Here is a 55,382-nt window from a genome sequence, read left to right as displayed (position 1 = left end):
GCGTGGTCGACGGCGTGACCGACGTGGTTGACGACGTGCTGGCCCCGGTGCTCGGCTCCGACTTCTCGGAAAACGATCCCAACCAGCTCGATCCGGCGGACGATTTCGTCGAGACCGTGGCTGAAGGCGTGGGCGGCGTGGCCAGCCCGATCGTCGACGGCCTCCTGGGCGAAGGCGCGACGGGTGCGCTGGTCGACCAGCTGGTCAAGCAGGTCGACTACGTCACCGACGCCCTCCAGAACGGTCTGGACAACCTGGTGGGCGATGACGGCATCCTGAGCGGCCTCACCGGCAGCCTCGGCCTGGACGGCGCGCTCGAGGAGCTCGTGGGCGACGAAGGCGTGCTCGGCAACGTGGTGGACGGCCTGCTCGGCCAGGACAGCCTCCTCGGCGGGCTCGTCGGCGAAGAGGGCCTGGTTGGCGGCCTGCTCGCCGAGGGTGGCGCGCTGGACGGCCTCATCGGTGAAGGCAGCGCCATCGGCAGCCTGCTGGACAACGTGGTCGGTGACGAAGGCATCGTCGGCGGCCTGTTGGGCGACGACGGTGCCCTTGGCGGCGTGCTCGGCGGCGTACTGGGCGAAGAGGGCCTGCTGGGTGGCCTGCTCGGCGAAGGCAGCCCCGTGGGCAGCCTGCTCGGCGGCGACGGCGTGGTGGGCGGCCTGCTTGGCGGTGACGGCGCGCTGTCCAACCTGCTGGGCAGCGACGGCCTCACCGGCGGCCTGTTGGGCCAGGACGGCGTGGTCGACAACCTCCTGGGCGCCGACGGCGCCGTGGGCGGCCTGCTCGAAGACAGCCCGCTGGGTGGCTTGCTCGGCGGCGTGACCGGCGGCGTGCTGGGTGAAGGCGGCTTGCTGGGCGGCGTGCTTGGCGATGACGGCCTGGTCGGTGGCCTGCTCGGCGAAGACGGCTTGCTCGGCACCGGCGGCGCCATCGGCAGCCTGCTTGCCGAAGACGGCTTGCTCGGCGGCGTGCTCGGCGAGGATGGCTTGGTCGACAACCTGCTGGGCGACGAGGGCCTGCTGGGCGGTGTGCTCGGTGAAGACGGCCTGCTGGGCGGCCTGTTGGGCGAAGACGGCCTCCTCGGTGGCTTGCTGGGCGGCGATCTGCTCGGCGGAGACCTGCTGGGTGGCGTGCTCGGTGAAGACGGCCTCCTCGGTGGCCTGCTGGGCGGCGATCTGCTCGGCGGAGACCTGCTGGGTGGCGTGCTTGGTGAAGACGGCCTCCTCGGTGGCTTGCTGGGCGGCGATCTGCTCGGCGGAGACCTGTTGGGTGGTGTGCTGGGTGAAGACGGCCTCGTCGGTGGCCTGCTGGGTGGCGATCTGCTTGGCGGTGACCTGCTGGGTGGTGTGCTGGGTGAAGACGGCCTCGTCGGTGGCCTGCTGGGTGGCGATCTGCTTGGCGGTGACCTGCTGGGTGGTGTGCTGGGCGAAGACGGCCTCGTCGGTGGCCTGCTTGGCGGAGACCTGCTGGGTGGCGTGCTCGGTGAAGACGGCCTCGTCGGTGGCCTGCTGGGTGGCGATCTGCTTGGCGGTGACCTGCTGGGTGGCGTGCTCGGCGAAGACGGCCTCGTCGGCAACCTGCTCGGTGGCGATCTCCTGGGTGGCGATCTGCTTGGCGGTGACCTGCTGGGTGGCGTGCTCGGTGAAGACGGCCTCGTCGGCAACCTGCTCGGTGGCGATCTCCTGGGTGGCGATCTGCTCGGCGGTGACCTGCTGGGTGGCGTGCTCGGCGAAGACGGCCTCGTCGGCAACCTGCTCGGTGGCGATCTCCTGGGTGGCGATCTGCTTGGCGGCGACCTGCTGGGCGGCGTGCTGGGCGAGGACGGCCTTGTCGGCAACCTGCTCGGCGGCGACCTCTTGGGTGGCGACCTGCTCGGCGGCGATCTGCTCGATGGCATCCTCGGTGAGGACGGCCTCGTCGGCAATCTGCTCGGTGGCGACCTCTTGGGCGGTGATCTGCTCGGCGGCGACCTGCTCGGCGGCGTGCTGGGCGAAGACGGCATCGTCGGCGGCCTGCTCGGCGGCGACCTCCTTGGCGACGACGGCCTGGTCGGCAGCCTGCTCGGCAGCGACGGCCTGCTCGGCGGACTGCTGGGCGGCAGCGGCCCGGCAGCCAACATCCTGGAGCCGGTGCTCGACACGGCAAGCACGCTCGGCGAGGCACTGGAGCCCGTGGTGGCCGCCGTGTCCGAGGTGGCAGAGCCCGTGACCGACATCCTGGCCGGTGCAACCCCGACGCTCGCCCCGGTGGTCGAGACCATCCACAACAGCCTGGTGCACACCGTGGAGGACGCCGCTCCGATCGTGACCGACGTGGTGACCCCGATCACCAGCCTGGTGGACCAGGCCGCCGGCACCGGCAGCGTTCTCACCCCGGTGGCGAACATCCTGCACGGCCTGCTGGGCTAAGGAACAAGAGCAGTAGAGGAGAAGAAAAACAACGCACCAGGGCCAGGCCGCCGCGGCCTGGCCCGCGAAAGGAAATTGATATGAAGAACAGCAGCAGCTACCGGATACTGACCATCGTCGCCCTCGCAGCAAGCCTTGCCGCTTGCGGAACGGCCTCCAAGAGCGGACGCGAGGACGCCACCTACTACTACTCGAACAAGGCCCAGGTGGCGAAGGTGGAACCACCCCCGCCCGCACCGGTCCAGAACGGCCCCGTCGCGCTGAAGATCGTGTACTTCGACTTCGACAAATACGACATCAAGCCGCAGTACCGCAACGTGGTGGAAGCGCATGCGAGCTATCTCAGGAACCGTCCCGCCAGCAAGGTGGTGATCGAGGGCCACACCGACTTGCGCGGCGGCCGCGAATACAACCTTGCGCTGGGCCAGCGCCGGGCCGAATCCGTGCAGCGCGCGCTCACGCAGCTTGGCGTGCCGGGCGAACGGATCGAGGCCGTCAGCTGGGGCATTGAAAAACCCGCATCTCTCGAAACCACCGAGGAGGGCCATCAGCTCAATCGCCGAGCCGAATTCAGCTACCGCTGAAACACGGAGAAACGCGATGCCTTCGATGGGAGTTCCCGGTCCGGGTGCGGCCGGCCTCCCGCATTCGACTGGGGCCGAATGATGTCCTTCTCCGACCAGCTCCATGCCTGCCACGAGCGCCTGGTCTCGGTGTGTGCGGCGTTGCCGGCGCCTTATCCGGCCTTTACGCTTTTCTTCTCGGTGAGCGACGGGTCGCAGCGCGCGCACGTGGTGCACGCGCGCGCGGCCGATTTCGAAACCGCGTGGAATGAAGGCGCCGAGGCCGTCGAGCGCTGGGTGCGCGACTGCGGCATCGTCTCGCCATGGCTGCGCATCGACTGGGTCGAGGGCGCAAGCCCGATGGACTGGGCGCAGTTCAAGGCCCAGCTCGCCGGCGTCAAGCGCAACTACTTCCGCCTCGGCCTGGCCTTCGACCAGGACTTCGAGACCGCGTTCACCGAGCAGGAGCTCAACGCCAACGCCATGCTGAGCGGCGATTCGACCATTGCGCATGCCGTGGTGAATGCGCGCAACTTCGAGGCCTATGCCCAGGCGCGCTTCGCACGCGCGCTCACGCTCGAGCTGCCGGCCGACCGGCGGGTCTACCTGCTCGCGACGGTGGGCGTGTTCTGCCAGGCCGACTGCGTGGTGCACAAGCTCGTGGGCACGGGGCTCGATGCCGGACGCCGCCAGGCGCCGGCACTCGCGCCGCAATCGGCGCTCGACCTGGTGCGCAGCGGCGCCTCGTACCTTGCGCGCCAGGTGCAGGACGACGGGCTCTTCGTGTACGGCTACTTCCCGTGCTTCGACCGCCGCATTCCGACCTACGACGCCATGCGCCATGCGAGCGTGCTCAGCGCCATGATCGAAGCGTGGGAACTCATGCGCGACGACAAGCTGCGCCTGGCCATCGACCGCGCGCTCGACCATCTCGCGAACACGCTCATCCGCAGCTACACGCTCGCCGACGGCACCGAGGTCGCTTTCCTCGTCGACACCGGCGAAGAAATCAGGCTGGGCGGCAACGCCGCCTGCGTGCTGGCCCTGGTGAAGTACTGCGAGGCGATGGACACGCGCGACTGGCTGCCGCTGCTGGAGAAGCTGGCGCTGGGCATCGCGTCGCTGCAGGATGGCGCCACCGGCAGCTTCAGCCACGTGCTCCATGCCGGCGACCTGCGCGTGAAGCAGGCCTCGCGCATCATCTACTACGACGGCGAGGCCGCCTACGGCCTCATGCGCCTGTACGGCCTCACGCGCGATGCAAGGTGGCTCGCCGTGGTCGAGAAGGCCTTCGACCACTTCATTGCAAGCCAGCACTGGCAGGCGCACGACCACTGGCTGAGCTGCTGCGTCAACGAACTCACGCGCTGGAGCCCGCAGGAAAAGTACTTTCGCTTCGGCCTGCAGAACGTGGCCGGGTACCTGGACTTCGTGCTCGACCGCAAGACCACCTTTCCGACGCTGCTCGAACTCATGCTCGCGGCCCAGCAGATGCTGCAGCGGCTGGAGGCCACGCCCGCCATGCGGCACCTGCTCGACGAGCTCGACACCGAGAAGTTCTACCGCGCGCTGGAGTACCGCGCCCACTACCTGCAGAACGGCTTCTTCTGGCCCGAGATGGCGATGTACTTCCGCCGGCCCTCCACCATCGTCGGTTCCTTCTTCATCCGGCACCACGCGTTCCGGGTGCGCATCGACGACGTGGCGCAGTACGTGTCGGGCTTCGTGGCCTATCGCCGCTACCTGCTGGAGCGCCCGGCCGTGCCCGGCGCCGGCAGCGCGAGAGACGACGGCGCCGCCGCCTGGACCGCGAGCGAAATGGCGCGGGTGACCGGCGGCGAATGGGTGGTGCGCCCGGAAGACGGCTGGCGCGCCAGCGGCGTGACGCAGCGCTCTTTCCTGCGCAAGGGCCGCGTGGTGTTCGAGCACCAGGCGCGGCCCTCGAAGGCGCCACTGGCCGCGGTGGCGCTCAAGGGCGTGTTGCAGCCGGCAGCCGCCGTGCTGTGCACCGATCCCGCACCGCATCTCGACAAGCGGGTCCCCGTGCTCCAGGTGCCCGACGTGCTGCAGGCCGTGCTTGCGCTGGGCGCGCATGCGCGCACCGAATTCACGGGGCGCGTCTGCGGCGTGCTGGGCAGCGGCACGGCCGGCAGCACCGTGGCCGCGATGCTGGCCGACGCCCTGGCCGTATGGGGCGAGGTCGGCCGGCCCGAAGGCAACGTCAGCCTGCCCTCGGGCATGGCCTGGAACCTGACCTGCATGCCGCGGCATGCGGCCTACTGGGTGCTGGAAATGGGCTCGCCGCACATGCTGGCTTCGACGCAGCTGGTGCGGCCGATGCTGGCCGTGGTGACGGGGCTGTCGGCCGCGTCGCAAAAGCACCGCGGGCCTTCGGAAGCCGCAGCGCGCTTGGACAGCCGCATCTTCGAGGGCATGGCGCCCGGCGACAGCGCGGTGCTGAACCGCGACCTCCCCGAGTTCGCGACCTTCGCCGAAGCCGCCATGGCGCACCAACTCCAGATCGTGACCTATGGCGAGCACAAGGATGCCGACGTACGGCTGCTCTCGTTCGACCACGGCGAGGTGCAGGCACAGGTGCACGGCGAGCCGTTCCAGCTTCGGCTCAATGCGCCGGGGCGCCACATGGGCGCGAGCGCCGTGGCCGCGCTGGCGGCCCTGCAGGCGATGCGCCTGAAGCTGGCTGCCGCGGTCGAGCCCTTCGCGCACTTCGAGCCGCCGGGCGGACGCGGCGCGCTGCACACCATCCACATCGGCGGGGGCAGCTTCAAGCTGATCGACGAGACCTACGACGCCAACCCGAGTTCCATGCGCGCCGCGCTCGAGCTGCTGTCGCAGGCGCCCTGCGAGCCCGCACGGCGCGTGGCGATCCTCGGCGACATGCAGGAGCTCGGCCCCGCCGCGCAGCGGCACCACCTCGACCTGGAGCCCGAGCTGCTGGCATCCCAACCCGACCGCGTGCTGCTGTGCGGCCCGCTGATGCGGGCACTGCATGCGCGCATCCGCACCAAGGTCCGCTCGCACTGGTTCGTCGATGTGTCCGATCTGTCCACCGCGCTGGGCGGCCTGCTGCAGCCGGGCGACTGGGTGCTGGCCAAGAGTTCCGCCGGTGTCGGCCTGTCCCGGCTGGCCCGGGTTTTGAAAGCATTGCCATGATCAAACTGAACGCACAAGCCTCTTTGCCCTACCGCCGCGAGGCCGCGCCGCAGCGCCGGTGGTGGCTGGGCTGGCTGCAGCTGTTTTGCGCATGGCTGCTTTGCATGTTGCTGTGCGCCAACGTCGCGCTGGTGCTGGCGCAGGGACTGCCAAAGCACGAGGCGGCGCCGGTCATGGCAAGAAAAGCGGCGGACTGCAGCCTGTCCGTCGAGGCCGCCAAGGACGCCGCCGGGGCCAATGCCGAATCGGTGTCGCACACGCTGAGACGTATGTCACGCTGCAGCGCTCCGTAAGCATAGATTTTGTCTTGTAACAACTGGGTAACAGTCGATAATGGCGCAGGCGTCATTGCCTGACGGATCGGCCCTTTCCCATGATCAAGTTTCTCTTGCCCAGCCAATTGGTGGCCGAGGTGCCCGAAGAATCAGGTGCGAGCCCGTACGCGGGTGCCCTGCACACGGCGTTCCGGGCCGCCTACCCGCTGGTCAAGAGCGCGGCCTGGCGGTCGCTGCCCATCAGCCTCTTCGGCCTGCTGCCATCGATCTTCCTGCTCCAGGTGTATGACCGCGTGCTGTCGCGCAGCGGCGTCTCGACGCTGGCCGCGCTGGTGTGCGGCATCCTGTTCTTCCTGTGCATCGAGTTCTGGCTGCGCTCGGGGCGTTCGCGCCTCTTGCGCAATGCGGGCGCCATCATCGACCACGGCGTGTCGGGCGCGCTGCTGCATTCGATGCTGAATCGGCCGCTGCGCGCGCTCGAAGCGCGCCCGGCCTCGATCTGGCACCAGTTCTTCCGCGACGTGGCCTCGGTGCGCGGCACCGTCACCGGTGGCCTGGCGCAATCGATCTTCGATCTGCCGATGGCGGTCTTTGCACTGGCCGTGATCGGCATCGTGGCCCTGCCGGTCCTGCCGGTGGTGGTGCTGTTCCTTGGCATCATGGTCTTCCTGGCCTGGTGGTGGGCCGACGAGGTGCGCAGCGGACGGGTCGAGGAAGTGCAGCGCGGCCGCGGCCTCGACCGCATGACCTCGGAAATCTGCAACGCGCGCGAAACGCTCAAGACGCAGGCCAACGACGGTCCCACCATCGAGATGTGGCGCCAGTCGTACAACTCCTGGCTGAGCGAGAGCTTCAGCAAGAACGGGCAGATCGAAACCGCGCGCGACGGCACCACCGTGCTGATGATGGTCTTCTCGGTCATCGTGGTCACGGTGGGCGCCATTTCGGTGATGGAGCAATGGATGACGGTGGGCGGCCTGGTCGCCTCCAACATGCTGGCCCTCAAGGCGCTGCAGCCGGTGGCCGGCCTGGTCTCGAGCTGGCGCTCGCTGGCCGCGGCCAAGGAAGCGGCCAAGCGGCTCGAGACGGTGCTTGGCGAGCCGGTCGAAAAGGCGCCCACCGGCATGACGCTGCCGCAGCCGCTGGGCCGCGTCACGCTGAAGGACGTGAGCTTCAGCTTCACGGAAGACGCGCACCGGCCGGTGCTGGAGAACGTCGACCTGGACATCGGGCCGGGCGGGCTGCACGTGATCGTGGGGCGCAACGGCGCCGGCAAGTCGACGCTGGTCAAGCTGCTCTCGGGCCTGTACGCGCCCACGCGCGGCGTCATCAGCATCGGCGAGTACGACCTTTCGCAATTCGGCCGCGAAGAGCTCTCGCGCTGGATCAGCTACCTGTCGCAGGAGGTGTACTGGTTCGGCGGACCGCTGATCGACACCATGCGCCGCACGGCCCCGGGCCAGAGCGACGAGCAGGTGGTGGCGGCCTGCAAGCTCTCGGGCGCGCACGACTTCATCTCGCGCATGCCCGACGGCTACCGCACCGTGGTGGGCGAGGGCGGCACGGGCCTGTCGGTGGGCGAGCGGCGCAAGCTCGCGCTGGCTATGAGCTTCCTGCGCAAGCCCTCGGTGCTGGTGCTCGACGAGCCCAGCAACGACCTCGACTTCCAGAGCGAGCGCACCCTGCTTGCCACGCTGCTCGCGGTGGCCAAGGTGCGCACCGTGGTGGTGGTCACGCATTCGCTTCGCATCGTGTCGGCGGCCAGCGTGGTCTATCACGTGACGGGGCAGGGCAACGTCGAACAGGGCACGGCCGCCGTCATGGTGCCGAAGCTCTTCGGCGTGAAGAAGGCGCTGGTGGCGCTCCCCGATTCCACCGCGGGCGAGGACGATGCCGAGGTGCATTCGCAGCAGGGCGCCGCCGCCAACCGTTCCATGGCCTGAGCAGCCGATCGATCGAAGAGAAATTGGGGACCGCGACTTGAAATCAGATTTGCCGCAGATACTGCAGGACGAGGATCACAAGCGCGCGGCGCAGACAGGGCCGGGGGGCAAGCGCCGCCAGTGGGTGATTGGCGGCGCGGTCGCGCTGCTGGCCGTTGTGGGCCTGGGCTTTCCCATGGAAACCGTGGTGGTGGCGCCGGGCCGCGTGATCCCGTCGGACCGCGTCAAGTCGATCCAGCATCTGGAAGGCGGCATCGTCAGCAACGTGCTGGTCAAGGAAGGCGACAGGGTCACGCAGGGCCAGTCGCTGGTGGAGATCGACCTGGGCGGCAGCGGCCTCAATTTCGAGGAACTCACCGCGCGCCATGCCGCCACCCAGGCCACCCGCATTAGGCTCATGGCCGAGAGCCGCGGCCAGCCGCTCAGGCGCGAGAGCTTTGCCGCCGACATCGACGAGAGCGTGCTCGACGGCGAAACCGGCGCCTACGAGGCGCGCGCGCTCGAGCAGCGCGGCGTGATGGCCGGCGCGGTGTCCGGCCTGGAGGGCGCGCGCAGCAAGCAGCTCGAGCAGCAGGCCAAGGTCAAGGGCCTGAACGACCGCCTCGCATTGATGCAGAAGGAACTCGAGATCTCCGAGCAGCTGCTCAATGAAAAGCTGGTCGGCCAGGTCGAGGTGCTCGAGAAGCGGCGGCAGGTCGAAGGTGTGCGAAGCGAGTTGGCCGTGGCGCGCCAGGGCGCCATATCCGCGAGTGCCGCCATCACCGAGGCCCAGGCCAAGATGGCCGAGGCCGAAGGGCGCTTCCGGCGCCGCGCGTCCGACGAGCTGGCCGCGGTGGAGCGCCAGTTCGCCAGCCTGAGCGAAGACCTCGCGCGCGCACGCACCCAGCGCTCCCGCACCATGGTGAAGGCGCCCGCCGACGGCATCGTCAAGGGGCTGCGCAGCGCCAGCCCCGGCTGGGTCATCAAGCCCGGCGAAGCCATCATGGAGGTGGTGCCCGACAAGGACGAGATCATGATCGAGGCGCGCCTGAATCCGAACGACCGCGGCTTCGTCGAGATCGGCCAGGCGGCGCGCGTCAAGATCACGGCCTACGACTACCTGCGCTACGGCGCGGTCGAAGGCAAGGTCACCCTGGTGGCCGCCGATGCCGACCGCGACCCGGCCATTGCCAACTCGGCGCCGTACTACCGCATCCTCATCAGCACCGACCAGGCCTACGTGGGGCGCGAAGAAAACCGCGTCACCGCCGGCATGGAATCGGAGGTCGACCTGAAGGTGGGCACCGACCCGTTCATCTGGTACATCCTTCGTCCCGTGCTCAAGCTGCGGCGCGAAGCCTTCCGCGAACCATGATGGGCAGCAACGTGGCTGGCCGGCGCCGAACGGGCCCCGGTGTTCTTTGCGCAGTGCTGTGCGCAAGCTTCGCGCTTCCTCCCGGTGCCATCGCGCAGGAGGCGCCCGCGCAGCTGCAGCCGGCGCGCCGCCTTTCCGCGCCATCGATCGGCGCCGCCAGCTATGCGCAGCGCGTGAAGCAGGCGCTCATTGCGCTGTCGCAGGACTACCCCGAGGTGCAGACCGCGCAAGCCGCCGCCAACACCAGCAGCTTTGGCGTGGATGCCGCCAAGAAGGCCCGCTACCCGCGCTTCAAGATGGGCACCGCTTCCGGTACCTACAACAGCGGCGCGGACAACGCCAAGACCGAGAGCTACACCGTGCTGACCGCAGAGGCGCGCCTGAGCCTGATCGACGGCGGCGCCATGAGCGCCGCGGTGCGCGCCGCCGAGGCCGGCAACCAGGCCGACGGCGAGGCCGTCGTCACCACCTCGCAGAAGGTGGTGCTCGATGCGCTGACCGCCTACCTGCAGGTGCAGCGCTACGACCTCAAGAAGCAGATCGCGCGCAAGTCCACCGAGGTGGTGGCCGAGCTCTCGAAGGCCGAGGCCCGCCGCGTGGCGCTGGGCGCCGCCGGCGAGAACGACCTGAACATGGCGGCCGCGCGCCGCGCCAGCGTGGCCGCGCGCGAGTCCGACTTCCAGGCGCAGCGCGACGAGGCGCTGGCCAAGTTCAACACCTACTTCAGGTTCACGCCCAACACCGATTCCCTGCCCGTGCTGGCCGCGCCCGCGTACTGGCGCATCGCTTCGCAGGAAGAGGCCCTGCGCCGTGCCGAGGAGCGCAGCACCGAAATCGCCGAAGCCAAGGGCCGCGTGGCGCGCGCCCAGGCCCTGGTCGACCAGCAGGAGGCCAGCATCTGGCCGACCGTGGACGCGGTGGTCGTCAAGAGCAAGGACCCGCGCGGCGTGTCGCCGCAAGACCCGACGCGCGCGGCCTTCGAGCTCAACTGGAACTTCGGCAACGGCTTCGACCGCCAGCTGCGTCTGAAGTCGGCCCTGGCCGAAGTCGCCAACCAGGAAGCCAAGCTCGAAGGCGTGAAGCTCAACCTGCTGGAACTCACCTCGGCCTCATGGGCGCGCACCGTGTCCGGACGCGAGCGCGAGCGGCAGCTGATGGAAGCCGTCAGCACATCGGGCCAGGCCTTCCGCGGACGCCGCCGGCTGATGGAGTTCGGCCGCGAAACACTGCCCGCCGTGCTCGACGCGCAGCTCGACTACTACAACCTGCTGTTCGACTACGTCGACGCCGTGTTCGACCTGCGCATCACCGAGCTGCGCCTCGCGCGCACCACCGGCGAGCTGCGCATCGACCCCGAGGCGAGCAATGCCTGGATCGACCGCATCTTCGGCCCGCCGAACCGGCCCGCGCTGAGCGAAGACGGCCTGCTCACCGCGCTGTGCATCTCGAGCAACGCAAGCTGCGCCAGCGAGCCTGTGGCCGACCGCGGTGCCACCGCAACCGCGGCGAACCCGCCGCTGCGCCGGGCCGCGCGGCTGGCGAACCGCTGATTGAACCGGGGTGAGTTCAGGCGTCCTCGGGGATGCCGGGCTCGCCGTCGAGGATCTGGTACTTGCGCATCTTTTCCCACAGCACCTTGCGGCTGATGCCCAGGTGCTGCGCGGTGTCCTGGCGCTTCCAGTCGTTGATCTCCAGCGCCGCGATGATGCGGTTGCGCTCGCTGCTGTTCCATCCCTTGCGGTCGCCATTGCTGTCGAGCGCCACGCCATTCATGGCGCCGCCGCCATGGCCGTTGCGCTCCGCCGCGCCTGCCGCCAGCGTCGGCGTGCCGCGCGTGAGTGCGATGGCGCGCTGGATCAGGTTCTGGTCCCAGCTGTGCAGCTGCCGCGCAATCACGCCCACCCGCTCGGCCAGGTTGCGCAGCTGCCGCACGTTGCCGGGAAAGTAGGTCTCCGCCACCGCATCGCTGAGCCAGTGCGGCGTTTCCCCGAGCGTCTCGAGCTCGTCGCCCAGCACATTGGCCAGCAGCGCCTTGAAGATCGCGATCTTGTCGATCTCCCCGCGCTCCTCCAGGCTGGGCACGTGCAGCTCGATCACCGCGAGCCGGTAGAACAGGTCGGCGCGGAATTCGCCGCTTGCCACCATCTCGCGCAGGTTGCGGTTGGTGGCCGCCACCAGCCGAAAGTCGACCCGGATCGGCGCCGTGGCACCCAGCCGCGTGACCGCGTTGTCCTCCAGCACACGCAGCAGCTTCACCTGCTGGTAGCGCGGCAGATCGCCGATCTCGTCGAGGAACAGCGTGCCGCCCGTGGCCTGCTCGAAGTAACCGCGGTGCGCATGCACGGCGCCCGTGAACGAGCCCTTGGTGTGGCCGAAGAAGAGCGACTCGAAGAGGCCATCAGGAATCGCGCCGCAGTTCACCGCCACGAACGCGCCCTTGCTGTAGTGCTGGTGCCCCAGGTGCAGCTGCTGCGCGATGCGCTCCTTGCCCACCCCAGTTTCGCCGCGCACCAGCACGCTGTGGTTGCAATCGGCAAAGGCACCCACTTCGGCCAGCAGCGACTTCATCGCATCCGAATGCGCCACCAGCACATCGGGCGCCTGCGGCGCCACGTCGCGCGCGCGCAGCTGCCGCACCAGCTTGGCCACCATCGTGCGCAGCTCGGCGCAGGTGAAGTCGTAGGGCAGCACGTGCAGGTACTCGGGCGGGTAGGTGCGCGAGTCCCGCTCCCGCGAGGCCGCCGCCACCCAGATCACCGGCATGCCCTGCAGCAGCTCGGTGGCATGCGCGAGGCCACCGCTGTCGATGACCGTGACACTGAGAATGGCCACCGAAGGCCGAAGCGCAGTGCCGCGGTCCTGCTGCGGAGGCGGCAAGCCATCGGCCCGGATCACCTCCACGTCGAAGCTCGCCATGCACCGCGCGATACGGTCGAGGATGTCGGCCTTGCCTTCCCAGACAAAGAGGTCGAGTTCGTCGAAGTTGGAGGGGGAGCTCATCTAGTTGTGCAGTCTGTCTATCTGTCTCTGTATGCCAGTGATCGGTCGCGTGTTCTCAGTACACCAGCATGGGCAGGGCCTTGCAGTCGAGGGACTTGAGATTCACGTCGGTCTGGCCCACGTTGATGCCGAGCACGCTTTCCAGAAGGGGCGTGAGCACTGATGCACCGATGGCATTGAGGACGGGTTTGAGCAGACCGGTCAGCATCGACAGCGCATTCGAGACGGCACCGCCTGTGGCCCCGCTGCTGGTGTTTGAAAGCCCATCCCTGATCATGTTTTTGCAACCGGTCTCGCTGCCACCGATGCCGAGCAGGCCGGTGCACTCGTTCAGCAGTCCGGAAACAAGATCAGTCACGCCGTTCAGCAGACCAGTCAACAGGCCGCTTTGCCCGGAGTTCTGACGGATGGTGTTCAGGGCGCTGGCATAGCGCTGCCCCCGGCAATCCGAGGTGTTTTGGGTGCAGAGACTGGCTGTGTCGTTCCACATCTGATCGGTGAGCGCGTCCAGTTGCGCGCCGGTCGGGGTGCCTGTGGGCGCTGTTCCGCCGAAGAGAACCCGGGTCAGTTCCGCCACGAGGTCCGCCACGAGCGTGCCTAGCTGGAGATTGTTGACCGGCGTTGTGCCGGTTTCGCCTCCCGCGAGGATCAATTCCGGAATCGGCGTCGTCTCGAGTCCGTCGAGGTCGACATAGCTGTTCACCTTCAGCAGGCCCAGGACGTTGATTAGTTCCATAGATTTCAACGTCGTCGGGTACTCGCAGACCTGGGCCTTGGAGAAAAGATCCGCGGCAGCGATCTGCCCCACGCACACATTGGTGATTGCGCTGCGGACGCTGATTCTCGCGCGGTCCTTGCCGGTTGCGGGGTCCTGGAGCCCCGGCGTGCACATCTCCACCAGCGTGCCGGTGGCCGTGACGGCATCGAGCACGATCGGCAGGTCGAGCTTGACCAGAGGCGCAAGCAGCCCACCGAGCAGGCCCGCATCCGTCGTCACATGAATGAAGCTGCGCACCTGCGCGTTGTAGGCCTTGGCACCGACGCCGCCAATGGCAATGGAGGGCGGCTCGACTACCGATACCTTCGTCGTTACTTTGGCCAGCGATAGCAGGTTGAGGTTGAGTCCCGCATCGACCGCGTGTTGCGAGGTCGCCACGCCGATCGAGGTATAGAGCAGGTCCAGCGCGTCCACACCCAAATTCAGCGCGCCGCCACCGCTGCCGCCGGGCGAGGTGATTTCTGCGAACAGGCCACGTGGACCGTTGGCCACCGAACCCAGTTGAACCATGAGGTTGGTCAGCCCGAGCTTGGCCTGGATGGCCTGCAACAGCGTGATGTTGCTGCTCAGCAGGCTGTCTTGGCCGGCCAGCGTCACGATGGCGTTGAGCAGGTCCCCCAGAGCCACCGAGCGACCGGCGAGCAGCGTGTTGAGTTCTCCCACACCGATGTCGGCGGCCACCGGAATGCCGAGCGCCGCAAGCAGGCCGCCGGGCGTGATCTTGGCCTGCGCAAGCCCGTCGTAGGCCAGAAGCGAAGTGCCGCCGAGGTCGAGGCCGATACCCTTGAGTAATCGTCCAAGCGTGGAGTCGCCACCAACCGTGATCAGCTTGCTGCCTACGGAGAACTGGGCGAGCGGGGCACTCAATGCGGCGACGGCTGTGACGCCGATGGTCCGGTTGCCGAGAAAGAAGGACAGCAGGGTCGGCGAGTTTCTCTGGAAGCTCACGCGTACCGCGTTCTCGGTCTCGGTCGAAGTAGGTGTCCGGAAACTCGTCACCCTGTCCCAGTAACCGCACTGGACTTCGGTAGGGGCCAATGGCGAAAGGCCCACGGGCATGTTGCGACCGGTGTCCGTGCCAGAGGCACCGTTGGCGTTGAGTTGTGCCGCGGTGGTGGCCGCGCTGCAGCCGCCGCGCACCTGTTGCGCGCCCGCGAGCGCGGCGAGATCGGCCGTCTTCTGGAACTCCCGCTTCATGAAGTACATGAAACCGATCTCGGTGCCGATCAGCGTGATGACGATCAGGCTCAGCGCGACGGCTGTGTTGATGAGGATGGAGCCGCGGGCCTGTTTTCGGCGAAGCGAAAGAGGGTGGTGTACTGCGTTCATCTCGACGGCGCTTCTTCAGGACGAACGAAGTGCGGCGCTTGTCCGGCTTCGCAGTTGGTCGGGCATCCATTGGCTGGTGTCCAGCAATGGCATCGAGGGGAGCAAGCGGTTCGCGCTGTACGGATAGGTCACAGTCACGACATAGCGGACGTACGCGCCGGGCGCGCTCGGCTCGCTGCGAGCCACGTCCACTGTCACGTTCGAAACAATCCAGTTGCGCCGGCTGGCGACGTTGGTGCTGACCGAGACAGGCACGACCAGCGAGTTGGCCAGCGCATCGTAGACCGCGTCCTTGACGCGTGCGTCGTTGCTGGTCGGCGCCGGCGTGAGCAGCCCTACGGCGCGAGCCCCTTCTTCCGAGGCGCGGGTTACCGTCTGCTGGGTGTAGAGCACTGCCCCGAAGGTCGCGAGCGCGTACAGCACGCTGAAGAGCAGCACGAAGACGAGCGCGAACTCGATGGCGGCCACGCCGCGCTGCCGCCCGTGCGCGGTGGCTTTGCCGACAGTTGCGCGCAGGGTGTTCATGGCGCTCTTCCGTCGAGCAGCATGCTGGCTTTGCCAACGATGCTGTTCGGCATCGCGAAGCTCGGCAGCGGCGGGAGCAGCAGCTGCATGTTGGTCGCTGTCACGGTCACCACCATCTGGCAGCGGGCTTCCCATGTGGCCGTGCATGGCGGTGTGCCGCAGACGTTGTCGACCACCCTGCACACTGTGGCGCTCGCACTGCGCGTCACCGTGGCTGGCAGCCAGGTGATGCTCTGCTTGGCGATTGTTTCCGCATGGGTGCTTCGCGCTTCGAAGGTGCTCTGATAGCGCAGCGCAGCGCGTGCGCCTTCTTCCGCCGCGTTCTGCACCCCCAGGCGAAACGCGAACAGGATCCCGTAGCAGATGATCCCGTAGAGCACAGCAAAGAAAATCAGGAACACCAGCGCGAACTCGATCGCATACGTGCCGCGCTGGGGGCGTGCTGCGGTACGGATGCTCGGCGCTTTCATGGCGATATTCGGGGTGTGTTGATCTGAGGCGCTTGTTTATCGAGGCGTCGCGGCGTCTGCGCCTGAACCGGACGTCGATTTCACCGTGGAACTCATGCGCTCCGGGATCGGGAACTCGAAGCTCTTCAGATAACGCTCGTAACTGCGGCTAGCGATGTTTCCGGCGATGGGCCGCGCCGTGGGCGAGGCGATCTCGCCGCTGCGCTGCCATGCGAACAGGCCCTGCGTGGCATCGCCGACCTGCAAGGGCTCGTCGTAGATGAACTCCTCGGCATCGGACATCTCCGCCTGCTGCTGTTGTTGCGTCTGTGCAGGTGCCTGCACGCCAGCGGTGGCGACCGGGGTCGTCGCGGCCTGCGGTGCGGCCGGGATGGCAGGCATGGCGTGTGGCTTGATGGGCGTCGCCTCCTGCGCCAGCACTGTGGAGCCGAAGACGGCCAGCGCGATTCCCACGCCGCATGCGGACGACAGGATGTTCCAGCGGAAGGCGTGTTCTTCTTTGCTCATGGGGTGCCTCGTGAAGTCGATGTGGGGGATTGGGTCATCGTGGAGTCGGAGGTGGGTGGGTTCAACTGGATCGCAGTTCGCATGCCACCGATGCCGGACCAGCGCGACGGCTTAAGTGCCAGCGGCAGGGGGGCCGCATCGTCTGTCGCGAAGCTCGTGCCGCCCGGGCGCACCGCTGCACGCGCAGATGCCGGTACCGGTGCGGCACCGCGCACAGCGGCCGGTGCACCCGTGCGCAACTGTTGTGCAGCCTCCCGCACCGCGGCGCGCGTAGCCTCGGGCATGCGGTTGACTTCCATCAGCCGGTCCGCCTGTTCGCTCTGATTGATGGCGACGAAATAGAGCGCGAGATTGGCTTGTGCCTGTGTGCTATCGGGGCGCAACTGCAGGGCCTGCATCAGAGGCAGTCGTGCGTCTTCGATCTGGCCGGCGCGAAGCTGTGCGTAGCCTAGATCGCTCAGCAGCAACGCATCGGTTGGTGTCCGGCGCTGAGCCTGCGTAAGCAACTGCACTGCCTCGGCGTAGTTGCCGCGCGTACCTGCCAGCAGTCCCAATCCGCGGTAGCCGGCGCTCGCCAGCGGCGTGCTCAAAAGGCGCTTGTAAGCGGCTTCGGCGGAGACAGCCTGCCCCGTCTGGCGCAGCGCCTCAGCACGCGTGCGCGTGGATTCGGGCGAGATACCCCAACGCTGTTCAAGAGCGTCGATGTGCGCGAGCGATGCGAACCATAGTTCCTCTTTCTGCATCTGCTCGACAAGTTTGAGATACGTCGCCTGGGTGTCTACTGACGCCCCCGCCTTCGTGTCCGCGGCTGCTTCGGCGGCCATCCGCTGTTGCGCGTCCGCGCTGGCGGCGTACTGATCCTTGATGCCGGCACAGCCGGTGACGATGAGAGCCGCGGCGCCCGCGGAGACGAAAGCCAACATGCGACGCATGGCGGGCGAGCACATGCAAAAGTGCAGGGTTTTCATTTGGCGACAACTCCCAGTGATCGGAATACTGCGATGAAGCCTGGTCCTGCCGTGACGATGACCAGTGCCGGCAGCAGCGTGGACACCATCACCGCAGTCATCTTCACGGTGATCTTCCCGATTTTTTCCTTCATTTCAGAACGCCGGTGCTCGCGCAGCCGGTCGCTGAAGATGCGCAACGGTTCCTGCACGGCGCCGCCGTGCTTGTCGACCTGCACCAGCAAGGACACGAGCCCTCGGAGGTTCTCGTTCTTGTGCAAGGTCGCAAGGCGCTGCAATGAATGCTCGCGGCTGCGACCGCGGCTGTACTGGTTGTTGGCCAAGCTCAGCTCATAGCCGAGCACGCGCAGCACATGCGAGAAGTCGCTGGCCATGATCTGCAGGCTCTGGTCCAGGCTCAGTCCAACGCCTTGGAGAAGGCGCAGCAAATCGATGAACAGCGGAAGCTCCTGATTCGCCCGTTCGCGCCGTGCGGCAGCAAAGCGTCCGAGCACCCATTTGGGCGCCATAAAGCCGATGACGAAGGCACCAGCAAGAACGATGACGACGGTGCGCCCCGTGTGTTTCTCACCCCACGTCATATAGGCCAGAAGTGGGAGAAGCAATGCAAGCAGAACGCGGGTCACTAAAAAAATCAGCTGTGTTCGCTTCGAGGAAAGACCGCACTGGTCGATGAGGTTCCGGTCTTCATCTGCCACAAGCGTCCGGCCCAGTCGCGAATCGAGCCAATGGAATGGCAGTTCGATATCAGGTTTCGTCGAGGCGCCAGACTCTTCTTCCGCATCAGCGGAAACTTTCGACAAATCCGGAGCTTCCACGACTTGGTGAATAGCGCGGCCGATGACCTTTCCACTGCGCGCGCGACGCAATTCGCTCGCAATCAGTGCGCCTGCTCCAGCCATGAGGCCTAGGGCGAGTAACGCGAGGCCAAGGATGGCGAGTTGATTGGGCGAGAACGTCATGTCAGTCTTGCCAATCGATAAAGGAGTGCGACGCCGACCAATTGAAGGCCCGCCGAGGAGAAGATCAGCATGCGACCCGTGTCGTCATTCCACATTCCTATGAAGTAAGCGGGATTGGTCATGATGAGGAAAGTGCCCACGCCCAAGGGCAGCAGTCCCAGAATCCAGGCAGAGAGCCGGGTTTCCGCCGACATGGCAACCAACTCGTGCCCTGCTTGCTCACGGTCGCGCATGAAGTTGCCTACACGTTCCAGCAGCAGATCAGCGCGGCCGCCATAACGCACACCCAGGCCGAGGATGGAGGCCAATAGGTACATCTCGTCGATACGTACGCTGCGGGCCGTCTGGTGCAGGGCGCGGTCCAGATCCATGCCAGCGCGCACCAGCGATGCTGCGCGTTCCAGTAGGCCGCGCAATGGAGCCTCGGTGGTGGCAATCGCCAGCTGGAAGGCCGCCTGCGTGGAGTTTCCGATGGTGATCAGTCGGACCATCGCGTCGATGTAGGCAGGCAACTGGCTGACCAGCTTGCGTCGGAATTTCTGCAGCCGCAGCCAGATCGCGAAGATCGCGAGTAGTGCCAACAAAGTGAGCGCACTCAACGCCGCAATCCAGCCGCCGAACAGACCGGCAAGCGCGGCCAGCCCCACGACGGCGGCCAACCCCAGCGCGATCACGCGCGGCTCGATCACACCCATCAGCCAGTCAGGCAAGGCTTTTTCAAGAAGCCCAACGGGTGCGGAAGCCGCCGCGCTTGCATCGGTCTCGAGCCACGGGTCGGTCATGAGACCGCCACTGGGCAGATCCCGCAAAGGTATCGGCAACGACGCCGCAGCGGCCGTGCTAGCCAGAATCTGCTGGTTCAGATGCCGTCCCGCCGCCTGGCGCGCCTGGCGCCCTTTCGCCCATTGCCACAGCAGCAGCCCCGCGGCTGCAAGCAGCAGCGCGATGCAGGCCACCGTCAGCAGGACCTTAGCCACGGTTGTCTCCCTGCTGCGCGCGCGCCAGCGACTGGCGGAAGCGCGTGATCTTGGGCGAATGCGGTGCAATGCCCAGCGACACCCAGCGATCACGCTCTTCGCCATCGGGCGACGTGATCGGCTCGTAGCGATAGAGCTCCTGCATCGCGACCACGTTGTCGTTGACGCCGGTGACTTCGCTCAGCGAGAGAATGCGGCGCTGGCCGCTCGAAAGGCGCCCGATCTGCACGATGAAATCGATGGCATTGGCAATCTGCCGGCGCAGGCTCACTTCGCTGCCCTGGTAGCCGGCAAAGCCCGCGAGCATTTCAAGGCGGTAAAGGCATTCGCGCGGCGAGCTCGCGTGGATGGTGCCCATCGATCCTTCGTGGCCCGTGTTCATCGCCTGCATCATTTCGATCACTTCGGCGCCGCGCACTTCGCCCACGATGATCCGGTCGGGCCGCATGCGCAGGCTGTTGCGCAGCAGGTCGCGGATCGACACCACGCCCGTGCCGTCGAAGCCGCCGGGGCGGCTTTCCAGCCTGACGACGTGGCTGGTGCCCAGCGACAGTTCCGCCGTGTCTTCGATGGTGATGACGCGCTCGCGCGCAGGGATGAAGGTGGCAAGCGCATTGAGCAGCGAGGTCTTGCCCGAGCTGGTGCCGCCGCTCACAAGGATGTTGCAGCGCGCACGCACGGCAATCTCCAGCAACTGCGCCATGCCCGCGTCGAAGGTGCCGAGCTTCACCAGGTCGGCCGGCGTGAGCGGTTCCTTGCGGAACTTGCGGATCGAGACCGAAAGTCCGTCGATGGCCAGCGGCTCGATGATCACGTTGATGCGGCCGCCGTCGGGCAGGCGCGCATCGACCATCGGGTTCGACTCGTCGAGCCGGCGGCCCAGCGGTGCAAGGATGCGGCGCACGATGCGCATCACGTGCTCCGCATCGGCAAAGCGCACGGTCTCGCGCTCCAGCATGCCGTGGCGCGACACGTACACGTTCTGGTAGCCGTTGATCAGGATGTCTTCGACGGCCGGATCGTTGAGCAGGTCTTCCAGCGGCCCGAAGCCCGCAAGCTCCTTGGTCAATGCATCGGAGATGAGCTGCATCTCGCGGTCGTTGATCGGCACGCGGCGCAGGCGCACGAAGCTGTCGACCTCCAGTTCGACAAACTGCTGGATCGAGGCGCGCGACCAGCGGCCGAACTCCGCGCCGAGCTCTTCGATGCGGCTCAGCAGATGGTCATGCGTCCAGCTCTTGATGTCCTGGAACTGCTGGGAGTTGATGAACGCCTGGTCGTCGTCGGCGAATTCGAGATCGTTGGACATGGGGCGGTTCAACCTTGACTAGAGCTTTTCCAGAAGCCGGCAATTTGCGAAATTCGTGCAACCCAGCTGGGTTCCTTGGCCGGCGGCTGGCCCGCTTCGGACGTGTATTCTTGGTTCAGTCCGCGTGCGAGGCCGGCTACGGCTTGCGAATACGCGTCGTTGCGTGCGGTGCGCACCAGCATTTCGCCGCGGCTCGCTGCCGCCAGGAGTTGCGTGCTGCGCGCCGGCAGGACATGGTGTAGCGGCAGTTCGAGCCGCTCGGCAATGTCCTTGGCCGGCAGGCCGACGTGGCTGTCGAACTTGTTGACCACGAGCGACAGTCGATCGGTGTCGATGCCGCGGGTGCGCAGTTCCTTGAGCATGTTGGCCGTCGAGACGATGGCACCGATGCTCTGGTCGCACACCACCCAGCTGCGCTGGGCGGCCTTCACGGTCTGGGCGACAAAATCGAGCGTCGAAAAACCGCCGAGGTCGGCGATCTGGAAATCGTAGAAGTCGCCGAGCCGCTTGATCAGCGCCACCGAATCCGCATGGGAGATCTCGCGCACTTGCGCGAGGCTCGCGGGCAGCGGCAGCACGGCCACGCCGCTCGTGTGGTGGGCCAGTGCGGTATGCAGCAGCGTCTGATCGAGGCGACGCAGGTTGCGCACGCCGTCGACAAAGCTGAAGCCGCTTTGCGTGTCGAGATACAGAAGACCATCGCGGGCCGGCAACCCGAGGTCGAGCAGCGCCACTCCACGGCGGGTGTTGCGGTTGTGAGAAGGCGCGGCCGTCTGGGACAGCTGGTCGTTGAGCATCAGCGACAGGCTGGCCGCGAGCGTGGTCACGCCAATGCCCGGGCGGGCGCCGAGCAGCGCTAGCGTGCATCCGCGGGCGCGGCTCTGAAGGCTGCTTTGCCGGTCGAGCAGTTTGCGCAGCGTGTTGATCGCATCCGTCGGCGGTGCGCTCATGTCGACGAAATCGTCCACTCCGGCGCGCAGCGCGGCGAGCATGGACGCCGGCTCGGCCGAAACGCCCGTCGCCAGCACGGGCAGCGTGGGCCATTCGCGCTTAAGGCGCTGGTGAAGTTCGCCGGCCGCAGCGGCGTGGTCGCCCGAGAAATCGAGAAAGACCGCCGCCGGGCTGAGCATGGCAATGCGCTCGTCGATCGACTTGGCCTCGGCGGGAAGGATCACCACCGCGCCCAACTGGCCGAGTGCGTCGGTCAGCCATGTGATGTGGCCGCTGTTCGGCGATGCGAAGAGATAGGTCTCCGCACCGGTTTCAGGAAGGTTGTCGCGTGGAGCGTTCATGGCATCGGCCACAGGCTTTGCGTAGTTTGTTGCCGTCAACGCGAGAAGCCCGGCACCGTCGTGCCTGATGCCGGCCCCAGCAGATGCGCGCGCCACACGGGGCCATCGCGTTGCTCGGCGGCACCACCCGGCAGGTACGGGGCAAGAGCGGTGCCGCGCGCAATGGGCTTCACCAAGTGCGGCGTGACAAGGATCACCAATTCCTTCTCGCTCATCTGGTACTTGTTCTGCTTGAAGAAGGTTCCGAGCACCGGAATGTCGCCGAGCAGCGGCACCTTGTCGGCGTTGGAAGTCGTGGTGCGGCTCACGAGGCCACCGATGATGAAGCTCTCGCCATCGCCGAGTTCCACCGTGGTGTCGGCGCGGCGCGTGCTGATGGCGGGCACTGCGACACCGCCGATGCTGAGCGAGTTGGTGTAGTCCAGGTCGCTGGCCTCGGGTGCCACCTTGAGCACGATGCGATCGTTCGACAGCACCGTGGGCGTGAGCGTGAGACCGATGCCGAAAGGCTTGTATTCGATGCTCGTGGTGCCCAGGCCCTGCGGTGCGGGCACGGGCAGTTCGCCGCCCGCCAGGAAGCTCGCGCTCTGGCCCGACAGCGCCACCAGCGTCGGCTCTGCGAGCACGCGGGCCATGCCGTTGCCTTCAAGGAAACCGACGTTCAGGCCGATGCCGGCCTTGCCGAAGTTGAACAAGAGGCTGAAGGCTTGGGCGAGCGGGTTGTTGTATTCACCGCTGATCGAGCCGTCACTTGCGAATGTTGTGGAGCGCAGCGACGAAGGCGTGAAAACACCAAAGCTGAAACCGTTGGAATTGGCGCGCGTGCTGAAGATGTTGAGGCCGGCCTGCTTGAGCACGCTGCGGTTGAACTCGACGATCTTGACTTCGACCTGCACGGTGCTGCTTCGCACATTAACGACGGAGCGATCGATCAGCGCCGATTTTTCTCCGCCGGCCGCCATGGCCGCATCGCGCGCTTCCTGGTGCGCGGTCATGCTGTTGAGCGAGCCGGAGAGCGTGGAGGCGCGGCGCCGCACTTCGAGCGCGTAGACCGTCGCGGTCGGCTGGCCCTTTTCCCAGATCATGAGCGTGGTCCGGCCCGCGGCCTTGCCGGTGACGATGAGGCGCGCGGCCGGCGAGTTGGGCGATTGGCGGGTGAGCGCGACACCGGCCACGGTCTCGTCGGCAATGGCCATGCGCTCGATGCCCTTGCTGACCAGCAGTTCCTTTTGCGTGCCCGCGTCGATCCGCAGCTGCAGCGCGGGGCGGGCAGATGCCGTCTCTACTGCATCTGCGGCGGCGGACACCCCGGGCCAGACGCCCGATGCCAGCAAGTACAGCACCGCGAGTGTGGGACGCAGAGGACGTGCCGGACCGGCTGTTTTCGCGCGAAGGGCGATCGTCATGGTGTTCGTTTCCTGCGTGGCGTGCATGGGCGTGCCACTGTTTGCTGATCAGTAATTGATGGTTTCGCTGCGGTCGCCGCGAATGACTTCGACCTTGAGTCCGCCGCGAGAGCCGCTGGTGCGAGCCGTCGGAGTCCGTACTGCAGCAATGGCCGGGGCGCGCAAGGCGCCCGGCTTGCCGCCGGTCACGAAATCTGCCGTGGTGACGCCGGCCTGCGCGCGGTCCAGGCCTTCGAGCGGCGGGCGGCGCGGCTCGCCGGCTTTCGGCGGAGGTGGCTGCAAGGCGGTGGGCAGCTCGGCAAAAAGCTTCGGATCGGGTTCCGACATGTCGGTGGGGTTGCGCAGCGCCAGCAGCAGGCGGCCGCTGTTCTCGGCAAGCGTCAGCCGGTTGATGTCATCCACCGGCACCGCGAGCACCGCGGTGCGGGCCGCCTCAGCGCGCTGGGCTTGCTGCTGCGCACCACCGTTCTTGTCCATCTTGGAAGGCAGGCCATCGACGGAAGCGCTGCCGTAGGCCAGCACGCGCTTGCGCGACAGGAGCAGGCGCGCCTGGCTGCGGTCGATGTCCTTGCCGTCGGACTTCAGCATCAGGAACACGTCGACGAAGTCACCGGGCTGGACCTTGTTGCCCACGCCCATGATCTCATCGGCCTTGATGGCGACCGCACGTTCGCCTTCGGTGACGCGCAGGGCCAGACCCGAAACGAGCTGGCCTTCGAAAAGCGGCGTACCTTCACTCAGATCGATCACCGGCACGCGTCCCGCGAGCGGCCCGGTTTCCTGGAAGGCGCCCACGGGATTGATCGTCAGCCGCTCGATGCGAAGCGCGTCGGCCGGGATCGCCTGGCCCGCGGGCAGCGGCTTGGCCGCTACGACCACGGGGAAGGTCTGTGCCTGGGCGGCCTTGCCGGGAGCGGCGGAGGGGGCGACCGCAACGGGAGGTGGAGGCTGGCGGCTGAGCAACCATGCATAGCTGCCAAGCGCGAGGGCCAGGAGCACGAGGATGGCGGCGATGATTTTGGTCAGATTGATCATTGGGCGGCATGTCGAGGGAGGAGCAATTCGAGAGCTATCGATGAACAGCTCGTGGCGGCGGAGCGATTAGCTACCCTGTCGGCCCCAAACCATCCACACCGCGGCGGCTAGAGCGAGATAAGCCGCATAAGGAATGATGCGAACCCGCCGAGCTGGGACGTCGGGCTCGGAAGCGCGCGACGGCCCGACGACCATCGAGGTAAGTCGCGGAAAAATGGGCCAGTCTCTTAGTTTTCGCCAAAGAACTGCGTGGGCGAAAGCCATCAGGCTGGCCACGACCCAGATCGGTATCAAGTCCGACAAACCGACCCATAACCCCAAGACGCCTGCGAACTTCACGTCGCCCGCTCCCATGAGGCCGGTGGCATAAAAAAACAGCAGAAAACCGAAGCCCACTGCAGCGCCCAGGCCCGCTTCAGACCATCCGATATCGAATGGCTGTGTGGTGGCAAGTGCCGCCAGCGCGAAGACACCGCCGAATAACACGAGCCAGTTTGGGACTCGGCGCTCGCGAAGGTCATAGACGATGGCAAGAACGAGCCATAGCAGGAGCGCGAGCGCCATGAGGAGAAATAGTCTTATTCCGGCGTTCCTGCCGGCGTTCCTGCCGTCGTGATGGCAGCGTCGATTTTCTGAAAAATAACCCCGAGCTTGGTGCCAATTCCGGGAAGGAAGGCAATGATTGCGACCGAAATCAACCCCGCAATAATTCCATATTCAATTGCAGTGGCACCTTCTTCATCGCGCAGAAAACGAGTAATAGAGCGAAGCATGATTTCCCCTTAAAAAAAGTGTTAACAAGTGAGGCTGGCCAGGTGGATGTTATACAGCGTAACTCCGTGTATCAACAACAGTAACCCGTGGGTTCGATGCCTTCCTGTGCTAGGCCTCGGGGTCTAAGCAGGAAGGCGGCCAGCCCTTTGCAGTCCTCGGGAAGCACCCCGCTCGGGAGCGGGAGTAACAGTCCTGAGACACATTTTTCCCTCTGACACGGTGTGTGCGCATCCCATGAATGGGTGAACAACGTTACGTTTCTTGGGAACATTCAAACAGCGTTTGTTACGGGAACAAAGCCGTTACGCGTTACGTAGCACGCAGTTGTAACGGGAGATGTAACGCCCAAGATAGGTGTGTCGGGTGTGCAAAAAGTCACACCTAAGGGGTACCTACCTCACCGCCGAGAGGGTCTCAGCCGAGGATTTCTTCGTGGAAAAGCTTCCACTCGCTGCCTTGACGCAGCCAGTACTGGCGCCTGGTGCGCCCGCTTTTCTCGCCTTCGAAGACTTCGCCGAAGGTGGCGACCATGGTGTCGTCGCCGTCGCGCCAATGCAGGAAGGACATGTCCTTGAACTGCACGCGCTTGCCCTGGGCATATTCCACTTCGTCGTGGAGCACCGAAAAGCCTTCGGTGTTTTTCTTGCTGCCGTTGCGCTGGAAATCGGGCAAATAGAATTTCTTCAATTGCGCTTCATTGCCATTGGCCCTGGCATCTTTCCAGGCCGAAATCGCGCTGGTGAAGGTCTGGGCCTCTTTTTCGGCCTGCGGGCGCGGAATCCACTGCAGGCTGGATGCGGTGACCACGGGGGTGGCGCCGATCTGCACCTTGCGCAGCAGCTGCTTGAGGTCGGGGTTGGCCATGACGACGCAGCCGTCGCTCGCGAGCGGCGCGCGCGAGAACTGCTGGGGCGGGGTGCCGTGCAGCCAGATGCCGCTGCCGGTCTTGCCGCGCCGCACGTCGTAGGGGTTGGGGTAGTTGATGGGCAGCGCGCCGGCGCCGTAGAAGTCGCGCAGCGACTTGGGGTCGAGGCTGCTGGTGACGTAGTAAACGCCCAGCGGCGTGCGCGCGTCGCCCTCGGTGGCCTTGCCGATGCCCGACTTGCCGACCGACACGTAGTAGTCGGCCACCAGCTGCAGGCCCTTGTCGGAATTCTCGAGCAGGTAGAGCCGCGAGCGCGAGGCGTCGACTGCAATGGCGTAGCGGCTGCGCGTGGACAGTGCCAGGAACTGCGAAGGCACGGTGCCGGCCGGCGGCCTGTCGCGCAGGGCCTGCAGTCGCCGGCGGGATTCCTCGCGCAGGTCGGCCATGGCCGGATCGCTGCGCAGCCGCCCGATGCCGGTGGCGTCGGAAAAGGCGTGCGCAGGCGGCACCTGCGTTGCGAGCAGGTCGGCATAGACGAGCTGCGCGAGCTGGAAGTTGGGATAGTCCCGCACCAGGTCGCGGGCCTTGGCCAGCGCGGGGCGCGGCTGGCCGCGTCCGAACAGTTCATAGACCGCGATCAGGCGGGCTTCGGCGCTGCTGGCCTGTTGCAAGGCTGCGGAAGAAGAAGCCGCTGCCGCCTTGCTGCGCGGGGCGCCCTTGGCCGCCGCAGCGGTTCTTGCGTCTGCCGCGGAAGCCTTTCTTGTGGTCCTGGCCTTGGCTTCCCTGGCGGTCGGGCGGGCGGCGGAAGCCTTGTTGGCCTTGGCGCCGCTGGTTTTGGCGCTCGCGGGCTTGGTCGATGCGGCGGCTGCCGCGCCGTGTGTTGCCAGCAGCAGGGCCGATGCCGCCATGAGCGCGGCAAGCATGTTCGCACCGCGCCGCAGCGCAGGGTTCCGAAGCCGGCTGCGCCGGACGATGTCTGCCACTAGCCGCCGACGCTTTCCTTGCGAATGTGCCACTGGTTGCCGGCGCGCTGCAGCTCGAGCGTCTTGCGGCTCGAGATGTTGAGGTTGTCGGCGCGGTAGATCTGGCGGAATTTGGCGGTTGCGGCCTGCCCGTTGACGCTGATCACGAGGTTCTCGATGTTCACGCTGATGCTCGACTTGCCGACGATGCGCGCGCGGCGTTCTTCTTCCCAGTTCTTGCGGCTTTGTCCGCCGCCGGGGTTGAAGTCGGAGCCGTAGGCGGCAAGGTAGCGGTCCATGTCCTGGCCGGCCCATGCGGCGGCCCATCCGCGCACGGCCGATTCGACTTCGGCGGTGGAGCTGGAAGAGGGCGCGGCGGCCGGTGCTGGCGCGGGCGCCGCTGGCACCGGAGCAGCCTCGGGTGCCTTGGCCACCACCGTGGGCGGCGGCGGTGCTGCGGGAGCTGGTGCGGCTGCGGGGGCCGCTGCTGCCTTGACGGGTGCCGGGGCCGGCGCAGGCGTGGGCGCCGGAGCGGCAGGCGCCTTCGCGACGGGGGCGGGTGCCGGAGCAGGTGCCGCGGCCGCCGCGACAACGGCCGAGGGCTTGCCGCCAGCCGGCGCGGGCGTGAACAGCGTGCGGATCACCGCGAGCTTGGGCTGCACCGCGGTGTTGTTCTGGTCGAGCTGCAGCGCCTTGCTGTAGGCCTGGCTGGCCAGCCGCGCATACACATCGCCGAGGTTCTCTTGCGCCGTGGCATAGCTCGGGTTGGTGCGAATGGCGCTTTCGAGCGCGCTGCGCGCCTTGTCGAACTGGTTCTGGCTCGCGTAGATGACGGCGAGGTTGTTGTACGGCTCGGGCAGCTCGGGTGCGTCCTGCGTGAGCTGGGTGAAGGCGGCAATGGCCTCGGCGCGCTTGCCGGTGTCGAGCTGGATCACGCCCTTGAGGAAGCGCATCTGCGGGTCCTTGGGCTTGTCCTTCAGGAACGCATCGGCGCGGGTCATGGCCTCATCGAGCTTGCCGGACTGCATGAGCCGGTCGACTTCATCGTGCTCGGCGGCGGCGAGCACGGGCAATGCCATGCCACAGGCGGTGGCCAGGAGCAGGGCACGCACGGTGGGAGAAAAGCGAAAGCGTGCGCGCGGCAGGGGGCTCTTGGGCATTGCGGACAAGACCTCGTGTGGGGGAAGGGATGATGCGGCAGGGATTGTAAGTGGGGGAGTAACCTTCGGACACAGTGCGGACACTCGAATTGACTGCTTGAAACCTGCGTGGCCAAGGGGCGCGCTACGTAACGGGCACTGTGGCAAATACGTAACGCGGGGCCACAAAACGGCCGCTCCAGCCGCACCTTCCAAGCCCGTGAAAAGCCGGTCCGGAACCGGTTCGCCAATGAAAACCGAAGTGCCTGCATGCATCGAAGTGCCGGGCGCCACGCCGGCCTCCCCGGCCGGGCATCGTTCATGCAATGTTCAAGCCAAAGATCAATCTCGGCACGCCTTGTGCGGCCGAAAGGAAAGTGCGCGTGGCCCCTCAGATATCCGCCGGCAGCCCTGGAGCCGGCATGTGCGGTGGCGCCCTCGTCGTCGAGGGCAGCCCGAGCGTGTCCGAACGCATGCGGCGCATTCTTGCCGCGGCGGCGCCGGGCTTGCAGCTGGCAGCCGCTTCGACGCAGGCCGAGGCCCGCTTCATGCTGGCCGCGCAGGCCTTCAGCTTCGTGCTCGTGGGCATGGACGGGCCGGATGGCGGTGGCGCGGCGTTGATCCGCCAGGTGCGCAGGGACCATCCGCACATCGACGTCATCGCCATGTCGGAAACCGACGATGACCGCCTGGTGGGCGCCGCCATTGCCGCGGGTGCGGTGGGCTACGTGCTGACCGAGGCCGACGACGCCGAACTCGCGTTCCTTCTGCGCTCCATCGAACGCGGCGGCGCGCCGGTGGATTCGCGCATCGCGCGCCGCATCCTCGGCCTGTTTGCTGCTTCCGCCCAGCCGAAGCCGATCGCCATCCAGCAGCCCGTGCCGGCGAGCCCGGCAGAAGGCAAGCCGCTGCTGTCGCCGCGCGAGCTGAAAGTGCTGCGCCTCATTGCCCAGGGTTGGAGCAACCAGCAGATTGCCGAGGCCGTGTCGCTTTCCGTCAACACCATCGAGTTTCACGCGAAGAACATCTACCGCAAGCTGTCCGTCAAGTCGCGGACCCAGGCGGTGCACCAGGCCAGGCAGCAGGGCCTCTTCAACTGACGCGGATCGAGGCGCGCAGAGGCTGGCGCGGGGGTGGGGGGCGTGCCTGCAGCAGGGTCAACGGTTGCGCAATGCAGCACGATCCTGTAACGTTCTGTAAGTGCGACGTCAGCAACGTTGCCGGACTCCCTCCCACTCTTTCTGGAGCCATCTTGAAGATCACCAAACGCCGCTTGCTCGAAAGCGGCGCAGCAGCAGTTGCCGCATCGCTTTTTGCACCCGGTTCGTGGGCCCAGCACGCCGGCACCGCCGCTGCCGGCGGCGACGCCGCCTGGCCGAGCAAGCCGGTTCGCATCCTCGTGGGGTTTCCCGCCGGCGCATCGCCCGATCTGGCGGCGCGCGCCATTGCCGAGCCGCTGTCGAAGATCCTGCGCCAGCCGGTCACGGTCGAGAACAAGCCCGGCGCCAGCGGCAACCTGGTGGCCGACCAGGTGGCCAAGGCGACCGACGACCACACCATCGGCGCGCTGATCAACGGCAATCTCACCATTGCTAGGCTGCTCAACCCCAAGCTGAGCTTCGACCCCGAGAAAGACTTTGCGCCCGTGGGCATGATCGGAACGGCGCCGCTGGTGCTGGCGGTGTCGGGCAATGCCCCGGGCAAGACGTCGGCCGAACAACTGCTGTGGGTGCGCAACCTCGGCAGCGGCGGCAAGTACGGCACGCCGGGTGTGGGCACCGTCGGCCACCTGGGCATGGAGCTCATCAAGAGCCGCGCCGCCATCACCGCGCAGCACAAGCCCTACACCGGCAACCCGCAGGTCATTGCAGGCCTGCTGGCGGGCGAGATCCAGCTGGCGCTGCTGCCGCCGGGCCTGGCCATGCCGCATGTGAAGTCGGGCAAGCTCAAGGCCATTGGCGTGACCTCGCCCGAGCGCAGCCCGCTGGCCAGCGAACTGCCCACGATCCGCGACGCCGACGTGCGCGGCGCCGACCTCGAGATCTGGACCGCACTGGCCGCGCCCGCGGGCATGAAGCCCGCCGCCATCGCCAGGCTCAATGCCGCGCTGGTCGAAGTGCTCGGCTCGCCCGAAGTGAGCCAGGCGCTGCTGAAGACCGGCTGGCAGGCGCAGCCCGGTTCGCCCGACGCGCTGGCCAAGCGCATGCGCGCCGACACCACGCGCCTGGGCGGCGTGATCATCATGAAGGGCATCCACTCCGAGGTTTAGACGCCCCCGAAGCGCCTTCGGCGCCTCCCCCCACTGGGGGGCGCACCCGGCGGCCCGGCAGAGCCGGTTCCGCGGGTGCACTGGATGAGGCAGCCCTCTTTTTACAGCAGCCGCGAAACCTTCTTCGCGGCATCCATCAGCGCCGGCAGGATCGTCTCCTGCATCACCTTCGCGCTGGTGCGGTTGGCCTGTCCGCTGATGTTGAGCGCGGCCACCATGCGGCCCTGGCGGTTGACGATAGGCGCGGCCACGGAGATCAGGCCTTCCTCGAGCTCCTGGTTCACCAGGCACCACTGCTGCCTGCGCGCCTGCGCCACCTTGGCCATGAGCGCGTCCACGTCGGTCACCGTGTGCTTGGTGAGCGCCTGGCGATCGGAGGCCTCGAGCCGCGCGCGCACCTCTTCGTCGTCCAGGTCGGCCAGCAGCAGCCGGCCGAGCGAGGTGCAGTAGGCCGGCAGGCGCGAGCCCACGCCCAGGCTGATGTGCATGATCTTCTTGGTGGGCACGCGCATCACGTAGACGATGTCGGTGGCGTCCAGCACCGCGGCCGAGCAGGACTCCTGCACCTGCTGCACCAGCGCTTCCATCACGGGCTCGGCGCGGTTCCAGATCGGCATCGAGGAAAGATACGCAAAGCCCAGGTCGAGGATGCGCGGCGTGAGCGTGAAGAGCTTGCCGTCGCTCACCACGTAGCCCAGCGTCTGCAGCGTGAGCAGGATGCGCCGCGCGCCCGCCCGCGTGAGGCCGCTGGCGGCCGCCACTTCGCTGAGCGTCTGGCGCGGCGCGCTTTCGCTGAACGAGCGGATCACCTGGAGCCCGCGCGCGAACGACTGCACGTAGCTGTCGCCGGGGGCGGGCGTCTCTGTTTGCAGGGTATGGGTTGCCATGTGGAACGATCCTCTTTAGAATTCATTATACGAACAAATGTTCTTTATACGAACAAATCGGCGATTTCACGGAATCGGCCCGGTCTGGTCGGATGGTTGGGGCAGGTCGTTCGCACGGTTCGATTTCTCTTTCTTTCCTCATTCCCGGAGACAGGCTTCATGATCAACAAGATCGCGCGCTCGGTCGCCGATGCCCTGGCAGGCATCCAAGACGGCGCCACGGTTCTCATCGGCGGTTTCGGCACCGCCGGCATTCCCGGCGAACTCATCGACGGCCTCGTCGAGCAGGGCGCCAAGGACCTCACCGTCGTCAACAACAACGCCGGCAACGGCGAAACCGGCCTGGCCGCGCTGCTCAAGGCCGGCCGCGTGCGCAAGATCATCTGCAGCTTTCCGCGCCAGGCCGACAGCCAGGTGTTCGACGGGCTCTACCGCAGCGGCAAGATCGAACTCGAACTGGTGCCCCAGGGCAACCTGGCCGAGCGCATCCGCGCGGCGGGCGCGGGCATCGGCGCCTTCTTCTGCCCCACGGGCTACGGCACGCAGCTCGCGGGCAACCGCGAAACCCGCGAGATCGACGGCAAGCAGTACGTGCTCGAGTACCCCATCCACGGCGACGTGGCGCTCATCAAGGCCGAGCGCGGCGACCGCTGGGGCAACCTGGTCTACCGCAAGGCCGCGCGCAACTTCGGGCCGGTGATGGCCATGGCCGCGAAGAAGACCATTGCCACCGTGCACGACATCGCCGAACTCGGCACCCTCGACCCCGAGACCGTCGTGACCCCGGGCATCTTCGTGCACCAGGTGGTGCGCATCGAACGCGTGGCCACCCAGGCCGGCGGTTTCAAGAAGGCAGCATGACCATGAGCACCACTTACCAACGTCGCACCAAGGACCAGCTCGCCGCCCGCGTGGCGCAGGACATCTTCGACGGCGCCGTCGTCAACCTGGGGATCGGCCAGCCCACGCTGGTGGCCAACCACCTGCCCAAGGGCCGCGAAGTCATCCTGCAGAGCGAGAACGGCATCCTCGGCATGGGCCCCGCGCCCGAGGCCGGCCAGGAAGACTACGACCTTATCAACGCCGGCAAGCAGCCCGTCACGCTGCTGCCGGGCGGCTCGTTCTTCCACCATGCCGACAGCTTCGCGATGATGCGTGGCGGCCACCTCGACATCTGCGTGCTCGGCGCGTTCCAGGTGTCGGCCACGGGCGACCTTGCCAACTGGCACACGGGAGAGAAAGACGCGATTCCCGCGGTCGGCGGCGCCATGGACCTGGCCATCGGCGCCAAGCAGACCTGGGTCATGATGGACCTGCTGACCAAGCAGGGCGCGAGCAAGCTGGTGCAGGAATGCAGCTATCCACTGACCGGCATCGCCTGCGTCAAGCGCGTGTACTCCGACCTCGCCACGCTCGAATGCACGCCCGAGGGCCTGAAGCTCGTCGACCTGGTCGAGGGCCTCAGCCGCGAAGAGCTCGAAAAGCTGGTCGGCCTGCCGATCGCTGCCTGACCCCATCCAACCAATCAGAGAGAGACAACTCACATGACCAACCAAGCCTTCATCTGCGACGCCGTTCGCACCCCCTTCGGCCGCTACGGCGGTTCGCTCAGCAGCGTGCGCACCGACGACCTGGGCGCCGTGCCGCTCAAGGCACTGATGGAACGCAACAGGAACGTCGACTGGCAGGCCGTGAGCGACGTGCTCTACGGCTGCGCCAACCAGGCCGGCGAAGACAACCGCAACGTCGCGCGCATGTCGGCGCTGCTCGCGGGCCTGCCGCTCGAGGTTGGCGGCGGCACCATCAACCGCCTGTGCGGCTCGGGCCTCGATGCCGTCGGCACCGCCGCGCGCGCCATCCGCGCGGGCGAGGCCGGCCTCATGATTGCCGGCGGCGTCGAAAGCATGAGCCGCGCGCCCTTCGTCATGCCCAAGGCCGAGAGCGCCTTCAGCCGCAACAACGCGGTGTACGACACCACCATCGGCTGGCGCTTTGTCAACAAGCTCATGAAGGCGCAGTACGGCGTCGACTCCATGCCCGAGACGGCCGAGAACGTGGCCACCGACTACAAGATCGAGCGCGAGGCGCAGGACCTGATGGCGCTCAACTCGCAACTGCGCGCCGTGGCCTCGCAGAAGTCCGGCTTCTTCGACGCCGAGATCGTGCCCGTGACCGTGCCGCAGAAGAAGGGCGACGCGATCGTCGTCAACAAGGACGAGCATCCGCGCGAAACCAGCCTCGAATCGCTGGCCAAGCTCAAGGGCGTGGTGCGCCCCGACGGCACCGTGACGGCCGGCAACGCCAGCGGCGTGAACGACGGCGCCTGCGCGCTGCTCCTGGCCGACGAAGCCAGCGCCGCGAAGCACGGCCTGACGCCGCGCGCCCGCGTGGTCGGCATGGCCACGGCCGGCGTCGCGCCGCGCGTGATGGGCATCGGCCCGGCGCCCGCCACGCAGAAGGTGCTGGCGCTCACCGGCCTCACGCTCGACCAGCTCGACGTGATCGAACTCAACGAAGCCTTCGCGGCGCAAGGCCTTGCCGTGCTGCGCCTGCTGGGCCTGCAGGACAACGACCCGCGCGTGAACATCAACGGCGGCGCCATCGCACTGGGCCACCCGCTCGGCGCCAGCGGCGCACGCCTGGCCACCACCGCGGTGAACCAGCTGCACAAGGGCGGCGGCCGCTATGCGCTGTGCACCATGTGCATCGGCGTGGGCCAGGGCATCGCCGTGATCCTGGAACGCGTCTGATGGACTGCGCCCGACGCGGCCTGCTGCTGGGCCTGCTGGCGGCGGCGGGGCTGCCTGCGCACGCGCAGCCCGACGCCCGGCCGGTCCGCATCGTCGTGCCCTTTGCGGCCGGCGGCGGCAACGACGTGTTCGCGCGCCAGATGGCCAAGGGCCTTGGTGAGCTGCGCAAGCAGGGCGTCATCGTCGACAACAAGCCCGGCGCGGGCGGCAACCTCGGCACCGAGCAGGTGGTGCGCAGCACGCCTGATGGCAGCACGCTGCTGCTGGGCCACACGGGCACCGTGTCGATCAACCCGGCGCTCTACAAGGGCCTGAAGTTCGACGCGCGCAAGGACCTGCTGCCCGTGGCCATGTTCGCTTCGTCCGCGCTGGTGCTGGTGGTGCCCGCCGCATCGAAGATCCGCACCGTGGCCGATCTCATCGCCGAGGCCAAGGCGCGGCCGGGCCTGCTCGACTACGCATCGAGCGGCAGCGGCACCGGCGGCCACCTGACCGGCGAGCTCTTCGCAGAGCGCACCGGCACGCGGATCAATCACATTCCCTACAAGGGCACCAACCCCGGCCTCACCGACCTGGCGGGCGGGCAGGTGCAGATGATGTTCAGCGTCGTTCCCCCCGCGCTCGCGCTGGTCAAGGGCGGGCGGCTGCGCGCCATTGCGGTCACGGGCGCCAGGCGCCTGCCTTCGCTGCCCGAGGTGCCCACCGTGGCCGATTCGGGCCTGAGCGAACTCGCGGGCTTCGAGAGCACGCTGACCTACGGCGTTCTCGCGCCGCGCGGCACGCCCGACGCTTTCGTGAAGGAGCTTTCGGCGCAGATGCTCCAGGTGGCGGGCAGCGCTGAATTCCAGTCGCGCCTGGGGGTGGAAGGCGCCGTGCCGCTGCTCGGCGGCCCGGCCGAATATGCCGCCCTCATCGCGAAGGAAAGCGCGCTGTGGGCCGGCATCGTCAAGGCTTCGGGCGCCACTGTGGAGTGAGCACGCGGCCTTTGGACCTCAACTAAAGTCGAGGTTGAGAGGTCCCGATGAAATCCAAGCCAGCAGAACCACCGCACGATTTTCCCGCCACGCTCTCGGTGGGCGAAGTCGCGCAGCGCAGCGGGGTGCCGGTGTCCACCCTTCACTTCTACGAATCCAAGGGGCTCATCGCGAGCCACCGGGCGCCGAGCAACCACCGCCGCTATGCGCGCGACGTGCTCCGGCGCGTGGCGTTCATCCGCGTCGCGCAGCGGGTGGGCATTGCGCTGGCCGACATCGCCGATGCGCTGGCCACGCTGCCCACCTCGGCCGCGCCCAGCCGCGCGGATTGGGCGCGGCTTTCCGCCGGCTGGCGCGCGGAGCTGGACGAACGCATGGCCCAGCTCAAGAAGCTGCGCGACACGCTGGACGACTGCATCGGCTGCGGCTGCCTGTCGATCGACCGCTGCCGCCTGCGCAACCCGGCCGACAAGCTGTCGTCGGAAGGGCCGGGCGCCCGCCGCCTGGTGATCAGGCGCGCGGAAGACTGAGGGATTGCCGCGCTTCGCCGACGGGGAGCAGTGACGTCAGTTCGTTTGTCTCCGCCGCAGACATCGCGAGCACCAGCCGCTCGAATTCGGCGCGGTAGCAAGGCAGCATGAGCGCCGCCGTCAGCGCATGGATGCCGTCGCTGCGCGCAAGGTGCGCATGGCATGCCGCAATGCTTCGATGGATCTGGAGCGCCTGCGCGACGCGGGTGGAGGGTTGCGGGTCGTGGTTCATGCCGCGCAATGTGCAGCCTCAACCTAACTTGAGGTCAAGCGGGATGAAGAAGAAGCCCTGGTTCGCGGTCAGCCGTCCATGGCTTCGACGGCCGAAGCGAGCACATAGCCTTCGCTGCGCACGGTCTTGATGTAGCGGGGCTCGCGCGCATCGTCGCGCAGCCGCTGGCGCAGCCGGCTCACGAGCAGGTCGATGGAGCGCTCGAAGAGCTCGGCCTCGCGGCCCTGGGTGAGGCTCAGCAGCTGGTCGCGGCTCAGCACCTTCTGCGGATGGTCGAGGAACACGCGCAGCAGCCGGTATTCGGCGCCGCTCAGCGCCACCATGACGCCGCTGTCGTCGATCAGGTGGCGCGCCACCGTGTCGACCTGCCATTCGCCGAAGGCCAGTTTCCGGGAGGGTTCGACCGCGCCCATGTTCGGCGGCAGCATGCGGGTGCGCCGCATCACGGCGCGCATGCGCGCGAGCAGCTCGCGTGCGGAAAAGGGCTTGGCCAGGTAGTCGTCGGCGCCCATCTCCAGGCCCAGGATGCGGTCGGCCTCCTCGCTGCGCGCGGTCAGCATCAGGATGGGCGTGGCCTTGTACTTGCCGGTGCGCAGGTCGCGGCAGAGCGTGAGCCCGTCTTCGCCGGGCAGCATCAGGTCGAGGATGATCAGGTCGAACGGGCCCGACTCCTCGAGCGCGGCGCGCATGTGGCGGCCGGTGGGCACCGCGACCACGCGCAAGCCGTTCTTCACCAGGTAGGTGGTGAGCAGTTCGCGGATTTCCCGATCGTCGTCGACGATGAGGATGTGGTCGGAGGTCTTTGGCGTCATGGCAGTGAGCAGAAAGGGTGGGTGCGGAAAGCGCTTCGCAGCCGCAATGTAGCCGTCCGCCCGCTGCGGGCCGGCGGTTTTGTATTCGCAAGTATCTGGCGCGGCGGGCGCCGTACACAGGCATACGCAATCTGCGCGGGCAGGGGGAAGGCGGCTCAACAATCCGTGCGTTCCCGAACCAACCCTTTCCAAGGAAATCACCATGACCCGCATCGAAAAAGTTCTCTACACCGGCAAGACCCGCACCTCTTCGGGTGGCCGCGACGGCGAGGCACGCAGCTCCGACGGCCGCCTGGACATCAAGCTCTCGTCGCCCGGCAGCGCCGGCAGCGGCACCAACCCGGAGCAGCTGTTCGCGGCCGGCTGGTCGGCCTGCTTCATCGGCGCCATGGGCAAGGCGGCAGGCCGGATGAAGGTCGCATTGCCGCCCGACCTGGCCGTCGATGCCGAAGTCGACCTGGGCACGGCGGGCAGCGAGTACTTCCTGCAGGCGCGCCTGAACGTGAGCCTGCCGGGCCTGGACCGCGAGGTGGCGCAGGCGCTGACGGATGCGGCGCACCAGACCTGCCCCTATTCCAAGGCCACCCGAGGCAATATCGACGTTGCCATCCATCTGGTGTGAACCGGCCGCGGCGTGCACGGCCGCGCCGCATGAACAGAACAAGAAGGTGTCCATGTCCACTCCCGCGAATCCTCCCGCGAGCCCGGCCGGCGCTGTGCGCGGCTGGCGCCGGCTGCTGCCCGGCTCGCTGTTCTACCGCGTGACGCTGATCATCGTGGTGGGCCTGGCGATCGCGCAGCTGCTCACCTTCGCGGCGATCCGCTACGAGCGGAACATGGCGCTGCGCGAGCTGATGATGATCGGCATCGAGCGCGACATCGCGAGTTCGGTCGCCATCCTCGACCGCCTGCCCGCGGCGGAGCGCGCCGGCTGGCTCGACCGGCTGGAGCGGCGAAACTACCGCTTCGCGCTGGGCGGCAGCGCAGAGGGTTCCGAGCCCGGCTCGCTGCAGTCGCGGCAGTTTGCCGCAGCCATCGTCGACGCGATGCGCCCGTTCCAGGTCGTCAAGGTCGGCGAGGTGGCCTGGCCGCCCGAGGGCCTGCAGATCCAGGTGCGCCTGGGCGACGGTTCGTCGGTGGTCGTTCATGCGATGCGCGTGGGCATGCCGGTGTCGGGCTGGGTGATGTGGCTGCTTGCGGCCCAGCTGCTGGTGCTGGCCGTGTGCGCCTGGTATGCGGTGCGGCTGGTGACGCGGCCGCTCGCGCAGCTTTCCGCGGCGGCCGACCGGCTCGGGCCCGACCTCAAGGGCCGCACGCTCGCGGAAGAGGGTCCCACCGAAGTGGCGCATGCGGCGCGCGCCTTCAACGCCATGCAGCAGCGCATCGCCGGCTACATGTCCGAGCGGGTCGAGATCCTCGCGGCCATCTCGCACGACCTGCAGACGCCCATCACGCGGATGCGGCTGCGCACCGACCTGATGGACGACGCGCACGACCGCGAGAAATTCCGCCAGGACCTCGACGCCATGCATTCGCTGGTGCGCGAAGGCGTGACCTATGCGCGCACGCTCCACGGCGCCGCGGAGCCGCCGCTGCGCATCGATGCCGACGCGCTGCTCGAGAGCATGGTGGCCGACTACGAAGACGTGGGCCAGCAGGTGCGGCTCGAAGGCAAGGCCGGCGCCCCGATCGTGGGCCGCCCCCATGCGCTGCGCCGCATCCTGATGAACCTGATCGACAACGCGCTCAAGTTCGGCAGCGAGGTGCGCCTGCGCGTGCATGCCGAAGACGACGGCCGGCTGGTGCTGAGCGTGCTCGACGACGGCCCCGGCATTCCGCCGGACGAGCTCGACGCCGTGCTCAAGCCCTTCTACCGCGTCGAGAGTTCGCGCAACCGCAGCACCGGCGGCACCGGGCTGGGCCTGGCCATTGCGCACCAGCTGGCCATGGCCATGGGCGCCGAGCTCACGCTGAAGAACCGCCCCGAAGGCGGGCTCGAGGCCCGGCTCGCGCTGGCCGCCGCGCCCGCCCGCGCCACCCTCCAAGACTGAATCATGCTCATCCTCCTCATTGCCTACCTGGGCGGGGTGCTCACCATCCTGAGCCCCTGCATCCTGCCGGTGCTGCCCTTCGTGTTCGCGCGCGCCGACCGTCCGTTCCGCTCGCACGGCCTGCCGATGCTGCTGGGCATGGCGCTGGCCTTTGCCGCCGTCGCCACGCTGGCGGCGGTGGGCGGCGGCTGGATCGTCACGCTCAACGAATATGGCCGCCATGGCGCCATCGCCCTGCTCGCGCTGTTCGGCCTGAGCTTGCTGTTTCCACGCGTTGCCGACCGCCTGAGCCGGCCGCTGGTGGCGCTGGGCATGCGCATGTCCGAGCCGCGCGGCGATGGCGGCGCGGCGCCTGCATCCGGGTTCTCGCCGCTGCTGCTGGGCGTGGGCACGGGCCTGCTCTGGGCACCGTGCGCGGGGCCGATCCTCGGCCTGATCCTGACGGGCGCGGCGCTCAATGGCGCGAGCGTCGGCACCTCGCTGCTGCTGCTGGCCTATGCGGCCGGCGCGTGCACCTCGCTCGCGGCCGCGCTGCTGTTCGGCGGGCGGCTTCTCTCCGTCATGAAGCGTTCGCTGCATACCGGCGAATGGGTGCGGCGCGCCGCCGGCACGGCCGTGCTGGTGGGCGTGGGCGCCATTGCGCTGGGACTGGACACCGGCGTGCTCGCCCGCCTGTCGGTGGGCACCACCTCGGCGCTGGAGCAGGCGCTGGTGGACAGGATCAAGCCAGGCAAGCCGCAGGCGGAACCGGCCGCGCTGCGGGAAGACGCGGGCCTCGTGCGCGTGTCGGACAACCGCGCGGCCCCGCTGCCCGCGCGCGAACTCAGGGTCGAAGGCCGATTTCCCTCCTTGGCCGGCGCCACCGAATGGCTCAACTCCGCGCCGCTCGCGCCCGAGGCCCTGCGCGGCAAGGTGGTGCTGGTCGACTTCTGGACCTACTCGTGCATCAACTGCCTGCGCACGCTGCCCTACCTTCGTGCATGGGCCGAAAAGTACAAGGACGCGGGGCTGGTGGTCATTGGCGTGCATTCGCCGGAGTTCGCGTTCGAGAAGAAGCCGGCCAACGTGCGCAGGGCCGTCAAGGACCTGGGCATCGGCTTTCCGGTGGCGCTGGACAACGACTTCGCGATCTGGCGCGGCTTCGACAACCAGGCCTGGCCCGCGTTCTATTTCATCGACGCCGAGGGGCGCATCCGCCACCGCCAGTTCGGCGAGAACCGCTACGACAGGGCCGAGCAGGTCATCCAGCAGCTGCTGGCCGAGGCGGGCCAGACCCGCATCGCCGCCGGGCTGGTGGCGCCGCTCGGGCAGGGTACCCAGGCCGCGCCCGGCGCCGAGCCGGCGCTCTCCGGCGAAACCTACCTGGGCCACGAGCGCGCGCACGGCCTTGCCTCGCCCGGCGGCATCGCGCGGGACCGTGCGAAGGCCTACCAGCCCGCGGCCTCGGCGCTGCGCACCAACCAGTGGGCGCTGGCCGGCGACTGGACGGTGGAGGCCGAACGCGCCGTGCTGAACAGCGCCAACGGCCGCATCGCCTATCGCTTTCAGGCGCGCGACCTGCACCTGGTGCTAGGCCCGGCGGCCAATGGCAAGCCGGTGCGCTTCAGGGTGCTGGTGGATGGAAAGCCGCCGCTTGCGGACCACGGCTTCGACACCGATGCGCAGGGCCACGGCGTGATCGATGCACAGAAGCTGTACCAGCTGGTACGGCAGGCGGCGGGCGGCAGGGAGCGGCTGTTCGAGATCGAGTTTCTCGACGCCGGCGCACAGGCCTACGCGTTCACTTTCGGTTGAGCGCTGACGCGGCTCGGGCGGGGCAAGTGGCCGAGCCTGCGTGTCAGGCGGCCCAGGCGCTCAGCGAAAGCCGCCGCAGCATGTCGGTCTGGCGCGATTCCTCGGCATCCCGCAGGCTCTTGGCCGCGCGGGCAGCCACGTAGCTGACGTACAGCGTCTCGATGGCCTTGGCCCAGTCGTGCATCTTCTGGGACACCGCGCCGGCCGAGGCGGCCGAGACGTCCTCGGCCGGACACGCGGGCACCTCGAAACCGGCTTTGCTGAGGATGGTGGCTTTCTGAAAAATGGTGAGCATGGGGCGGGCCTCCTGGCCTTTGGATATGGGCATCAGGTTAGCGTTGGCGCAAGAGGCGTGCCATCAGCTGCATGACGTATGTGTCTGTCGGTAAATGGCTCTCTGCGCGTGCCGTTGGCCGCTGTTTTCTAGGCCTTAAGCCTTAGGCCGGCATCGATTCGGCGTGCTGCCAGACCAGCGTGGCAGCCGTCAGGTCTTCGAGCGCGCTGCCCACGGCCTTGAAGACGGTGCGCTCTTCGCTGCCCATGCGGCCCGCGCATTCGCCCCGGCAGAGTGCGGCCAGCGTGCCTTGCACCTCATCGGCGCGCAGCGTGCCGCCCGCGATGGCGTCGAGCAGCTCGCCGGCCTTCTGCAGCGCCTCGGTGGTGTCGACGAAGGTGCGCGCACCCTCGAAGCAGCGCACGTCGGCCTCGCGCATGGCGGGCGTGAAGCTGCCGATCAGGTCCAGGTGCGAGCCCGGCGCCAGCCATTCGCCGCGCACCAGCGGTGCGGTGGCGAGCGTGGCGCAGCTCACGATGTCGGCCTGGCGCACGGCCGCCTCGAGCTCCGTGGCGGCCTGCGCGTTGAACCCTTCGGCGCGCCATTGCGCGGCCAGGGCCTGGGCGCCTTCGGGCCGGTGGTTCCACACGAGCACCTCGTCGATGGGCCGCACGCTCGCATGCGCGGCGGGCAGCAGCCGCGCGACGCGGCCGGTGCCCAGCACCAGCAGGCGGCGCGCATCGGCGCGCGCCAGGAACGAGGCGCCCAGCGCCGATGCCGCGGCCGTGCGGCGCGCGGTGAGCTCGTTGCCGTCCATCATGGCCAGCGGCACGCCGGTGTGCGCGTCGTACAGCACATAGGTCGCATGCAGGCCGGGCAGGCCGCGCGCGCTGTTGCCCGGAAAGACGTTGATGGTCTTGATGCCCAGAAAGCCCGCGTCGCTCCACGCCGGCATGATGAGCACGGTGCCCTTGTCGGCGTCGGCCGTCTCGATGGCGTGCACATGGCGCGGCGGCACTTGCGCCTCGGTCGCGAAGGCTGCGCGCAGCGCGGGCACGAGCCGCGCGAAGTCCAGCGGCTCGCGGGTGGCGGTTTCGTCGAAATGCTTCATGGCTGGCGTGGACGCAGCGAGGCGTCGAAGAATTCCACCAGCGCCTGCTGGCAGGTGGTGCCGAAGCGCTCGGTCATCGGCTCGAGGTGGCCGGCGCCGGGCACCTCGAGCAGGCGCCTGGGCTCGCGCGCGGCCTCCAGCAGGCGCCGCGAATGGGAATCCGGAATGACCGTGTCGGCCGTGCCGTGGATCAGCAGCAGCGGAATGGGCGCAATGGCGGCGACGTATTTCGATGCGGCGTAGTCGTCGCTCACCAGCAGCCCGGCGCCCGGGAGCTTTTCGTTCGCAATCGAGGAATACGAATAGAAGGTCGATTCGATGGCCGCCGCCTTCACGCCGGCCCGGTTGCCCGAGCCCAGCACCGCAATCGCGTTGGCGCCGCCCAGGCTCTGGCCGAAGACGAGAAGGCGCTGGGGGTCGACATCGCCGCGCGAGCGCACGTGGTCGAGCGCGGCGCTGGAATCCTCGAACACGCCCTTGGGCTCGGGCTTGCCGGCCGATTCGCCGTAGCCGCGGTAGTCGAACACGAACACGTTGAAGTCCTGCTTCGGCAGCCAGGCCACGAAGCGCCAGTGCGCGCTCATGTTCTGGGCGTTGCCGTGAAAGTGGACCACCGTGCCCTTGGCCTCCTTCGGGTTGCTGCGGCCGGCGGCAGGAAGAAACCAGCCGGCCAGGCGCGTACCGTCGGCGCTGGCAAACTGCACCGCCTCGTAGCGCAGCCCGAGCGCGTCGGGCGTTTCGTAGCGCACGCGGTCGGGGTAATAGAACATCGACTGGACGCAGCCGGTGAGAAAGGCGGGCAGGGCGGCGAACAAGGCCAGCTTCCAGTTCATGGGGAGTGCTTTCCGTGGCGCCCGGCCGCATGGGGCGTCTTGCGGATCGGCCGCTCAGGCCTGCTGCTGCCGGAATGCAAGGTGATAGCCGTTGCAGTCCACCACTGCGAACTCGCTGGAGCCGTAGGGCATCTGCTGCAGCGGCCACGCGATGGAGGCCTTGTCCTTGACGGCGGCGTAGTAGGCCGCCGCATCCGGTACCGCGAAATAGAAGGTGCCGGAGCAGCTGGGCGGGCTCTGCCAGAGATCCTGCTGGGTGAAGATGAGCTTGCCGCCCTGCTTCTCGACCGTCAGGGTGCCCTCCGCAGAATGCACAGCCGTGAAGCCGAGGACATCGAGGTAGAAGCGCTCGGTCTGGGCCAGGTCGTGGCAGCGCAGGAGCAGTGTCAGCGACATGAGTTTCTCCTTGGAATGTGGCAGTCTCGGCGCAGGATAGCTCAGCCCGCGGCGATGCGGCTCCATTCGAGCCCGTGCTTGGCCAGGTACTTGCGCAGCCGGTCGGCATCGTTCACCGCGCTGCGCTGCGCGCGCGAGGCCTGGAAGAGCTGCCGCCCCGCATCCGACAGGCTGCGCGAGTCGCGGCACACGCGCACCACCGCTTCGAGCTGCAGCCGGTCGAACAGGTCGAGCGTGGCCGCGCGGCCATCGCCGAGCAGGCTGTCGAGGTCGACGTCGGCAGCGCCTGCGTTTCGCCTTTCCGGGCCCTCGCGGTTCCAGAGCCAGCGCAGCCGCTCGATCTCGGCCTCGACCAGCGCCACCGGGATGCGCCCGCCGTCCGCCAGCGTGGCCAGCCGCGTCACGCTGGCCGAGAGGTCGCGGAAGTTGCCGCACCACAGCGCCTCGCCGCTCTGCGCGAAGCGCAGGTAGGCCGCGCGCGACTCGGCGTTGAAGCGCACCACGCGGTGGTTCTCGGCCGCATGGATGGCCAGCAGATGGTCGATGTTGGGCTCGATGTCCTCGGGCCGCTGCGCGAGGCCGGGCAGGTCGTAGGTCCAGAGGTTGATGCGCGCGAACAGGTCTTCGCGGAAACGCCCCTCGGCCACGTCGCTGCGCAGGTCGCGGTTGGTGCCGGCGATCAGCTGGAAGTCGCTCTCCACTTCCTTGTCGGCTCCCACCGGGAAGAAGCGCTTCTCCTCGATGGCCTTGAGCAGCATCGCCTGCTCGTCGAGCCCGAGTTCGCCGATCTCGTCGAGGAACAGCGCCCCCTGGTTCGCCGTGCGCAGCAGCCCGGCCCGGTCGCTGGCCGCGCCGGTGAAGGAGCCCTTCCTGTGGCCGAACAGGGTGGAGGCCGCGCCGTCGCCGCGCAGCGTGGCGCAGTTCACTTCGACGAAGGGCCCGCTCATCTGGTGGCGCGCCTGCTTCAGTTCGAACATGCGCCGCGCGAGGAAGGACTTGCCCGCACCCGTCGGCCCCACCAGCAGGATCGGCGCGCGCGAACGCACGGCCACGCGCTCGATCTCGTCGATCAGCGCGTTGAAGCGCGCATTGCGCGTGGCGATGCCGCTCTTCAGGAACGCGACCGCGTCGCGCTGCTCCGCATCGAAGCGCCGCGCGATCACGTCGTAGCGCGACAGGTCGAGGTCGATCAGCGTGCACTTGCCGGCCTCGCCTTCGCGCTGCTTCCGGGGCGGCGAGGTCTGCGCGAGCACGCCCGGCACCACGCGCGATTCCGACAGCAGGAACATGCAGATCTGCGCCACGTGCGTGCCGGTGGTGATGTGCGTCCAGTACTGCTCGCGCTCGGTGTCGAAAGTGTAGGCGCGCGCCCAGTCGTACAGGCGCGTGTAGACCTCGCCGAAATCCCACGGGTCCGCGAGGTCGAAGGGCACGAGGTTGACGGTGGTCTCGGGCGACACGGAGGCGATGTCGGCCTTCACCACCTCGGCCAGCGCCTTGTGCTTGAGCGTGTAGAGCAGCTCCATGCGCGAGACGACCATGTCGTCGTGTTGCGCGAGCGAGACCGTGGGGCGCCACTTGTTCCACCGGCCCGCGCCCTGGCCGGCGTCGAGCTGGGTGCCGAGGAAGCCGATGACGACGATGGGTTTCTTCATTGTTTGGATAAAAAACTAGCCCAATTTCTAAAAACTTTCAGAATGCTAGCAACGAAATGAAGCCGTGCCACACCCGGAGAAGAAGAAATTTTCCTTTTCCGTCAATGACTTGCGCCGTAACCTGGTTGTTTTATGTCGGCCTGGCCCCAGGTTGGCACGCTCGCTGCAGGAGAGAGTCCGTCCGGATGCAGTTCATCCGCTCCCAGGTGCCGCATGACAGCGGCCCGGTGCCGCAGGCCAGACCCGTTCTTGGGTCCGCGGTATGCCGCTGCTGAACTGTGCTGGTCACTGGACTTGTTCCAGTCTGCTCATGGTGGAGCACCGTGCTAACCACGCGGCGTGGCGGGTTCGATTCCCGCAAACAACCCTCGGCGGTGTTCGCACCGCCGCTTTGATGGGGGCGAAAGCCCCACCGCCCCGGCACACCGGAGCGAGGCGCAGGGCAGGGCCCGGCCGAGCGACACCGTGCCAGTGCAGGCGGCTTGCGCATCGCGCGTTCTGCAAGGAACCGCATGCAGCCATCGGCGCAGAAGGAGGCGATGGCGCAGCCACCGCACCGACCCGTCGACCGCTGCGTTGCTGACCTCGCAAACCACGGTGCCCGCCGCCTGTCCTTCGTGGGCCCCGACACGAAACGTAGACGAACGACAACCGCAACGAAGAAGAAGAGAGAGGAAGAAAAAATGCTGGGATTCACCCAATTCACCGTGAAGAAGAACGAACGCGTGCTGCTGCTGCGCAACGGGGACTTCGATGGCCTGTATGCCGCCGGCAAGCACCGCGTGTTCACGGGCTTCGACGCCGTCCAGCTCGAGCGCTTCTCGCTGGCCGAACCCGCCTTCGACCACGAACTGGCCGACTACTTCCTGGCGCGCGAGCCGGAACTGGTGCAGCGCGAGTTCATGCAGGTGTCGCTGGGCGAGACCGAGGCCGGCCTGCGCCATGAAGACGGCGTGCTGGTGCAGATCCTGCCCCCGGCCACCCGCAAGCTTTATTGGCGGGGCCTGCGCGAGCAGCGCGTCGACGTGATCGACGTGGCGGCCGATGCGCGCCTGCCGGCCGAACTGCTGGCCAAGCTGCAGAGCGTGGCGCTGCGTCCGCGTGCGGTGCAGGGGCTCGAAGGCGTGCTGCTGGTGCAGGTGCCCGAGTTCCACGCCGGCGTGCTGACGCTCGAAGGGCAGATGCAGGCGCTGCTGCCGCCGGGCAACCACGGCTTCTGGCGCTTCAACCGCCAGGTGGCCGTGACCAGCGTGGACCTGCGTTCGCAGATCGCCGAAGTGAGCGGCCAGGAAATACTGACCCGCGACAAGGTGGGGCTGCGGCTGAACCTGTCGGCGGTGTGGCGTTTCGCCGATGTGCGGCAGGCCCTGGCGCAGATGCCCAAGCCGGCAGAGCATGTGTACCGCGAACTGCAGTTCGGCCTGCGCGCGGCGGTGGGCGAGCAGACGCTCGACGCCCTGCTGGAGAACAAGTCGGCCATCGACCAGACGGTGCTGGCGCAGGTGCGCGAGCGGCTCGAGGGTTCGGGCGTGGTGCTGGAGAGCGTGGGCGTGAAGGACATCATCCTGCCGGGCGAGATGAAGACCATCCTCGCGCAGGTGGTGGAGGCCGAGAAGTCGGCCCAGGCCAACGTGATCCGCCGCCGCGAGGAAACCGCGGCCACGCGCTCGCTGCTGAACACCGCCAAGGTGATGGAGGGCAACCCCGTCGCCTTGCGCATGAAGGAACTCGAGACGCTGGAACGCGTGGCCGAGCGCATCGACAAGATCTCGGTGGTTGGCGGCCTGGACCAGGTGCTCAACGGACTCGTGACGCTGCGGCCGAACGGTTCCTGAGAAGCATTGAAAAACGGATGATGGAAGAGAGAAAAGAAATGAAACAGAACTACAAACTGCACGAAGTAGCCAACGGCGTCCCCGTGAAGATGTGGACGAACGGCGTGCCCGTGGAAGACGAAGCGCAGAAGCAGCTCGAGAACGCGGCGCGCCTGCCCATCGTGTTCAAGCACATCGCGGCCATGCCCGACGTGCACTACGGCATCGGCGCGACCGTGGGCTCGGTGATCCCGACCTTCAAGGCCATCATCCCGGCCGCGGTGGGCGTGGACATCGGCTGCGGAATGATGGCGTGCAAGACCACGCTCAACGCGCGCGACCTGCCCGACAACCTGGGCCCGCTGCGCTTGGCCATCGAAAAGGCCGTGCCGCACGGAAGCAACCCCAAGCGCATGGGCCGCGACAAGGGTGCGTGGGAAACGCCGCCCGACGAAACCGACGCGGCCTGGGCCCGGCTGGTGGATGAGTTCGACCTGATCTGTGAGGACTACCCGCGCATCAGGAACACCAACAACCACAAGCACCTGGGAACGCTGGGTACCGGCAACCACTTCATCGAGGTGTGCCTCGACGAGGCGGGCGCCGTGTGGTTCATGCTGCACTCGGGTTCGCGCGGCGTGGGCAATGCCATCGGCACGCACTTCATCGAACTCGCGAAGAAGGACGCCGAGCTGCACCAGCGCAACCTGCCCGACCAGGACCTGGCGTACTTCGAGGAGGGCGCCAAGTACTTCGGCGACTACGTGCGCGCGGTGGGCTGGGCCCAGAAGTTCGCGCGCGCCAACCGCGAAGTGATGATGCAGCGCGTGGTCGCGGCCGCGCGCAAGGTGATTGCCAAGCCATTCGAGGCGCATGTGGAAGCGGTGAACTGCCACCACAACTACGTGAGCCGCGAGACGCACTTCGGCGAAGACGTGCTCGTCACGCGCAAGGGCGCGGTGAGCGCCAAGGCCGGCGAGCTCGGGATCATTCCCGGCAGCATGGGCGCCAAGAGCTACATCGTGCGGGGCAAGGGCAACCCCGAGAGCTTCATGAGCTGCAGCCACGGCGCCGGTCGAAAGATGAGCCGCACCAAGGCGAAGAAGCTCTTCACCATCGCCGACCAGATTGCCGCGACCGAAGGCGTGGAATGCCGCAAGGACGCCGACGTGATCGACGAGATCCCGATGGCCTACAAGGACATCGACGCGGTGATGGAGGCGCAGAAGGACCTGGTGGAGGTGGTCTACACGCTCAAGCAGGTGGTGTGCGTGAAGGGATAGACAGGGCCGCGGGCGATTGCCCGCGGCCTGGCATTGAGGAAGAAGTAGAGGGGCTATGAAAAGCAACAAGCAACGCCGCGCCGAAATCAAGGCACATCGGCTCGAACGCGCCGCGCGCAGGCTGGCCGAACAACGGCTGTCCGCCGAAGTGCGGCCGGTGGCTGGTGCCGGCCTGGTAGTCGCCGATACGGCGCTGCTGGCCGCGCACAACAATACCTACGGGCTCCTGCCCACGTTCTACGTGGACAAGGCTTTCACTTGCCGCGACTGCGGTGCCGACGAAGTGTGGACGGCCAAGCAGCAGAAGTGGTGGTACGAGATTGCGCTGGGAAACATCAACAGCACGGCGGTGCGCTGCCGTGCCTGCCGACTCGCAAGGCGCGCGCTTCTGCGCTCCGGCGCGGCCGTGGTCGCCGCGCAGCAAGGAGGCCGCGCATGATCGAACTCGACGGTTCGCAAGGCGAGGGCGGCGGGCAGATCCTGCGCACCAGCCTGGCCCTGTCGGTGGCCACGGGTCAGCCCGTGGCCATCCAGAAGATTCGCGCAGGCCGCGCCAAGCCGGGCCTGATGCGCCAGCACCTGGCCTGCGTGAATGCCGCGGCACAGATCAGTGGCGCGCAGGTCGATGGGGCCGAGCTCGGCTCGCAGTCGCTGCGCTTCGTGCCCGGGCCGGTGCGTGCGGGCGACTACCGCTTCGCGATTGCCAGCGCGGGCAGCTGCATGCTGGTTTTGCAGACGGTGCTGCCGCCGCTGCTGCTGGCCGGTGCGCCGAGCCACCTGCATCTGAGCGGCGGCACCCACAACCCGATGGCGCCGCCTTTCCACTTCCTGGAGCGCGCCTTCGCACCGCTGGTGCGCCGCCTGGGTGCGGACCTGCAGCTGGAGCTGCGCCGCTGCGGTTTTTATCCGGCCGGCGGCGGCGAGGTCGAAGCGGCCATCGTGCCGGCCGCCGATGGGCTGCGGCCTTTCGATCTGATGAGCCGCGGCGCGCTCCTGTCGAGCCATGCGGAGTGCCTGGCGCCGGGGCTCGCGCGCCATGTTGCCGTGCGCGAGCTGGAAACGCTGGGCAAGGCCATGGGATGGTCCGGCGAGCAGCTGCGCACCGGATCGGCGCGCCAGAACGAGGGCCCCGGCAACGCGCTGCTTGCCACGCTGGCGTACGAGCACGTCACCGAGGTCTTCACGGCTTTCGGCGAAAAGTCGCTGAGCGCCGAGCAGGTGGCGCACGGGCTGGTGAAGGAGCTGCGCGAATTCCAGAAAAGCCAGGCAGCCGTGGGGCCGCACCTGGCCGATCAGCTGGCCCTGCTGCAGGGCTTGGCGGCCTGGCAAAGCGGCCGCGGGGGCGCCTTCACCTGCAGCGAAGTGACCCAGCACACGCGCACCAACTGCGCGGTGATCGAGCGCTTCCTGCCGGTGCGTTACGCCATCACGCAAGCGCCGGGCGCGGCCACCGTGACAGTGGCGCCGGCCTGAAGCAAGCCGCGTCGGCCGGCCGCTGCTGCTGCTGCTAATCGCAGCAGATCACCGCAATCGGCTCGGAGCGGCCGCGCACGGCCAGCATCTCGACCTGTCCTCCCGCATGCGCGAAGCCGGCCTGCTGCGCGGCAAACACCGAGACCACCAGGCGCGACGCGGCCGTCTTGGCGTGGTCCTGCAGCCGGCTCGCGGTGTTGACCACCTCGCCGATCGCGGTGAAGGTGGTGGTGTCGAGGTAGCCTACCTCGCCCACGGCCGCGCGCCCCGCGTGCAGGCCCATGCCGAAGTCCAGCGGCTGGCCGAACTGGGCCTCGAAGCCCTCGCTCCATGCATCCATGCGCTGGCCGATGAGCTCGGTCGCGCGCAGCGCCTGCCGGCATGCGGTGGGCAGGTCGGTGTCGAGCCCGAAGATCGCCATCACGCTGTCGCCGATGAACTGGTTCGGCACGCCGCCGCATTCGCGCACCGCGGCGCCCACGGTGGCGAAGTAGCGGTCGAGCACATAGGCCAGGTCGAAGGGCCATTGGCCTTCCGACAACCCCGACCAGCGCCGCAGGTCGACGAACAGGATGGCCACGTCGCGTTCGCGGCCGAAGCTGCTGGCCGGCGCCGGCTGCCTTCCGTTGGTTGCTGGCGCGAACAGCGGGATGACCTCGATGTCGCCTCGCGGGCGCAGCTGGCAGGCCAGCCGCACACCGCCCGGTGCGCGCACGCGCTCGAGCGTTCGCTGCTCGTCGCGGTCGGGCGGGTCCGTGTGCTGCGCGGGGCCGAGCACGCGCACGCGGCAGGTCGAGCAGCGTGCCCGCCCGCCGCACACCGAGAGATGGGCGATGCCGTGCGAGCGGCTCGCTTCCAGCACGCTCCAGCCGCGCGGCACGTGCACCGTGCGGCCGGGGTAGCGCAGTGCAATCGACGCCCCCCGCGCGCGGCGCGCGAACCAGTTGCGCGCCGCATAGGCGGCCAGCAGGGCGGCCAGGCCGAGCGCGTAGAAGAGCTTGATGCGGCCTTCCGCCGTGTCGAGCGCACGGCCCTGCGCCGAGGTCGGCAGCACCGCGGGCGGCACGCCGGTCCACTGGAACTCGCGCCCCATCGAGACGAAACCCATCATCGCCGCGAGCGGCAGCACCACGGCAAGGGCCAGCAGCAGATAGGAAAGGCGGCGGTAGGCCGGCCGCGCCCGCAGCGCGAAGTGGATGCCGAGGCAGCCATGGGTCCAGGCCGCCAGCAGCATCGTGAACTGCGCGCCGGCGCCCGGCAGGCTCCACAGACCCGAGACCACGCGGACATAGGAGCCCTCGATGCCGTAGGCCAGGTAGGCGCCGCGCATGGCGGTCAGGTGGGTGGCCAGCAACAGCGGCAACGCAAAACCCAGCAGCACGCGCAGGCCCTCGAGCGGCGGCATGCGCAGGGTGCGGCGTTCCCATAGTGCGGCCACCGCCAGCGCCAGGTGCGCGCCGGCCGCGCCGTACAGCAGCAGCGTGCCTGGGAGGCTGTGCCAGAAGAGCTGCACGTTGCGCAGCACCGCCTCGGCCGCCGCGAAGGAGGCGATGCCCAGCGAATGGTTCAGCAGGTGCGCCGTGACATAGGCCATCAGCACCAGCCCGCTCGTCCATCGAAGGTTGCGCCGGGTCGGCGGTCTCGGCAGCAGGGCGATGGGTGGGGAGCGTCTGTCCATGAAGGGCTTCGAAGGGCACCCGAGCATAATGCGCGCGCCCCTCTCCACCGGCATGGCCCCCACTCCAATCACCCCCCGTTCCAGCCTCGCGCTGCGCCGCATCGCGCTGTTCGAAGGCCTGTCAGACCAGCGGCTCGACCTGCTCGCGCAGCAATGCCTGTGGCACAGCGTCGAGGCCGGAAAGCCCTTGCTGCTGCGTGCCGAGCAGCAGGGCGACGTGTTCCTGCTGGTCTCGGGCCGGGTCCGCGTGACCACCTATGCGGCCAACGGGCGGCAGGTGACCTTCAGGGATTCGGAAGCCGGCGAGCATTTCGGCGACATTGCCGCCATCGACGGCGGGCCGCGGTCGGCCGACGTGGTCACGCTGCTGCCGAGCGTGCTTGCGAGCCTCGACCGCGCCGCCTTCCTGGGCCTGCTGCGCGAGGAGCCGCTGGTGGCCGAGCGGGTGATGCAGCGGCTGGCGTCATTGGTGCGCCAGCTGTCGGAGCGCGTGATCGACCTGAGCACGCTGGGGGTCCAGAACCGGCTGCACGCCGAGTTGCTGCGCCTTGCGCGCACCGCGGGCGTGGCGCACAACCAGGCCCGGCTGGAACCGGCGCCCAGGCATGCGGCGCTGGCCAGCCAGATCAGCACCAACCGCGAGCAGGTGACCCGCGAGCTCAACGTGCTGGTGCGCAGCGGCGTGCTTCAGAAGGACGGCAAGGCCCTGCTGGTGGCCGACGTCGCCCGCCTCGAGGCGATGGTCTCGCAGGTGCGAGGCGACGCCGGCTGAGCCGGCCGAGGCTCAGTTCCAGCGGCCGCGCAGGCCGCCCAGGCTGAATCGGCCCGCGCCCAGCAGCACCACGGCGAGCGCGCCGAACAGGTACAGGCCCTGCAGCTCGAGCGCCCAGCCGCCCTGCTTGGTCAGCGCGAACAGGTCGGCCATGTGCACCAGGCCGAAGGCCGCAAGCATGTTGATGACGACCACGCCGGCGGCGGCGCGGGTCCAGAAGCCGGCGATCATGAGCAGCGGCGCCACGATCTCGCCCACGTACACCAGGTAGGCGAGCCCGCCCGGCAGCCCGGCCTTCACCAGCATCGCGCTCACGAAGCCCACGCCGGCCGAGATCTTGAAGATGCCGTGCAGCAGCACGAGCACGCCGATCGCCACGCGCAGCAGCAGCTTGCCGGAGTCGTCCAGCGCGGCGGGGGAGACGGAGGAAGAAGCCTGCGAGGGTGCGATCGGCGCACGCGCGGCATTGGCGGCTACGGCCTGGGTGTTCATGGCGGATCCTGAAAAAATGGGAGGGCCGCCACGGGGTGCGGCGGTTGCGCTTCCAGTGTGCGCAGCCGCTGTTCGGCGGTATGTGCGTTTACGCACAGTTTCCGACGGCAGCCCATGGCCCGCGCCATCCTGCTACGCTCGGGCGGCCCGCCAGCCGACTCGGCGGGCTTTTTTCTGCGCCGCTTCCTTCCCCATGGCCTTTCCCCTCATCACCGATCCGCATTTCTATGCGGTGGCCGTTCCCGCCGTGCTGCTGCTGGGCATCAGCAAGAGCGGCTTCGGCGCCGGCTTCGGTTCACTGGCGGTGCCGCTGATGGCGCTGGCGGTCACCGTGCCGCAGGCCGCGGCCATCCTGATGCCGCTGCTGCTCTTGATGGACCTGCTCGGCCTGGCCGCCTTCCGCAACGATTTCGACCGCGCGCTGCTCAAGTTCCTGATTCCCTTCGGGTTGCTCGGCACGGTGATCGGCACGCTGCTTTTCCGCACGCTCTCGGCCCACACCGTGGCCGGCATCGTCGGCGTTTTCACGCTCTTGTTCCTTGCGCAGCGGCTCGCGTTTCCGCCCAAGCCGGACGATCCGCTGCCCTCGCGCGCCGTGGGTGCGGCGCTCACCGCGGTTTCGGGGTTCACCAGCTTCATCGCGCATGCCGGCGGGCCGCCGATCAATGCCTACGTGATTCCGCTGCGGCTCAAGCCAGTGGTGTTCACCGCCACCATGGCGTACTTCTTCTTCGTGGTGAACCTGAGCAAATGGATTCCCTATGCGTGGCTCGGCCTGATCGACCTGCGCACGCTGGCCACTTCGGCGGCGCTGATGCCGCTCGCGCCGCTCGGCGTGTGGGTGGGCATCCGCATTGCCCGGCGCATCGATGCGACGTGGTTCTATCGCTTCGTGTACCTGGGCATGCTGCTCACCGGCCTCAAGCTCGTCTACGACGGATTCTTCGCCTGAGGCCGGGGCCGGAGGTCAGAACTCGACGATCGACTTGAACCCGCCGAAGATCATCCGCTTCCCATCGAAGGGCAGGGTCTTGGGGTCCATCGCGGCAAGGCGCGGGTCGGCCATCACCTTGGCGTTGACCGCGTCGCGGTGCTTGCGCGACTTGTAGACGATCCACGAGAACGCCACGGTTTCGTCGGCCTTCTGCTTCACGCTCTGCGGAAAAGACGTGAACTTGCCGGGCTTCACGTCGTCGGCCACGCATTCCACGTATTCGAGCGCACCGTACTCCATCCAGATCTTGCCGGCCTTACGCGCCAGCTTGCGGTAAGCCTCGATGTTGTTCGAGGGGATGGGAACGATGAAACCATCGACATAGCGAGCCATTGGAAGTCTCCTTGAAAGAAACGGAAGAAAGGAAAGAAAAAGGGGCCGCCCGCCAGGCAGACCCTCAGGATGCCGCCGCACGATTGGCCGTGCCTGCGGATGCCGCGGACCCCTTGCTGTTGTTGTCTTCGTTGTTCTGGGTGGACCCTGGCGATACGGTGCGAAGCAGCACGGCCCCGAGCAGCCCCGCCACGGCCGCGAACACGGCGCCGATGAGGAACGCGAGGTTGTAGCCGCCGGTGAGCGCGAGCGCCAGCTTTGCGCCGGCCGCCTCCATCGACGTGGTGCGCGCGACGGCGGCGCTGGCCAGCACCGCCAGCCCGAGCGCACCGCCCATCATGAAGGCCGTGTTGACCACGCCCGAGGCCAGGCCCGACTCGGTCGGGCTCACTTCGCTCATGGCCGCGAGCAGCAGCGGGTTCAGCGCCATGCCCGCACCCAGGCCCAGCAGCAGCATGCCGGGCAGCACGTCGACCACGAAGCTGCCGTTCACCGGCGCCCGCGCAAACAGCGCAAGCCCGATGGCCGCGAGCCACAGCCCCACGGACAGCGGCCTGCGGATGCCGAAGCGCATCACCAGCCGGGCCGAGATGCCCAGCGAGAACAGCGCCATGATCAGGTTGGCCGGCAGGAACGCCAGGCCGATCTGCATCGGCGTGTAGCCCAGCACCAGCTGCATGTAGAGCGCGGAGATGAAGAACCACGCGAACATGGCCGCCGCCCACAGCACGCCCACCACGTTGGAGACCGACACGCTGCGCAGCCGGAACAGGCCCAGCGGCATCAGCGGATGCTGCACCCGGGCCTCGATGGCGATGAAGAGCACCATCAGCACCACTGCCGCACCCAGGAGGCCGAGCGTCTGCGCCGATTGCCAGCCGGCCTCGTTGCCGTTGACGATGGCATACACCGCGAGCATCAGCGACAGCGTCACCGCCACGGCGCCGGACACGTCGAGCTTCTCGCCATGGGCGTGGCCGCGCGCCGAGGGCAGCAGCGCGATGCACAGCGCATACACGGCCACGCCGATCGGCAGGTTCACCAGGAAGATCCAGTGCCAGCTCAGCGTGCTCGTGAGCAGCCCGCCCAGCAGTACGCCGATGCTGCCGCCGCCCGCGCAGACGAAGCCATAGACGCCCATCGCCTTGGCGCGGTCGGCCGGCTCGGTGAAGATGTTCATGATCAGCGAGAGCGCCACCGCCGAGACCACCGCGCCGCCCAGCCCCTGCACCGCGCGCGCCGCGACCAGCAGGGCCTGCGAGTTGGCGAGGCCGCAGGCCAGCGAGGCCAGCGTGAACAGCACGAGGCCGATCAAGAAGACCCTGCGGTGGCCGTACAGGTCGCCCAGCCGCCCGCCCAGCAGCAGGAAGCCGCCGAAGGTCAGCATGTAGGCATTCACCACCCAGACCAGTGAGGTCTCGGTGAAGCCGAGGTCGGTGCGGATCGAGGGCAGCGCCACGTTCACGATCGTGGTGTCGAGCACGATCATCAGCACGCCCAGGCACAGCACCATCAGTGCGAGCCAGCGCTTGCGGTTGTTGTCGAGTGTGTCGGTCATGAAGAGTGATTCCCTGCAAATTGCGGGTGAGGCGGATTCAGACCAGCGGCTTGCCGCCGTTGATGAGCCAGGGCGTGCCGAAGCGGTCGGTCACCATGCCGAAGCCCTCGACCCAGAAGGTCTTCTCGAAGGGCATGGAGACGGTGCCGTCCTCGGCAAAGGCGTCGAACACGCGGCGCGCTTCGGCGACGGTCTCCAGGGTCAGCGCAACGCCGAAGCCTTTCATGCCTTCGTAGGCCTGGCCGGGCATGGTGTCGGAGGCCATGAGCATGCCGTCGCCGTAAGCCAGTGACGCATGCATGATGCGCTTCTTGGCGTCGGCCGGCATCTGCTCGGTATCGGGCGCTTCGCCGATGGTCATCATCATCTGCATGGTGCCGCCGAGCGTCTTCTCGTAGAAGC

Annotated in this window: 52 protein-coding genes (2 of these 52 only partly in view); 23 read left to right on the top strand and 29 right to left on the bottom strand. The window is 67.7% G+C overall.

The genetic code is table 11. From position 1 onward, the window contains the following. The 7 genes from EJO66_RS23430 to EJO66_RS23400 form a co-directional block, all read left to right on the top strand. Positions 1-2,408, top strand: the 3' portion of a protein-coding gene (locus EJO66_RS23430) for a hypothetical protein (RefSeq protein WP_125966323.1). Its footprint begins 1,108 nt before the window's first position; 2,408 of the gene's 3,516 nt are visible here — the last part of the coding sequence; its start codon lies beyond the left edge, outside the window; the stop codon is at positions 2,406-2,408. 80 nt (positions 2,409-2,488) lie between these two features. Then, the gene (gene pal, locus EJO66_RS23425; protein ID WP_124960207.1) at positions 2,489-2,992 is read left to right on the top strand and encodes a peptidoglycan-associated lipoprotein Pal; all 504 of its coding nucleotides are present in this window, start codon (positions 2,489-2,491) and stop codon (positions 2,990-2,992) included. Between the two features lie 78 nt (positions 2,993-3,070). Further along, a complete protein-coding gene (locus tag EJO66_RS23420) occupies positions 3,071-6,145 on the top strand; it encodes a glutamate ligase domain-containing protein (RefSeq protein ID WP_124960206.1) in 3,075 nt (1,024 codons plus the stop codon). After that, on the top strand, positions 6,142-6,438 hold the full coding sequence (locus EJO66_RS23415; RefSeq protein WP_124960205.1) for a hypothetical protein: 297 nt from the start codon (positions 6,142-6,144) through the stop codon (positions 6,436-6,438). The genes EJO66_RS23420 and EJO66_RS23415 overlap by 4 nt, the downstream gene beginning before the upstream one ends. 80 nt (positions 6,439-6,518) lie before the next feature. After that, complete coding sequence (locus EJO66_RS23410) at positions 6,519-8,363, top strand: peptidase domain-containing ABC transporter (RefSeq protein WP_124960204.1); 1,845 nt, start codon at positions 6,519-6,521, stop codon at positions 8,361-8,363. A 37-nt stretch (positions 8,364-8,400) separates the two neighbouring features. After that, the gene (locus EJO66_RS23405) at positions 8,401-9,717 is read left to right on the top strand and encodes an HlyD family type I secretion periplasmic adaptor subunit (protein WP_124960203.1); all 1,317 of its coding nucleotides are present in this window, start codon (positions 8,401-8,403) and stop codon (positions 9,715-9,717) included. Next, positions 9,714-11,267 carry a TolC family protein gene (locus EJO66_RS23400; protein ID WP_124960202.1) on the top strand — a complete coding sequence of 518 codons (1,554 nt, stop codon included), beginning with the start codon at positions 9,714-9,716 and terminating at the stop codon, positions 11,265-11,267. Before EJO66_RS23405 ends, EJO66_RS23400 begins: the two co-directional genes overlap by 4 nt. 16 nt (positions 11,268-11,283) lie before the next feature. Here EJO66_RS23400 and EJO66_RS23395 read toward each other — a convergent pair whose 3' ends face one another. From EJO66_RS23395 to EJO66_RS23320, 16 genes are all read right to left on the bottom strand, one after another. Next, positions 11,284-12,717, bottom strand: a complete 1,434-nt coding sequence (locus EJO66_RS23395; RefSeq protein ID WP_124960201.1) for a sigma 54-interacting transcriptional regulator — start codon at positions 12,715-12,717, stop codon at positions 11,284-11,286. 55 nt (positions 12,718-12,772) lie between these two features. Then, on the bottom strand, positions 12,773-14,824 hold the full coding sequence (locus tag EJO66_RS23390; RefSeq protein WP_124960200.1) for a TadG family pilus assembly protein: 2,052 nt from the start codon (positions 14,822-14,824) through the stop codon (positions 12,773-12,775). A 15-nt stretch (positions 14,825-14,839) separates the two neighbouring features. After that, positions 14,840-15,349 (bottom strand): TadE/TadG family type IV pilus assembly protein, encoded by a 510-nt coding sequence (locus EJO66_RS23385; RefSeq protein ID WP_124960199.1) that lies wholly within the window; start codon positions 15,347-15,349, stop codon positions 14,840-14,842. Then, on the bottom strand, positions 15,346-15,819 hold the full coding sequence (locus EJO66_RS23380; protein WP_124960198.1) for a TadE/TadG family type IV pilus assembly protein: 474 nt from the start codon (positions 15,817-15,819) through the stop codon (positions 15,346-15,348). Before EJO66_RS23380 ends, EJO66_RS23385 begins: the two co-directional genes overlap by 4 nt. A gap of 36 nt (positions 15,820-15,855) precedes the next feature. Next, positions 15,856-16,326, bottom strand: a complete 471-nt coding sequence (locus tag EJO66_RS23375; RefSeq protein WP_223262346.1) for a DUF3613 domain-containing protein — start codon at positions 16,324-16,326, stop codon at positions 15,856-15,858. After that, the gene (locus EJO66_RS23370) at positions 16,323-17,294 is read right to left on the bottom strand and encodes a tetratricopeptide repeat protein (protein ID WP_164547889.1); all 972 of its coding nucleotides are present in this window, start codon (positions 17,292-17,294) and stop codon (positions 16,323-16,325) included. Before EJO66_RS23370 ends, EJO66_RS23375 begins: the two co-directional genes overlap by 4 nt. Continuing rightward, positions 17,291-18,256 (bottom strand): type II secretion system F family protein, encoded by a 966-nt coding sequence (locus tag EJO66_RS23365; protein ID WP_124960197.1) that lies wholly within the window; start codon positions 18,254-18,256, stop codon positions 17,291-17,293. The genes EJO66_RS23370 and EJO66_RS23365 overlap by 4 nt, the downstream gene beginning before the upstream one ends. Next, positions 18,253-19,233: a type II secretion system F family protein gene (locus tag EJO66_RS23360; protein ID WP_223262345.1), complete on the bottom strand. Its 981-nt coding sequence runs from the start codon at positions 19,231-19,233 to the stop codon at positions 18,253-18,255. Before EJO66_RS23360 ends, EJO66_RS23365 begins: the two co-directional genes overlap by 4 nt. After that, complete coding sequence (locus tag EJO66_RS23355; protein WP_124960195.1) at positions 19,226-20,542, bottom strand: TadA family conjugal transfer-associated ATPase; 1,317 nt, start codon at positions 20,540-20,542, stop codon at positions 19,226-19,228. Before EJO66_RS23355 ends, EJO66_RS23360 begins: the two co-directional genes overlap by 8 nt. Positions 20,543-20,550: 8 nt before the next feature. After that, positions 20,551-21,846, bottom strand: coding sequence for a CpaE/TadZ family protein (locus EJO66_RS23350; protein ID WP_223262344.1), 1,296 nt, complete (start codon positions 21,844-21,846; stop codon positions 20,551-20,553). Positions 21,847-21,869: 23 nt separating this feature from the next. Continuing rightward, positions 21,870-23,240: a type II and III secretion system protein family protein gene (locus tag EJO66_RS23345; RefSeq protein ID WP_223262343.1), complete on the bottom strand. Its 1,371-nt coding sequence runs from the start codon at positions 23,238-23,240 to the stop codon at positions 21,870-21,872. Between the two features lie 48 nt (positions 23,241-23,288). Further along, positions 23,289-24,275 carry a Flp pilus assembly protein CpaB gene (gene cpaB / locus EJO66_RS23340; protein WP_124960194.1) on the bottom strand — a complete coding sequence of 329 codons (987 nt, stop codon included), beginning with the start codon at positions 24,273-24,275 and terminating at the stop codon, positions 23,289-23,291. A 66-nt stretch (positions 24,276-24,341) separates the two neighbouring features. Further along, entirely contained in the window at positions 24,342-24,839 is a 498-nt protein-coding gene (locus EJO66_RS23335; protein WP_125966309.1) for an A24 family peptidase, read from the bottom strand. Positions 24,840-24,853: 14 nt separating this feature from the next. After that, entirely contained in the window at positions 24,854-25,048 is a 195-nt protein-coding gene (locus tag EJO66_RS23330; protein WP_124960192.1) for a Flp family type IVb pilin, read from the bottom strand. Positions 25,049-25,463: 415 nt separating this feature from the next. Further along, positions 25,464-26,897 carry a L,D-transpeptidase family protein gene (locus EJO66_RS23325; protein WP_125966308.1) on the bottom strand — a complete coding sequence of 478 codons (1,434 nt, stop codon included), beginning with the start codon at positions 26,895-26,897 and terminating at the stop codon, positions 25,464-25,466. Next, complete coding sequence (locus tag EJO66_RS23320; protein WP_125966307.1) at positions 26,897-28,036, bottom strand: tetratricopeptide repeat protein; 1,140 nt, start codon at positions 28,034-28,036, stop codon at positions 26,897-26,899. Before EJO66_RS23320 ends, EJO66_RS23325 begins: the two co-directional genes overlap by 1 nt. A gap of 362 nt (positions 28,037-28,398) precedes the next feature. Between EJO66_RS23320 and EJO66_RS23315 the strand changes: the two genes are divergently transcribed. Both EJO66_RS23315 and EJO66_RS23310 read left to right on the top strand, forming a co-directional pair. After that, positions 28,399-29,115, top strand: a complete 717-nt coding sequence (locus EJO66_RS23315) for a response regulator transcription factor (protein WP_240648707.1) — start codon at positions 28,399-28,401, stop codon at positions 29,113-29,115. Positions 29,116-29,267: 152 nt separating this feature from the next. Continuing rightward, a complete protein-coding gene (locus EJO66_RS23310; protein WP_125966306.1) occupies positions 29,268-30,284 on the top strand; it encodes a Bug family tripartite tricarboxylate transporter substrate binding protein in 1,017 nt (338 codons plus the stop codon). 101 nt (positions 30,285-30,385) lie between these two features. Here the strand turns inward: EJO66_RS23310 and EJO66_RS23305 are convergent, their stop codons facing one another. After that, positions 30,386-31,171 (bottom strand): IclR family transcriptional regulator domain-containing protein, encoded by a 786-nt coding sequence (locus EJO66_RS23305; protein ID WP_124960187.1) that lies wholly within the window; start codon positions 31,169-31,171, stop codon positions 30,386-30,388. Between the two features lie 159 nt (positions 31,172-31,330). Between EJO66_RS23305 and EJO66_RS23300 the strand changes: the two genes are divergently transcribed. Genes EJO66_RS23300 through soxR form a run of 5 tightly spaced genes read left to right on the top strand, consistent with a single transcriptional unit; the run spans position 31,331 to position 35,425 of the window. Beyond that, positions 31,331-32,032 carry a 3-oxoacid CoA-transferase subunit A gene (locus EJO66_RS23300; RefSeq protein ID WP_124960186.1) on the top strand — a complete coding sequence of 234 codons (702 nt, stop codon included), beginning with the start codon at positions 31,331-31,333 and terminating at the stop codon, positions 32,030-32,032. Further along, complete coding sequence (locus EJO66_RS23295; protein ID WP_124960185.1) at positions 32,029-32,682, top strand: 3-oxoacid CoA-transferase subunit B; 654 nt, start codon at positions 32,029-32,031, stop codon at positions 32,680-32,682. Before EJO66_RS23300 ends, EJO66_RS23295 begins: the two co-directional genes overlap by 4 nt. A 33-nt stretch (positions 32,683-32,715) precedes the next feature. After that, entirely contained in the window at positions 32,716-33,921 is a 1,206-nt protein-coding gene (gene pcaF, locus EJO66_RS23290) for a 3-oxoadipyl-CoA thiolase (RefSeq protein WP_124960184.1), read from the top strand. Further along, positions 33,921-34,895, top strand: coding sequence for a Bug family tripartite tricarboxylate transporter substrate binding protein (locus tag EJO66_RS23285; RefSeq protein WP_125966305.1), 975 nt, complete (start codon positions 33,921-33,923; stop codon positions 34,893-34,895). The genes pcaF and EJO66_RS23285 overlap by 1 nt, the downstream gene beginning before the upstream one ends. A 47-nt stretch (positions 34,896-34,942) precedes the next feature. Further along, positions 34,943-35,425, top strand: coding sequence for a redox-sensitive transcriptional activator SoxR (soxR, locus tag EJO66_RS23280; protein ID WP_124960182.1), 483 nt, complete (start codon positions 34,943-34,945; stop codon positions 35,423-35,425). Here the strand turns inward: soxR and EJO66_RS23275 are convergent. Continuing rightward, positions 35,406-35,657 carry a hypothetical protein gene (locus EJO66_RS23275; RefSeq protein WP_124960181.1) on the bottom strand — a complete coding sequence of 84 codons (252 nt, stop codon included), beginning with the start codon at positions 35,655-35,657 and terminating at the stop codon, positions 35,406-35,408. The two genes, soxR and EJO66_RS23275, sit on opposite strands and share 20 nt — an antisense overlap. Positions 35,658-35,725: 68 nt before the next feature. Next, positions 35,726-36,469, bottom strand: coding sequence for a response regulator (locus EJO66_RS23270; protein WP_124960180.1), 744 nt, complete (start codon positions 36,467-36,469; stop codon positions 35,726-35,728). 202 nt (positions 36,470-36,671) lie between these two features. On the opposite strand from EJO66_RS23270, the gene EJO66_RS23265 reads away from it, so the two are divergent. Genes EJO66_RS23265 through EJO66_RS23255 form a run of 3 tightly spaced genes read left to right on the top strand, consistent with a single transcriptional unit; the run spans position 36,672 to position 40,314 of the window. Further along, positions 36,672-37,091, top strand: a complete 420-nt coding sequence (locus EJO66_RS23265; RefSeq protein ID WP_124960179.1) for an organic hydroperoxide resistance protein — start codon at positions 36,672-36,674, stop codon at positions 37,089-37,091. A 52-nt stretch (positions 37,092-37,143) separates the two neighbouring features. Then, a complete protein-coding gene (locus EJO66_RS23260) occupies positions 37,144-38,520 on the top strand; it encodes an ATP-binding protein (protein ID WP_125966304.1) in 1,377 nt (458 codons plus the stop codon). A 3-nt stretch (positions 38,521-38,523) separates the two neighbouring features. Further along, complete coding sequence (locus EJO66_RS23255) at positions 38,524-40,314, top strand: cytochrome c biogenesis protein DipZ (protein WP_125966303.1); 1,791 nt, start codon at positions 38,524-38,526, stop codon at positions 40,312-40,314. Between the two features lie 43 nt (positions 40,315-40,357). Here the strand turns inward: EJO66_RS23255 and EJO66_RS23250 are convergent, their stop codons facing one another. The 5 genes from EJO66_RS23250 to rtcR all read right to left on the bottom strand — a co-directional run bounded on the left by EJO66_RS23250 (position 40,358) and on the right by rtcR (position 44,583). Continuing rightward, complete coding sequence (locus EJO66_RS23250; RefSeq protein WP_124960176.1) at positions 40,358-40,609, bottom strand: hypothetical protein; 252 nt, start codon at positions 40,607-40,609, stop codon at positions 40,358-40,360. A gap of 142 nt (positions 40,610-40,751) precedes the next feature. Next, positions 40,752-41,699 (bottom strand): bifunctional Delta(1)-pyrroline-2-carboxylate/Delta(1)-piperideine-2-carboxylate reductase, encoded by a 948-nt coding sequence (gene lhpI, locus EJO66_RS23245; protein WP_125966302.1) that lies wholly within the window; start codon positions 41,697-41,699, stop codon positions 40,752-40,754. Next, positions 41,696-42,532, bottom strand: a complete 837-nt coding sequence (locus EJO66_RS23240; RefSeq protein ID WP_124960174.1) for an alpha/beta hydrolase — start codon at positions 42,530-42,532, stop codon at positions 41,696-41,698. The genes lhpI and EJO66_RS23240 overlap by 4 nt, the downstream gene beginning before the upstream one ends. 54 nt (positions 42,533-42,586) lie before the next feature. Further along, positions 42,587-42,928, bottom strand: coding sequence for a VOC family protein (locus EJO66_RS23235; protein WP_164547888.1), 342 nt, complete (start codon positions 42,926-42,928; stop codon positions 42,587-42,589). A gap of 41 nt (positions 42,929-42,969) precedes the next feature. Continuing rightward, positions 42,970-44,583, bottom strand: a complete 1,614-nt coding sequence (rtcR, locus tag EJO66_RS23230) for an RNA repair transcriptional activator RtcR (protein ID WP_125966300.1) — start codon at positions 44,581-44,583, stop codon at positions 42,970-42,972. A 683-nt stretch (positions 44,584-45,266) separates the two neighbouring features. Here rtcR and EJO66_RS23225 point away from each other — a divergent pair. Genes EJO66_RS23225 through rtcA form a run of 4 tightly spaced genes read left to right on the top strand, consistent with a single transcriptional unit; the run spans position 45,267 to position 49,153 of the window. After that, complete coding sequence (locus EJO66_RS23225) at positions 45,267-46,418, top strand: slipin family protein (RefSeq protein WP_125966299.1); 1,152 nt, start codon at positions 45,267-45,269, stop codon at positions 46,416-46,418. Positions 46,419-46,456: 38 nt separating this feature from the next. Next, positions 46,457-47,680, top strand: coding sequence for an RtcB family protein (locus tag EJO66_RS23220; protein WP_125966298.1), 1,224 nt, complete (start codon positions 46,457-46,459; stop codon positions 47,678-47,680). A gap of 55 nt (positions 47,681-47,735) precedes the next feature. After that, the gene (locus EJO66_RS23215) at positions 47,736-48,119 is read left to right on the top strand and encodes a zinc-ribbon domain containing protein (RefSeq protein ID WP_125966297.1); all 384 of its coding nucleotides are present in this window, start codon (positions 47,736-47,738) and stop codon (positions 48,117-48,119) included. Further along, on the top strand, positions 48,116-49,153 hold the full coding sequence (gene rtcA, locus EJO66_RS23210; RefSeq protein ID WP_125966296.1) for an RNA 3'-terminal phosphate cyclase: 1,038 nt from the start codon (positions 48,116-48,118) through the stop codon (positions 49,151-49,153). Before EJO66_RS23215 ends, rtcA begins: the two co-directional genes overlap by 4 nt. 34 nt (positions 49,154-49,187) lie before the next feature. On the opposite strand, the gene EJO66_RS23205 is transcribed toward rtcA, so the two are convergent. After that, a complete protein-coding gene (locus EJO66_RS23205) occupies positions 49,188-50,831 on the bottom strand; it encodes an adenylate/guanylate cyclase domain-containing protein (protein ID WP_125966295.1) in 1,644 nt (547 codons plus the stop codon). A gap of 28 nt (positions 50,832-50,859) precedes the next feature. Between EJO66_RS23205 and EJO66_RS23200 the strand changes: the two genes are divergently transcribed. Continuing rightward, positions 50,860-51,603 carry a Crp/Fnr family transcriptional regulator gene (locus EJO66_RS23200; RefSeq protein WP_185738364.1) on the top strand — a complete coding sequence of 248 codons (744 nt, stop codon included), beginning with the start codon at positions 50,860-50,862 and terminating at the stop codon, positions 51,601-51,603. A gap of 12 nt (positions 51,604-51,615) precedes the next feature. On the opposite strand, the gene EJO66_RS23195 is transcribed toward EJO66_RS23200, so the two are convergent. Beyond that, entirely contained in the window at positions 51,616-52,095 is a 480-nt protein-coding gene (locus tag EJO66_RS23195) for a DoxX family protein (RefSeq protein WP_124960165.1), read from the bottom strand. A gap of 193 nt (positions 52,096-52,288) precedes the next feature. On the opposite strand from EJO66_RS23195, the gene EJO66_RS23190 reads away from it, so the two are divergent. Then, a complete protein-coding gene (locus EJO66_RS23190) occupies positions 52,289-53,047 on the top strand; it encodes a sulfite exporter TauE/SafE family protein (RefSeq protein WP_124960164.1) in 759 nt (252 codons plus the stop codon). A 15-nt stretch (positions 53,048-53,062) separates the two neighbouring features. On the opposite strand, the gene EJO66_RS23185 is transcribed toward EJO66_RS23190, so the two are convergent. The 3 genes from EJO66_RS23185 to EJO66_RS23175 all read right to left on the bottom strand — a co-directional run. Next, complete coding sequence (locus EJO66_RS23185) at positions 53,063-53,422, bottom strand: DUF1428 domain-containing protein (protein ID WP_015867184.1); 360 nt, start codon at positions 53,420-53,422, stop codon at positions 53,063-53,065. 64 nt (positions 53,423-53,486) lie between these two features. Then, on the bottom strand, positions 53,487-54,980 hold the full coding sequence (locus tag EJO66_RS23180) for a DHA2 family efflux MFS transporter permease subunit (protein WP_125966294.1): 1,494 nt from the start codon (positions 54,978-54,980) through the stop codon (positions 53,487-53,489). A 37-nt stretch (positions 54,981-55,017) separates the two neighbouring features. Continuing rightward, positions 55,018-55,382 carry the 3' portion of a VOC family protein gene (locus EJO66_RS23175; protein ID WP_125966293.1) on the bottom strand. It continues 55 nt past the right edge of the window, so 365 of the gene's 420 nt are visible here — the last part of the coding sequence; its start codon lies beyond the right edge, outside the window; it ends in the stop codon at positions 55,018-55,020.

Source organism: Variovorax beijingensis, from assembly GCF_003951285.1.
Taxonomy (GTDB): Bacteria; Pseudomonadota; Gammaproteobacteria; order Burkholderiales; family Burkholderiaceae_C; genus Variovorax; species Variovorax beijingensis.
Note: the sequence above shows the minus strand (reverse complement) of the source record. Positions and strands in the feature narration are given on the sequence as shown.

Bases quoted from the DNA above. Each gene is read 5' to 3' on its own strand.
- pal (WP_124960207.1), top strand. From the start codon at position 2,489: ATGAAGAACAGCAGCAGCTACCGGATACTGACCATCGTCGCCCTCGCA.
- EJO66_RS23420 (WP_124960206.1), top strand. From the start codon at position 3,071: ATGATGTCCTTCTCCGACCAGCTCCATGCCTGCCACGAGCGCCTGGTC.
- EJO66_RS23415 (WP_124960205.1), top strand. From the start codon at position 6,142: ATGATCAAACTGAACGCACAAGCCTCTTTGCCCTACCGCCGCGAGGCC.
- EJO66_RS23410 (WP_124960204.1), top strand. From the start codon at position 6,519: ATGATCAAGTTTCTCTTGCCCAGCCAATTGGTGGCCGAGGTGCCCGAA.
- EJO66_RS23400 (WP_124960202.1), top strand. From the start codon at position 9,714: ATGATGGGCAGCAACGTGGCTGGCCGGCGCCGAACGGGCCCCGGTGTT.
- EJO66_RS23395 (WP_124960201.1), bottom strand. From the start codon at position 12,717: ATGAGCTCCCCCTCCAACTTCGACGAACTCGACCTCTTTGTCTGGGAA.
- EJO66_RS23390 (WP_124960200.1), bottom strand. From the start codon at position 14,824: ATGAACGCAGTACACCACCCTCTTTCGCTTCGCCGAAAACAGGCCCGC.
- EJO66_RS23385 (WP_124960199.1), bottom strand. From the start codon at position 15,349: ATGAACACCCTGCGCGCAACTGTCGGCAAAGCCACCGCGCACGGGCGG.
- EJO66_RS23380 (WP_124960198.1), bottom strand. From the start codon at position 15,819: ATGAAAGCGCCGAGCATCCGTACCGCAGCACGCCCCCAGCGCGGCACG.
- EJO66_RS23375 (WP_223262346.1), bottom strand. From the start codon at position 16,326: ATGAGCAAAGAAGAACACGCCTTCCGCTGGAACATCCTGTCGTCCGCA.
- EJO66_RS23370 (WP_164547889.1), bottom strand. From the start codon at position 17,294: ATGAAAACCCTGCACTTTTGCATGTGCTCGCCCGCCATGCGTCGCATG.
- EJO66_RS23365 (WP_124960197.1), bottom strand. From the start codon at position 18,256: ATGACGTTCTCGCCCAATCAACTCGCCATCCTTGGCCTCGCGTTACTC.
- EJO66_RS23355 (WP_124960195.1), bottom strand. From the start codon at position 20,542: ATGTCCAACGATCTCGAATTCGCCGACGACGACCAGGCGTTCATCAAC.
- EJO66_RS23345 (WP_223262343.1), bottom strand. From the start codon at position 23,240: ATGACGATCGCCCTTCGCGCGAAAACAGCCGGTCCGGCACGTCCTCTG.
- cpaB (WP_124960194.1), bottom strand. From the start codon at position 24,275: ATGATCAATCTGACCAAAATCATCGCCGCCATCCTCGTGCTCCTGGCC.
- EJO66_RS23335 (WP_125966309.1), bottom strand. From the start codon at position 24,839: ATGGCGCTCGCGCTCCTGCTATGGCTCGTTCTTGCCATCGTCTATGAC.
- EJO66_RS23330 (WP_124960192.1), bottom strand. From the start codon at position 25,048: ATGCTTCGCTCTATTACTCGTTTTCTGCGCGATGAAGAAGGTGCCACT.
- EJO66_RS23320 (WP_125966307.1), bottom strand. From the start codon at position 28,036: ATGCCCAAGAGCCCCCTGCCGCGCGCACGCTTTCGCTTTTCTCCCACC.
- EJO66_RS23305 (WP_124960187.1), bottom strand. From the start codon at position 31,171: ATGGCAACCCATACCCTGCAAACAGAGACGCCCGCCCCCGGCGACAGC.
- EJO66_RS23300 (WP_124960186.1), top strand. From the start codon at position 31,331: ATGATCAACAAGATCGCGCGCTCGGTCGCCGATGCCCTGGCAGGCATC.
- EJO66_RS23295 (WP_124960185.1), top strand. From the start codon at position 32,029: ATGACCATGAGCACCACTTACCAACGTCGCACCAAGGACCAGCTCGCC.
- pcaF (WP_124960184.1), top strand. From the start codon at position 32,716: ATGACCAACCAAGCCTTCATCTGCGACGCCGTTCGCACCCCCTTCGGC.
- EJO66_RS23285 (WP_125966305.1), top strand. From the start codon at position 33,921: ATGGACTGCGCCCGACGCGGCCTGCTGCTGGGCCTGCTGGCGGCGGCG.
- soxR (WP_124960182.1), top strand. From the start codon at position 34,943: ATGAAATCCAAGCCAGCAGAACCACCGCACGATTTTCCCGCCACGCTC.
- EJO66_RS23275 (WP_124960181.1), bottom strand. From the start codon at position 35,657: ATGAACCACGACCCGCAACCCTCCACCCGCGTCGCGCAGGCGCTCCAG.
- EJO66_RS23270 (WP_124960180.1), bottom strand. From the start codon at position 36,469: ATGACGCCAAAGACCTCCGACCACATCCTCATCGTCGACGACGATCGG.
- EJO66_RS23265 (WP_124960179.1), top strand. From the start codon at position 36,672: ATGACCCGCATCGAAAAAGTTCTCTACACCGGCAAGACCCGCACCTCT.
- EJO66_RS23260 (WP_125966304.1), top strand. From the start codon at position 37,144: ATGTCCACTCCCGCGAATCCTCCCGCGAGCCCGGCCGGCGCTGTGCGC.
- EJO66_RS23255 (WP_125966303.1), top strand. From the start codon at position 38,524: ATGCTCATCCTCCTCATTGCCTACCTGGGCGGGGTGCTCACCATCCTG.
- EJO66_RS23250 (WP_124960176.1), bottom strand. From the start codon at position 40,609: ATGCTCACCATTTTTCAGAAAGCCACCATCCTCAGCAAAGCCGGTTTC.
- lhpI (WP_125966302.1), bottom strand. From the start codon at position 41,699: ATGAAGCATTTCGACGAAACCGCCACCCGCGAGCCGCTGGACTTCGCG.
- EJO66_RS23240 (WP_124960174.1), bottom strand. From the start codon at position 42,532: ATGAACTGGAAGCTGGCCTTGTTCGCCGCCCTGCCCGCCTTTCTCACC.
- EJO66_RS23235 (WP_164547888.1), bottom strand. From the start codon at position 42,928: ATGTCGCTGACACTGCTCCTGCGCTGCCACGACCTGGCCCAGACCGAG.
- rtcR (WP_125966300.1), bottom strand. From the start codon at position 44,583: ATGAAGAAACCCATCGTCGTCATCGGCTTCCTCGGCACCCAGCTCGAC.
- EJO66_RS23225 (WP_125966299.1), top strand. From the start codon at position 45,267: ATGCTGGGATTCACCCAATTCACCGTGAAGAAGAACGAACGCGTGCTG.
- EJO66_RS23220 (WP_125966298.1), top strand. From the start codon at position 46,457: ATGAAACAGAACTACAAACTGCACGAAGTAGCCAACGGCGTCCCCGTG.
- EJO66_RS23215 (WP_125966297.1), top strand. From the start codon at position 47,736: ATGAAAAGCAACAAGCAACGCCGCGCCGAAATCAAGGCACATCGGCTC.
- rtcA (WP_125966296.1), top strand. From the start codon at position 48,116: ATGATCGAACTCGACGGTTCGCAAGGCGAGGGCGGCGGGCAGATCCTG.
- EJO66_RS23205 (WP_125966295.1), bottom strand. From the start codon at position 50,831: ATGGACAGACGCTCCCCACCCATCGCCCTGCTGCCGAGACCGCCGACC.
- EJO66_RS23200 (WP_185738364.1), top strand. From the start codon at position 50,860: ATGCGCGCGCCCCTCTCCACCGGCATGGCCCCCACTCCAATCACCCCC.
- EJO66_RS23195 (WP_124960165.1), bottom strand. From the start codon at position 52,095: ATGAACACCCAGGCCGTAGCCGCCAATGCCGCGCGTGCGCCGATCGCA.
- EJO66_RS23190 (WP_124960164.1), top strand. From the start codon at position 52,289: ATGGCCTTTCCCCTCATCACCGATCCGCATTTCTATGCGGTGGCCGTT.
- EJO66_RS23185 (WP_015867184.1), bottom strand. From the start codon at position 53,422: ATGGCTCGCTATGTCGATGGTTTCATCGTTCCCATCCCCTCGAACAAC.
- EJO66_RS23180 (WP_125966294.1), bottom strand. From the start codon at position 54,980: ATGACCGACACACTCGACAACAACCGCAAGCGCTGGCTCGCACTGATG.